The following is a 57,671-nucleotide window of genomic DNA, read 5'->3' as shown; positions in this document are numbered from 1 at the left end:
CCAGTGTGGGCATGTACAGAATCATATATACCAGTACATAGGGATAGAACTGTCCTACACTTTCTGCTTTAAACATCATGTACATTAATCCCGCACCAATCAGATGCAATAACCCTAATATTTTTTCTGCATTGAAGAAGCGGTCGGCAATCAAACCAATGATAAAGGGTGCAATGATGGCTCCCCATGACTGCGTGGAGAAGACGTTGGCAATTTCCAAGCCATTAGCCTTGAGGTTGGTTCCTAAGAAGGTTCCGAGGGTTACAAACCATCCTCCCCAGATGAAAAATTCCAAAAACATCATGAGGGATAACTGGATTCGAGTTCCTGATTTCATATGCGTTCGTTATTATGATTTTTTAGAGAAGATTTGATGATAAATGTACAATTATATCCATAAAAAAGCATGTAGCTAAGAAGATTTTCTTCTATTCTTATTGTTATATATAGAGGCAAAATAAATACGGCCCTTACGTTGTGTAAAGACCGTATTTATGATACTTCAATTATATAAGATGTAAAATAATTGCGATGGGGTGAATTACATCTTAGCCATTTCATTTTGATTTTTGTGTGTTTTGCATGCTGCACTATACTTCATGGCAGCTTTCACAAAGTTCACAAAAATAGGCTGCGGGTTTTCAACTGTACTTTTCAGTTCGGGATGATATTGTACACCGATGAAGAAAGGATGCGTTGGCAGCTCTATAATCTCAACCAAGCCACTATCCGGATTTTTACCACTCGCTACCATACCGGCTTGCTCAAAACGTTCCAGATATTTATTGTTGAACTCCCAGCGGTGACGATGTCTTTCACTGATGGTGTCGGTACCGTAAATGGAGCTGGCCAAGCTATTGGGTTTAAGTACGCAGGTATAAGCCCCCAGTCGCATGGTACCGCCCTTTTCGGTAATCTTCTTTTGTTCTTCCATAAGGTCGATTACGGGTTCGGGCGTGTTTTCGTCCATTTCGGTAGAGTTGGCTTGTTTAATGCCTAATACATTTCTTGCAAATTCGATAGCCGCCATCTGCATCCCCAAGCAGATTCCAAAGAAGGGGAGTTTATGTTCACGTGCATACTTTACGGCAGTGATTTTTCCTTCTACACCTCTGATCCCAAAGCCGGGCGCCACCAATAAGCCATCCAGTTCCGACAATTTTTCGGCTACGTTTTCTTCGGTGATGTATTCGCTATGAATATTGACAATCTGTACTTGACATTCGTTCACGGCTCCTGCATGTACGAATGCTTCCAGAATAGATTTATAGGCATCTTGTAATTCCAAATATTTCCCTATAAGTCCTATGCGAACTACTGATTTGGGATATTTCAGTTTGTCTAGGAAGGTGTACCATTTTTCCAAATCCGGCTCTTTATATCCTGTGATGTTCATTTTTTTCAAACAAATGACATCCAGTTTTTCACGAAGCATTGCCAGTGGTACTTCGTAAATGGTGGATTGGTCGGCCGCTTCAATTACTGCTTCCTGTTTTACATTACAGAAGAGAGCGATTTTTCTTTTCAGTTCTGGTGTTAATGATTTTTCGGTGCGGCATACAATGATATCAGGACTTACACCTTCCTGGCTCAGCATTCTTACACTGTGTTGGGTAGGTTTGGTTTTCAGCTCTTTTGCCGCTTTCAGATAGGGGATATAGGTAAGGTGAATTACCACTGTATCTTCTTCGGGTAGTTCCCATTGTAATTGTCTGATGGACTCTACAAAGGGAAGACTTTCGATGTCACCGATGGTACCCCCAATTTCCGTAATCACAATATCATATTCGCCGGTATTGCCCAGCTCCATCATGCGGCGTTTGATTTCATTGGTGATATGAGGTACTACCTGAACGGTTTTCCCCAAGTAGGCACCTTGCCTTTCTTTGTTGATAACAGTTTGATAAATACGACCTGTAGTAACGTTGTTGGCCTGAGAAGTGTAAATGTTCAGAAAGCGTTCGTAGTGCCCCAAGTCAAGGTCGGTTTCGGCACCATCTTCGGTAACAAAGCATTCTCCATGTTCATAAGGATTGAGTGTGCCGGGATCGATGTTGATGTAAGGGTCGAATTTCTGAATCGTCACCCTGAAGCCTCGTGCTTGCAATAGCTTAGCCAGTGATGCAGCAATAATACCTTTTCCCAATGATGATGTTACACCGCCGGTAACAAAAATATATTTGGACATACCCGAAAAAATTTTTTATACTAAGATTTCAGATTTATACGAATTAAATCAATCCCATCCCAATAACTTAATCTTAATCCAAACGGAAAAATAAAATGACCGGCAGAAATAATCCTGAGAAAGGAAATTTGTGTGGTCATGCAAAGATATGCATTATTGGGATAATGGGGTGAGTGGTTTTGCACTTTTTATCCGCACCTGCCTTGCGCTGTTAAGCGCAAGTGCTAATCTTTTGCGATTTTCTTATAGCTGGTAATGATTCCCCGTATTAGGGATGAGCTGAATCCTCTGTGTTCCATTTCGTTCAGCCCTACAATAGTGCAGCCTTTAGGCGTAGTTACTTTATCGATTTCCTGTTCCGGATGGCTATGATGTGTGAGCAGGAGTTCAGCTGCTCCTTTTACAGTTTGAGAAGCAATGAGGCTTGCGGTTTTGGCATCAAATCCAATTTCAATACCACCTTGAATATTGGCGCGCACATAACGAAGGGCGAACGCAGTACCGCAGGCGCCCAGCACGGTTGCCGCATCCATGAGCTTATCATCGATAACGGCTACTTTACCTACAGTGCCAAACATTTTTGTTACCAATTGCACCTGTTTGTCTGTAGCATTTTCATAACTGATGCAGGTCATGCTTTCTCTGATGGCAATGGCTGTATTAGGCATTGCACGAAATACAGGCAATGCTATTGAGGCCATATTTTTCAGGTCGTCTAAAGTTACTCCCGTAATTACCGATATAAGAATATGTTTTTTGGTCAATACAGGCACAATTTCTTTCATCACATTTTCTATCTGGTAAGGTTTTACCGCCAGAATAATTACTTCACTGGAAGCAACAGCCTGAACGTTATCGCTTGTAATATGAACAGTCTTGGGTAGTTCGCCTTTAAGCGTCGCAACATTTCTTTTGGTAATCGTAATGTCTGCAGCATCGCAGAAAGCGCTTTGAATAAGGCCCTGCGCTATGGCAGTTCCTAAATTACCTCCACCTATTATAGCTATTTTTTTTGCCACGGGAATGCGTTTTAAGCTTTATACTTAAATGAACAACATGAAAAGCCTGCCAGCATCTCATTAGGAATGTAAAATGCCGATTGTTTTATAAGCTACTCAGGGCATCTGAAGCAGTTTCCTTGCTCAAATATTTTTCAATGGCTGTATCGTAAATGTTCTGCCATGTTGTAATCTGTCCCCAGTTTTCGCCATCTACCAGTAAGTCCCCAGCGGTTACTGTACCTAGTTGTGCAAACGGTACATCGGTGGGGAGTGCTGCTTCAAAAGCTTTTATTTTATCAGCTGCCACACTTACCACCACTCTGCTTTGCGCTTCTCCAAACAGGAATGCATCTTTACGAAGATTGCTGTTGCTTTTAATATCGAAGCCGAGAGCACGATGGAAACCACTCTCGCAGAGTGTTACAAACAAGCCGCCTTCGCTCACGTCGTGCGCCGAACGAATTAATCCTTCGCTAATCAATTTCAGCACGGCTTGTTGAAGCACATATTCTTCATCCAAATTGAAGTAAGGTGCCGGAGACTTTTTCACTCCGTGAATATGATATAGATACTCCGATGAATTGATATCGTCTTTTTGCGCACCGAGAATATAAATTACATCGCCTTCTTGTTTGAAGTCGAGGGTCATCTTTTTATTGATATCTTCCAGCAGCCCTACCATTCCGATGGTGGGGGTAGGATTTACCGGTCCTTCGGGATTTTGATTATAGAAGCTTACATTACCTCCGGTTACCGGTGTATCAAATTTGCGGCAGGCATCTCCCATGCCTTTAATAGCGTGTACAAATTGATAATATACTTCAGGGTCGTAAGGATTGCCGAAGTTGAGACAGTTGGTAACACCCAGTGGCTGGCCGCCACTGCATACGATATTTCTGGCAGCTTCGCTCACTGCTATTAAAGCACCTTTATACGGGTCGGCATATACATAGCGGCTGTTGCAGTCGGTTGTTACTGCCAGTCCTTTTTGAGTGCCTTTCACCAGTACTACAGCTGCATCTGAAGGTTCATTTGTGGATGTGTTTACAGTGCCTACCATGCTGTCGTACTGATCATAAATCCATCTTTTGGATGCGATAGAAGGCAGCGCAATGATTTTTTCTGCAACTGCTTTCAAGTCTGCAGGTTGTGGAACAGTGGAGGCATCGAAAGCAGCTATCTCTTTGAGATAAGCGGGTTCTTTGTATTCACGTTCATACTGAGGAGCACCACCGCCCAATACTAGCTCTTGTGCAGGTATGGATGCTTCAAGTACTCCGTTCATGTAAAATTTAAGAATACCGTCGTTAGTGACGTGGCCTATAACGGCGCAAGGTAGATCCCATTTTTCAAAAATGGCTTCAATTTCTTTTTCTCTACCTTTTTCTGCTACCAGCAACATGCGCTCTTGGCTTTCACTAAGGAGCAGTTCCCATGCTTTCATATTTTTTTGACGGGTAGGTACTTTCTCTAAATCTATTTTCATACCTACACCACCTTTGGCACTCATTTCGGCTGTAGAGCAAATAATACCGGCAGCTCCCATGTCCTGCATACCTACTACGGCACCGGTTTTTATTACTTCCAAACAAGCTTCCAGTAGTTTTTTTTCTTGGAAGGGGTCTCCCACTTGTACGGCAGGTAGTTCTTGCACACTTTCGGAAGTAATATCTGCCGAAGCAAAGGAAGCTCCACCGATCCCGTCTTTTCCGGTAGCGCTACCCACAAACATTACAGGGTTGCCTTCGCCTTTGGCAGTGGCCGAAACGGTTTCGCCTGTTTTTACAATACCTACACTCATGGCATTTACCAGAGGGTTGGTATGATAGCATTCGTCAAAATATATTTCCCCTGCAACGGTAGGTACACCAAAGCAGTTGCCGTAATGACCAATACCGTGCACTACTCCGGCAAGCAGGTGCTGTGTTTTAGCTTCTTCGAGTTTTCCGAAACGTAGGGAGTTTAAGGCCGCAATGGGTCTGGCTCCCATGGTAAAAATATCGCGGTGAATACCCCCTACGCCTGTAGCAGCTCCTTGAAAGGGCTCCAGTGCAGAAGGGTGGTTGTGTGATTCAATTTTAAAAACCACTCCAAGACCATCGCCAATATCCATCAGTCCCGCATTTTCCTCGCCTGCTGCTACCAACATTTTACCGCCTTCACGCGGGAGTGTTTTTAACCACTTAATGGAGTTTTTATAACTACAGTGCTCACTCCACATGGCGGAGAAGGCACACAATTCGTTGAAATTAGGGGTGCGACCCAATTTTTGTTTGATTAACTCAAATTCTTCTGCTGTTAGTCTTAACTGTTCGGCGGTTTTTACTGTTACTTCCATCTTAATTTATAGGTATAGATCACATTCCTGATTGCGATATCGCGATAGGTCTGTAGGTTTTGCGTTTAAAAAGCGCAAACTTACATGAAATTTTTCATCCCTAACATTGTACTACAGAAAGCCATGGAATAAATATTATCAAATGCAGATGGAATAGGAGATGGGTAGGGTGTGCATCTGATAGCTCAATTGGTGTGGGTGGAGAGTTTGTAAAATTTCAGATGTATTTATAATAAATTTAATATTTAATTTTTCTAGAAATTTGACTAAAAATCCACAAGTTTTTCAAAATTTTTGATGAAAAAAATAAATTTGTATTGTTGTTTTTAGGTGTAATCTTATATTTGCACACAAATTAAATAAACTTACACACAATGTCTTTAAGAATTTCTGCACTTAACAGCATTCCTACTACAAAAGAACAGCCAGGGAAAATTACGCCCAAGATTACTGCAGTATTTGGTTCGCATGTTTTCAGCCTTAAAACTGCCAGAGAATATTTAAGCGACGAGGCATACAAAAGTTTAGTAGCCTCCATCAAAGCTGGGCAAAAGATTGACCGCAGCATGGCTAATCAGATAGCCAATGGTATGCGCGCCTGGGCTGAAAGTAAAGGAGTTACACACTACACTCACTGGTTTCAACCATTAACAGGAACTACTGCCGAGAAACATGACTCTTTTTTCACGTTGAAAAGCGACGGTACTCCAATCGAGGAGTTTGACGGCGCTGCGCTGATTCAACAGGAGCCTGATGCATCTTCTTTCCCTAATGGTGGTCTGCGTGCCACTTTTGAGGCTAGAGGTTATACAGCATGGGATCCTTCTTCTCCTCCCTTTATCATTGAGATCGGTCACGGACGTACACTTTGTATTCCTACCATCTTCATTTCTTACACCGGAGAATCATTAGACTACAAAGCTCCGTTGTTAAAATCAATCGATGCTTTGAATAAAGCAGCCGTTGATGTTTGTCACTACTTCGATAAAAATGTTACTCGCGTTACACCTACTTTAGGTTGGGAGCAAGAGTATTTTGTTGTAGACGAAGGTTTATACAGAGCAAGACCTGACCTAGTTATGTGCGGTCGTACATTATATGGTCACAACTCTGCTAAAAACCAACAGCTGGAAGACCACTACTTCGGTTCTATTCCTGAAAGAGTATATGCTTTCATGCGCGACTTTGAGCATGAGTGTTATAAACTAGGTATTCCGTTGAGAACCCGCCACAATGAGGTGGCTCCTGCTCAATTTGAGTGCGCTCCTATATTTGAAGAAGTAAACTTGGCGGTGGACCACAACACACTGTTGATGGATGTTATGAGCCGCACCGCTTTGAGACATGGTTTGCGCGTATTGCTTCACGAAAAACCTTTTGCAGGTATTAACGGAAGCGGTAAGCACAATAACTGGAGTATGGCTGCCGATACCGGTGTGAACCTGCTGTCTCCAGGTAAAACACCTAAAACCAACTTGATGTTCCTTACTTTCTTTGTGAACGTCATCAAAGCGGTTCATGATTATGCTGATATTTTAAGAGCTTCTATCGCTTCAGCTTCTAACGATCACAGATTGGGTGCTAACGAAGCGCCTCCAGCTATCATCTCTGTGTTCATTGGTGAATACCTGACTAAGGTATTGAACGATGTAAAACAAAGAGTAACCGATAATATGGATGAGCAAGATGAAACCATGCTGAAGCTCGATATCCATAAAAATATTCCAGATCTATTACTCGATAACACAGACCGTAACCGTACATCGCCTTTCGCGTTTACCGGTAATAAATTTGAGTTAAGAGCCGTTGGTTCTTCTGCTAACTGTGCAAGCCCCGTGACGGTACTGAACACTATCGTGGCGCAAACTTTGAAAAACTTCAAGGCTGATGTAGATGCCTTAATCGAAAAAGGTGAGAAGAAAGAAATCGCTATCATGCAGGTGATCAATGAATACATCATCGGTAGCGAGAAAATTCTTTTCGAAGGCGATGGTTACAGCGAAGAGTGGGAAAAAGAAGCTGAAAAAAGAGGGTTGCCCAATCTGAAAACAACTCCGTTGGCCTTGGATGCTATGGTGAGCGAGAAAAATGTGAAACTGTTTGTAGAAAACGGAGTGTACACTCCTTCTGAAATCCATGCAAGACACGAGATCGAACTTGAAAAATACATTAAAAAAATTCAGATTGAGGGAAGAATTATGGGCGAAATGGCAACCAGTATGATACTGCCTCCGGCCATTCGTTACCAAAACCTTCTAGCTAAAAATATCAAAGGATTAAAAGAAGCAGGTTTGACAGAAGAAGCTTACGCTAATCAAAAACAAATCCTTGATAAAATATCTGAACACATAAATAAAGCAAGCGATCTGGTAGAACAAATGATCGAAGCGCGTAAAAAATGTAACGCAATAGAAGATACACGTGAAAAAGCTATTGCTTACGAGCGCGAAGTAAAAGCCGCTTTCTTTGATAAAATCCGCTACCATGCCGATAAGCTTGAGCTGCTGGTGGATGACAAAGAGTGGTATCTGCCTAAATATCGTGAGCTCTTGTTCTTGCGTTAATAATCTGACAACATTTGAATGTTGAACGTTTTATAAACCGTCTGCTTTGTGCAGGCGGTTTTTATTTTAAGACTCCTCTGCATAGTCCTGCAGATAGGTAAAATAAGGGCCCAACTGTCCATTGACAGCGATAGTGGCTCTTTGAAGGGTAGGACTTGGAGAAGCTTTTAGTAAATCGTCTAAGATGTACTTAATCAGTTGCTCCCCGAAGTAGCGGCTGGCATCATGAGGTAATTCATTAGGCAGATTACCTACGGCCATTATATCGATGCTACCCGGCTGATAAGGCGGCGTCTTCTCTAAGGTAGTGCGACTGATACCATACACCGGATCTTCGATGGTTTGACTGCAGATATTGATGGGAACGGATCCATAAGGGTCGTCAGACACATCTGCGATAGTTTGTATGATAAAATCATCGCGCTGAATATCCGACGGACTGAACAGCGGAGGGATGCCTTCTTCCCAGTATACGCCATTCAATAAGACATCGGTTTGCGAAGCGTAAGGTAAAAATCGGCACAAATAATTTTGCGGATTTTTATGAAAGTCTTCTCGTGAATATTTTCCAGTAATCTCATGTTCATAAAGGGAGCTGCCTTTGAGTTGCGTATACACGGGATAGGAAAATCTTCTTACCAAGTAGTCCTCTGGCTCTACTTCGTGAATGCCCATGAGGTTCATTACTTCCACTAGCCCGTGTGCTACACGGCCGCTACCGGTAACTACTACTTTAATGTTGGGTAGCCTTAGTCCGAAATAAGTATGTATCAGCTCTTTAAAATTGCGCTGTTTGTATACACGCTCCAGATGAAATAAACCGGTTCTTTTCCCGTAGGCCATAATGCCGTTGTGAGCTCCTACAATACCGGCAAAGAAACCAAAACCGATGATTCGCCGCCCATCTTCGTGTTCCAGGCATTCGTAATCAACTAGCGTAATATTTTTTTTCAGGATGGTTTGTAGCAGTTTCCTGTTATGCGGTTGCTTTTTCTTGGTATGAGAAAAAAATAGGTAGGTTTTGTTTTCGATAAGACTGTCCACCGGCACTTCTTTAATCCCCAGTAAAATATCGCATTGCTGCATATCGTCAGTAATAATCGCTCCAGCACGTGCATATTCTTCGTCCTTAAAACATCTGATTTCGGAGGGCTGAACAAAAAAGGCGATATTGTTGCGATTGTTAAGCAGCCATTTACACTGATCTGGAGTAAGTGCTACGCGATTGTCCTGGGGTACTTTTTCTTCTTTTATCAGTCCTATTTTAATCATGTATCTTTGAATAAAATTTATAGTTAAAGAATGAAGCAGGTATTGAATAAAATATGGAAGTGGTTAGTCGCTTTTCTGATACCCAAAAGAAGTTGCTGTAAATAAAGCTATATAAATAATGCGGAAATCCATTGTTTTTTAACGATAAATTTCCGTAATATTGCACCCCGTTTTAGCCCAGATGGCGGAACTGGTAGACGCGCTAGACTCAAAATCTGGTTCTCGCAAGGGAGTGCAGGTTCGATTCCTGTTCTGGGCACTTGGGAAAGCATATTTTAAAAGACCCATCTAGTGGGTCTTTTTTTTTAAATTGTTTTATCCTTATTAGTAAATCATTATAGCATATCGTCTTAATGAAAGCGATTATCCGAAAAGACTTGCATTGTATAATAATATTTAGCTATTTTTCTTGAAAAGCCTTAATTTCATTTTTTTAATCAAAAAAGTATAATCATGGCAGATGTAACTCTTACGGCTTATAACGTAAAAACAAAGGAAAAAAATGTTCCTATTCAGGACGCAGTAATATCCCGCACTGCTAAAGGCGGCTATATAGCTAAAGGACACGATGGCAAGGGCAATAAGCTGACTGCGTTACTGGGCGAGGAAAAAGCATTAGCGGCTATCAAGGCCGGAATTGCCAAACAAGACTGGTAATAGAGACTCTTAATAACTTATTTGATAGAACCTCGCTCAGGCGGGGTTTTTTGTTGTGTAATGTACTTTTTTATCATACGGATGCACTTTATTATTATCCTCTCATTAATGGAAACGTTTGCGTAAATAAAGTAGCGCTTAATCCTTCTAAAACTAAAGATTCTATTATACCTTGTACGCAATAATTGTTTTGCCGATGTATCGAAAAATAGTTTTCTTATTATTGCTTGCTTGCAGCATTAAGTATAGTTTAGGCCAGGATGGCTGGCGCTTGCCTAAGGTGACAGAGCCTATATTTAAAAATGTACAGTATCCCATTACCAAGTATGGTGCCATTCCTGATGGGCATACCCTTAATACTCAAGCTATACAAAAAGCCATAGACGAATGTCATGCTAAGGGTGGCGGAATCGTGAGAGTGCCACAAGGATTGTGGTTGACGGGTCCTATTGTATTAAAAAGCAATGTAAATCTGCACTTGGAAACGGGAGCTACTTTGTTATTTACAAAGGATAAAGATCAATATCCTTTGGTAAAAGGTAATTGGGAGGGGATGCCGCAGATGAGAAATCAGTCTCCTATTTCAGCTGAAAATGCTAGTAACATTGGTATTACGGGAAATGGTATTATAGATGGAAATGGTGATGCCTGGCGCCTTGTTAAAAAAGAAAAGTTGACAGCAAGCCAGTGGAAAAAGCTGGTGGCTTCGGGGGGTGTGGTAAAGAACGGCAATTTATGGATGCCTTCGGAGAGCTTTGCTCGTGGATACGAGATGAAAGACCCGGGTAGACTTAGTCCCGAAAAGGATGTGGCTTTCTATCAGTCTATAAAAGATTTTTTACGTCCCAACCTGGTAGTATTTACTAAGTGCGATAAAATTCTGTTGGAAGGTGTTACTTTCCAGAATTCTGCAGCTTGGTGTTTACACCCCCTTATGAGTACAAATATCGTGGTACGTAACATTTTTGTTAAAAATCCCTGGTATGCACAAAATGGCGATGGCATTGATTTGGAAAGCTGTTCCAATGTGCTGATTGAAAATAGTGTTTTTGATGTAGGAGATGATGCGCTGTGTATGAAGAGTGGGCGTGATGCTGATGGACGTGCACGCGCTATGCCTACTCAGAATGTAATTATCAAAGGGTGTACGGTATATGCCTCACACGGGGGATTTGTGGTAGGTAGCGAAATGAGCGGGGGCGTTAAGAATGTGTACGTCAGCAATTGTACTTTTATTGGAAGTGATATTGGCCTGCGTTTTAAAACAACTCGTGGTAGGGGTGGTGTAGTGGAAAATATCTTTATTAAGGATATATATATGAAAGATATTCCTGGAGAAGCCATTTTGTTCGATATGTATTATATGGCCCGCGATCCCATCCCGTTGGAAGGAGAGAAACGCGAGTTGCCTAAAGTAGAGATGCTTCCGGTTGATGAAACCACTCCGCAATTTCAAAACATACATATTAGTAATGTGTATTGCAATGGAGCGAAAAAAGCCATTTTCATACGCGGTATACCCGAGATGCACGTTAAGAATATTCTGATTGAAAACTCCGTTCTTCAGTCAGAACAAGGCGTGGATATTCAGGAAGCCAGCGGAATTAAGTTGAAGAATGTAAGTGTGTATGCTACAAAAGCGGATGTGGTAGTGGATATTGTAAATAGTGATGATGTACAGATTAGTGGGTTGAAGTATGCAGATGGAGCCTCCGTACTATTGCGAGCTGCAGGAGATCGCACTAAGAACATTCGGATTGAGAAAACAGATTATACCCGTGTTAAGGAAAAAGTAATAACTGAGTTGGGTACACCATCTGCCGCAGTACAATTACATTAAGTTATCATCTATTAAACGAAGCATTGTAAGATATGAAGCGTCTGATTTATTTAGTGTTTTTATTAATCTCCTTGAATGGGAGCGCTCAAGAATTGCCTTATTCGCAACAACTGGCGCTGACAGCCATGCATATCTGGCCCGATTCGTTTAGTGTAGTACCGGGTCGTCCTGCGCGATGGAGCTACGATCAAGGAGTAATATTAAAAGGTATTGAGGGTATCTGGTTGGCGACAGGCGACGCAAAATGGTTTCGTTACATACAGCACAGCATGGATCATTATGTGCGTGAAGATGGTTCTATTAAAGATTACAATCCTGAGCATTATAATATTGATCATATCAATAATGGCAAGCTGTTACTTACCTTGTATAGGGTAACGGGGAAAGAAAAATATAAAAAAGCGGTGCAGTTATTACGTAAACAGTTGTTGACACATCCGCGAACTAATGAAGGCGGTTTTTGGCATAAAAAGATATATCCTTTTCAGATGTGGCTGGACGGGCTTTATATGGGACAGCCGTTTTATGCCGAATATGCCCAGGTATTTGGGGAGGATACTATTTTCAACGATGTGGCTCGTCAGTTTGTGTTGATGGAAAAACATAGTCGCGACGATAAAACCGGCTTGTTGTATCATGGTTATGATGAATCACGTCAGCAACGATGGGCTGATAAAGTAACGGGGCGTTCTCCTCATTTCTGGGGACGGGCGCTCGGATGGTTTGGTATGGCAATGGTGGATGTGCTCGATTATTTCCCGATGGAACATCCCGGACGTAAGCAAATCATCGATATTCTAAACCGCTTTGCAACAGCTGTAGTGAAAGTGCAAGACGCTCATACCGGAATGTGGTACGATATAGTGGATTTGCCTCATCGCGCACCTAATTATTTAGAGTCCTCTGCTACGGCAATGCTAGCTTATACATTGGCTAAAGCCTCTCGTAAAGGATATATTGCAGAAAGTTATAGAGCTCATGCCCAAAAAGCTTTTGAAGGACTTGTAAAGTACAAGCTTTCTAAAAGTGCTGATGGCTTTACAAATCTCGAAGGCACCGTGAGTGTCTCAGGATTAGGAGGTAATCCATATCGCGATGGCAGCTTTGAATATTATATGAGCGAAAAAGTGGTGCAAAACGATCCTAAGGGGATGGGAGCGTTCATACTTGCTGCTAATGAAATTGAAATGATTCCTAATCTTTCCCAAGGAAAGGGAAAAACTATATTGCTGGATAATTTTTTTAATAACGAATGGAAGGCCGGGCCGTCAGGAAAACCTGAGCCTTGGCACTATATCTGGGAAGAGCGTGGTAATAATGGCTACTTTTTTTGGGGCAGCATTTTTGAACAACACGGAGCTGCTATCAGTACTCTCAAAGCAGCTCCTAGTGCTGCCAATCTCAAGAAAGCTGCTGTGTACATTATTGTAGATCCTGACACTGATAGGGAAACAGCGCATCCTAATTATATGACTCGGGCCTATGCAACGATAATTGCGAATTGGGTAAAGGCTGGCGGGGTGTTGGTAGTGATGGGAAATAACTCCGTTAATGCCGAACAAGAAAAAATCAACTTGCTACTTCAGAAATTCGGTATTCGCTTCAAGGGGGATGATCAGTTAATGGTGAAAGGGAACAACTACGACGAAGGTAAAGTGGATATTGATGCAAACCATCCTATATTCAAAACCGCTCGAAATGTATTCCTCAAGGAGGTGACTTCATTACAAATTACGCCTCCTGCAAAGTCTATTTTGCGGACCAAGGATTTTGATATAATGGCCTCTGCGAAATATGGTAAAGGAACTGTGTTTGTGGTGGGCGACCCTTGGATCTATAACGAATATGTAGATGGTAGAAAACTACCCTCAAAATATGAGAATTACGCTGCAGCTAAGGATTTGGTAAAATGGTTGCTAAGTAACACAAGGAGGATGTGATAATACCAGAAGTTGGAAGTTGCTGGCTATCTTAGCACAAAAAAGTTTGATATGAAAAAGATTCTTATTGCATCGCAGTTATTTTGTTTGATAGTGTTAGTGACCGCATGTGGTGGATCATCTTCTACCAATGACACAGCAAATGTTGATAACACTACGGAAGGAGCAGTAACCGTATTGCTGGACAACTTCTTCAATAATGAGTATATGGAAGAAAATGGTCAGCAAGTAAAATGGCATTATCTGTGGGGCGATACCAGTATGGGTGGCTATTCGGAACTGGGAGCCTTGTTTGAAAAAGAAGGTGCTAGACTTGCAACACTTACCGAAGGTCCTACAGCAGATAATTTGAAACAAGCCTCCATCTACATTATCGTGGATCCGGATGATGAAAAGGAAACTGCAGTACCCAATTTTATTGATGAGACATATGCCGCTGCTATTGCAGACTGGGTGTATAATGGGGGCGTATTGGTAATGCTAGCTAATGACTCGTCTAATTGCGAATTGGATAGATTTAATATCCTGGCGCAAAAATTCGGAATTACGTTTAATAAAGATAATCGATTGGTAGTGCAGGATCCTCATTTCGAGCAGGGAGAAATAAAAATAGAAGCGGGTCATCCCATATTTAAAACTGCCAAAAATGTATATATCAAAGGTATTTGTTCTGTAACTGCTAAAGATTCGGCACAGGTTGTATTAAAAACAGATGATTTTGATGTTATGGCTGTAGCCACATATGGAAAAGGAACTGTGTTTGCGCTGGGCGATCCCTGGTTGTATAACGAATATATTGATCATCGCAGATTACCCGAATATTTTGAAAATGATAAAGCGGCAGTGGATTGGGTAAAATGGTTGATCGAGAGAGCGAGGAAATAGTTTTTATCAAAATATGAGACCGTTAAATAAGACAACTGTACAAAAGCCGCAGTATCCTACTAAAGTATTGCAATTTGGAAGTGGGAATTTTCTCCGTGCTTTTGTAGACTGGATGATAGATAAGGCAAATGACGAAGGATTATTGAATCATGGTATAGCAATAGTACAGGCTACTCCCGGTAGTGTTAAGTCCAAAGAGGTTTTTGAAAAACAGGACTGTTTATATCATGTATATCTGGAAGGTATAAAAGATAAGCAGCCCATTAAGGAGGTGTCATTAATTAAGTCCATAACGGATATTGTGAATCCTTACACCGACTATAAAAAATATGAGGAGCTGTTTCTTCGTGATGAGTTGGAAATAATTGTTTCCAATACTACGGAGGCTGGAATTCGTTATGAAGAAGGGGATGATTTAAATGCTGCGCCACCCAAATCTTTTCCGGCGCAGATTACAGCGTTGTTGTATAAAAGATATCAAAAGTTTAATGGAGCAAGACATAAAGGATTAAGTATTCTTTGTTGTGAACTAATTGAGGATAATGGATCTACTTTGCGTGAATATGTTATTCGACATGCTCAGGATAATAATCTAGGCTCCGACTTTATAGAATGGGTAGCGAACGCTAATTATTTTTATGATACACTCGTGGATCGTATTGTCCCCGGATTTCCGAAAGCAAATATTGAGGAAATAAAGGCGGAAATTGGTTTTGATGATAATCTTCTGGTAAAGGGTGAATACTTTCACGTTTGGGCCATTGGAGGTGACAGTAGCATAAGACAAAAGCTGCCCTTGGATCAAATAGGATTGAATGTATTATTTATGGATGATATCCGTCCTTTCCGATCCAAAAAGGTACGAGTGTTAAATGGTGCGCATACTGCAATGGTTCCTGTAGGCCTGCAAATGGGCGTGGAAACAGTAAAGGAGGCATTTGATAATACACTGGTCGAACAGTTTATCAAGCGTATGGTAGAGGAGGAGGTGCTGCCGGCTATTGGTGAGGATTTGGAAGAGTTGAGAGCTTTTGCAGATAAAATTCTCGAACGTTTTTACAATCCTTACTTGAAGCATTATCTAAAGGATATTGCATTAAACTCTTTATCAAAATGGGAAACCCGTAATTGGCCTACGATAGTAGACAACTATACCAAGCGTGGCAAAATAGCCAGCTTTACCGCATTTTCATTTGCGGCGTTATTGGTAATGTATAGTGGTAAATCAGAAATAGCTTTTGAGCCAAGAGATGTACAGGATGCGGTATCGCTAATACAATCAACTTTCGATTGTAACAATATTAGCGGGTGGGTAAGCAAAATCCTTCAGGATGCATCCATCTGGCGAGAAAAGCTAAATACCATACCCGGATTTGAAGAAGAAGTGACTAGGGGGGTTGAAGCTATTTTGAACAATGGAATGAAACAGGCACTGAGTCAATGGCTACAAGATTAAAAAGAAGATATTGTAGTTCGAGGAGTTGAATTTATTAAACAAAAAACAAACAAAGCGATTTCTCATTATTTCAGGAGAATATGGATAAAATCGCAATTATGGCTGAGTTAGTATTAAAAGTGCATCCGAACGATAATGTGATTGTTGCACTTAAAGATTTGCAGAAAGGACAAACCATTACATACAATGGTGAAGCGTATGTATTGCAGGATGATGTAAAGGCGAAGCACAAATTTTTTACGACAGATCTGCAGCCAGGGGATGAAATTATTATGTACGGAGTTCTGGTAGGTAAGGCGCAATATTTTATTCCCAGAGGAGCTGTGATGACTACGGAGAATACCAAGCATGCCGCAGAACCTTATAAATATCGCCCTTACCAATATCAGTGGACACCCCCGGATGTATCCAAATTCAAAAACCGAACATTTAATGGATATCATCGTAAAGATGGTAGGGTGGGCACTGCTAACTATTGGCTATTTATGCCCACCGTATTTTGTGAAAACCGCAATCTCGACGTTATTAAGGAAGCGTTGCATAACGAACTGGGGTATGCGGTATCGGATAAATATAAACGCTATACACATCAGCTGGTAGAAGCTTATAAAAAAGGTGAAAATATTGCGGAGTTGGATTTAAGTCCTGCTCATACTACCTCTCCCAATGAAAGAGTATTTAAAAACATTGATGGTATTAAGTTCTTAAACCATCAGGGAGGTTGTGGCGGTACTCGTCAGGATGCTACTATCTTGGGTAAGCTACTGGCTGCTTATGCTGATCACCCTAATGTAGCCGGTGTAACAATTCTGAGTTTGGGTTGTCAGAATTTGCAAACAAGTCAGTTGTTGGAAGAGATTAAATTGCGTAATCCTTCATTCGATAAACCGTTGTTGGTGTACGAACAGCAGCAATCTCAAAGTGAAGAGCAGCTGATAAGTGATGCGATAAAAGATACATTTGTTCATTTAATAGAGGCAAATAAAATAGAACGCCAACCGGCACCACTATCGGCCTTGACTGTGGGCGTAAAATGTGGCGGCAGCGATGGTTTTAGCGGTATCAGTGCCAATCCGGCCGTAGGTTATACAAGCGACTTGCTTGTAGCGCTAGGTGCTAAGGTATTGCTTGCTGAGTTTCCGGAATTATGTGGAGCCGAGCAACAATTGATTGACAGAACAATTGATGAAGAGAAAGCGAAGAAGTTTATTCACCTGATGAGTGCCTATAACCGTCAGGCCGAAGCTGTTGGTTCGGGTTTCCACATGAATCCCTCTCCCGGAAACATAAAAGATGGGTTGATTACCGATGCTATTAAAAGTGCAGGTGCCGCCAAAAAAGGTGGCACTTCTCCAGTAGTAGATGTATTGGATTATACAGAACCTGCCACTAAGCCCGGATTAAATTTAGTATGCACTCCCGGTAATGATGTGGAAGCAACCACAGGAAAGGCAGCTGCAGGAGCTACCTTGATATTGTTTACCACCGGATTGGGAACCCCTACAGGGAATCCCGTATGTCCTACTATAAAAATTGCCACTAATAATGTGCTTACAAAGCGCATGAGTGACATTATCGATATCAATTGTGGTCCTGTAGTAGAAGGAGAGAAAACAATCGAAGAGATGGGGGAAGATATTTTGGAGTTTTGTATCAAAGTAGCTAGTGGAGAAGTGATCCCTAAGGCGGTGCTTTTAAATCAAGACGATTTTATACCCTGGAAGCGCGGTGTGAGCTTATAATTTTTTTACTTCAAACGTTTGAATACAGAATATTTAAAAATCTAACCGATATTGTAAGGGTTTCTTGCTTACTTTTCCTGGGTAATCGGTTGCTTGTAGGGTATTTCAGCGGAACGAGACAACTCCCAAAAACAGAAATACAATAACATGGCTAAAAAATTTTTAGACGAAAACTTTTTACTTGAAACGCAAACTGCGCAAACATTGTATCATGAGTTTGCAAAGCAAATGCCTATAATTGATTATCACTGTCATCTTCCTCCTGATCAAATAGCCGAGGATAAGCAGTTCGACAATCTCACACAGATATGGTTATACGGCGACCATTATAAATGGCGCGCGATGCGTACTAACGGTGTGGATGAGAGTTATTGTACCGGTAATAAAAGCGATTATGAGAAGTTTGTAAAGTGGGCTGAAACCGTGCCGTATACCATGCGCAACCCGCTGTATCACTGGACGCATCTGGAACTACAGCGTTATTTTGATGTGTACGATTTGCTGGATGGTGATTCAGCGAAAAAGATATATGACGAGTGTTCAGCCAAGCTACGCACTAAAGAGTACAGTGTACGAAATCTGCTGCGTAAAATGAATGTGCGAATGGTGTGTACCACAGACGATCCTGTAGATACGCTGGAGCATCATAAAAAGATAAAAGAAGATGGGTTTGAAATTCCGGTGTTACCGGCATGGAGACCCGATGCGGCCATGAATGTATCTAATGCTGCCAATTTTGTGGCTTATGTAAAAAAATTGGAAGCAGCAGCTGATGTACATATCGTTTTCTTCAACGATTTTCTGAACGCTTTAAGAAAGCGTCATGACTTCTTCGCAGAGATGGGTTGTACGGTATCAGACCACGGGTTAGAACAAATATATGCTGAGGAGTATACAGAGCACGAAATAAGTGCCATCTTTGATAAAGTATATGCAGGACATGATCTGAACTTGGAAGAGCAAAATAAATTCCGCTCAGCAATGCTAGTATACTTTGCCGAGTGGGATCATGAGAAAGGATGGGTACAACAATACCACTTGGGCGCCATTCGCAACAATAATCTCAAGGCGCTGCGTGTGCTAGGGCCTGATACCGGTTGGGACTCTATTGGAGACTTTCCGCAAGCTGTTGCATTATCAAAATTTTTAGGACGACTTATCAATACTGATAAACTTACCAAAACCATCCTGTACAATCTCAATCCCGCGGATAATGCGCTGATGGCTACTATGATTGGTAACTTTAATGATGGTTCGGCTCCAGGTAAAATTCAGTGGGGATCGGGTTGGTGGTTCTTAGATCAGAAGGATGGTATGACGCAACAACTGAATACTTTGTCTAATATGGGGTTGTTGAGTCGTTTTATTGGAATGCTTACGGATTCGCGTAGTTTTCTTTCTTTCCCGCGGCATGAGTATTTCAGACGTATTTTATGTAACTTGTTCGGCCATGATGTGGAGAACGGAGAGCTTCCGGAAAATATAGCATGGATTGGCAAAATTGTGCAGGATATATGTTTCAATAATGCCAACGAGTATTTCAATTTTAACTTGAAGAAATAATACAGGGATTGCGTGTTTGTCAACCTTCCCGATATTATTGTTAGACGATTATGAGTACAAATCTTTTTGATCTTACTGGCAAAACGGCAATTGTTACTGGAGGTAACAAAGGAATTGGGTTTGGAATGGCTTTAGGACTTGCGCAGGCCGGGGCGGACATTATCGTTGCTTCTAGGACTGTGGAGGCAGGCTCTGAAATCGAAAAGGCTGTGACCGCCCTGGGGCGCAATTTCCAATTTTATAAAATGGATGCGGCAGACAGAAATAGTGTTTATGCATTTATTAAGGCAGTATTGCATGATCACAAGCGCATTGATATTCTGGTAAACAATGCTGGAACCATCATGCGCAAACCTGTAGCGGAGCATCCTGATGACTGGTGGGATAATGTGCTGGCCATTAATTTAGATACTCCTTTTATACTGGCCCGAGAAATAGGCAAACATATGTTGGAGCAGGGTGGGGGTAAAATTATCTTCACTTGTTCTCTGCTGTCATTTCAGGGAGGCATTACGGTGCCCGGATATGCCGCCAGTAAGGGTGCTCTTGCCAGTGTGGTAAAAGCCATGTCTAATGAATGGGCCTCCAAAGGCGTGAATGTAAATGGTATTGCTCCTGGCTATATTGCTACAGACAATACCGAGGCTTTGCGGAACGATCCAGATCGTAGTCAGTCTATTCTAAGCCGCATTCCTGCCGGAAGATGGGGAACTCCAGAAGATTTTGCTGGACCCGCTGTGTTTCTGGCATCAAAAGCTAGTGATTATGTGAATGGTGAGATACTGGTAGTGGATGGCGGATGGATGGGCCGATAACCATTCTATTTATGAAATTTGAACTAAAATGAAGCAATAAATGGAGATTCGATTTGCTAATAGCCCTGCAGAAACCAGACAAATGACAACAGCCGAGCTGCGTAAAAATTTTCTGGTACAGGATCTGATGAAGGCTGACAAGCTTACGCTTGTATACACACATTACGACAGAGTCATCATCGGTGGAGTAAAGCCGGTGAGTAAAACTGTTCCATTAAAGAATGAAGAGGAATTAAAGGCCGATTTCTTTTTACAGCGTCGCGAGCTGGGAATCATCAACGTAGGAGGTAAAGGGATAGTTACGGTGGATGGAGTAAAATATGAGTTGGACAAATTGGAGTGCCTTTACGTGGGGCGGGGTAGTAAAAAGGTTAGCTTTGCAAGCTCCGGAAAAAAGAACCCGGCATTATTTTATATATTGTCTACTCCTGCACATAAGGAGTATCCTACAATAAAATATACCAAAGAGCAGGCTGCTCCGGTATCATTAGGAGATATTAGTACTTCCAATAAAAGAACGATTTATAAATATATTCACGAAGGTGGTATCCAAAGCTGTCAGTTGGTAATGGGACTGACTGTATTGGAAGCGGGTAGTGTGTGGAATTCTGTTCCTCCACATACGCATACAAGAAGAATGGAAGTATATTTTTATTTTGATATACCCGATGGTCAACGATTGTTCCATATGATGGGAGAACCGCAGGAAACGCGCCATCTAATAATGGCGAACAATGAAGCTGTGATTTCTCCTCCTTGGAGTGTGCATTTTGGTTGTGGTACCTCTAATTATGGATTTATCTGGGGTATGGCGGGTGAGAATAAACAATTTACCGATATGGACGGTACCCCTGTAGATACATTACTGTAGTTTTTAATAACAATTTAAAATACCAATATTCAATATACACATATGTCAAAGAAGGTAGTAACTCTTGGAGAAATTATGTTGCGTTTGTCAACGCCCGGTTATCAGCGTTTTGTACAGGCTGAGTCTTTTGACGTTACCTATGGTGGTGGCGAAGCTAACGTAGCTGTTGCATTGTGCAATTACGGATTAAACGGTGTTTTTGTTTCAAAAGTTCCCGATAACGCTATAGGTCAGTCAGCAATCAATCATCTTCGTCGTTATGGGGTGGATACGCGTTTCATAGCTCGCGGTGGTAGCAGATTAGGAATTTATTTTCTAGAAACAGGAGCTTCCATGAGAGCTTCTCAGGTAATTTATGACAGAGCTGGAGCTGCAATTGCAGATGCTGATCCGAGCGAATTCGACTGGGATGCTATTCTAGATGGCGCCGATTGGTTTCACACCACAGGTATTACACCTGCTTTAAGTGATAAGGCTGCAGCTTTAACCGAAGCTGCTTTGAAAGCGGCTAAAGCCAAAGGTATTACTACCAGTATTGACCTGAATTACAGAAAAAAGTTGTGGAGCAAGGAGAAAGCTCAGGCAGTAATGACAGAGCTTTGTAAATATGTTGATGTATGTATAGGTAATGAGGAAGATGCTGAAACTACATTGGGTTTTAAAGCTAAGAATACAGACATCACTAAAGGGGAACTGAGTCTCGAAGGATATAAGGATGTAATCCGACAGATGAAGGAGAAATTCGGATTTAAATACATCGCATCTTCTTTGCGTGAAAGCTATAGTGCTAGCGATAATGGCTGGAGTGCACTGGTGAGTGATGGTAATGAGTTTTATCATACTCGAAAATATAACGTGCGTATTGTGGACAGGGTAGGAAGTGGAGACAGCTTTGCAAGTGGACTGATTTATGGTTTGATTACCGGTATGAGCATGGCTGATGCTGCCGAGTTTGGTGTAGCTGCTTCGGCATTAAAGCATACTATTCCCGGCGACCTGAATCATGCTACATTAAGTGAAGTGCAAACTCTTATGAAGGGAGATGCCAGTGGAAGAGTTCAACGCTAGATTTACACTCGCAGCTTGCTATCTGAAGATAATTGAGCAATTTATCATTGTAAAATACAATCGATTTTAAGATAAAAGCATGTCCGGACGCCCTCCGGCATGTTTTTACTTTTGTAGAATACGGTTGCTAATTAGCACAAGACTGTAAAAATAACGACTTAATATGGCTACAATACGACAAGCAATTGATGCTATTATAGAGCAAGGTATATTACCGCTATATTTCAATGCCGATGAAACTGTTAGCTTGGAAATTTTGCGGGCAGTGTACAAAGCAGGAGTAAAAGCAATTGAATACACGAACAGAGGTGAAGCTGCGTTGAAGAACTTTACAAAAATGGTAGAGGTGCGTAATGCAGAAATGCCTGGATTATTGTTGGGTATCGGCACTGTAAAAACATTAGATCAGGTAAAGCAATATCTAGCAGTAGGAGCCGATTTTCTTGTAAGTCCGGGTTATGTAGCGGACATTGCAGAGTATGCTGTTTCCAACGATATTCTGTATGCCCCCGGATGTATGACTCCTACAGAAATTATGACAGCAGAGGCTGCAGGAATCAAACTCATTAAATTATTCCCTGGTGATACACTAGGTCCTAAATATCTGTCTGCTATAAAACCGGTGTTTCCTAATCTTCTATTTATGCCTACAGGAGGCGTAGATACAACAAAAGAAAATATCGAAGGATGGTTTAAGGCTGGAGTATGCGCAGTGGGGATGGGTAGTAAGCTCATCAGTAAGGAACTAATGGCTGCAAAAGACTATGCAACCATTGCATCCAAGACCAGAGAAGTATTGACAATTATTCAATCTGTAAATAAATAACGATATGCAAGCTATAGGAAAATATCGCTGGACTATTTGTGGTCTTTTATTCTTTGCGACGACGGTAAACTATCTGGACCGCCAGGTGTTGAGTCTGCTGGCTCCCGAGCTTACTGATAAGTTCGGTTGGACCAATACTGATTATGGTAATATTACTGCCGTTTTTCAGTTCGTTTATGCACTATCCATGCTCTTTGTAGGCCGTATTATAGATAAAATGGGAACCAAAGCGGGCTATACTTGGGCCATTATAATCTGGTCATTGGGAGCAATATTGCATGCCTTGGCAGTACAAATAGGTGAGGGCCTTCATTTATTGGGTTTTACAGCTGTTTCGGCTTCAGTAATTGGATTTATGATAGCTCGCGCTGTACTAGGTTTTGGTGAAGCCGGCAACTTCCCTGCTGCTATTAAAGCCACTGCTGAATATTTTCCTAAGAAAGAACGCTCTTTTGCCACCGGAATTTTTAATTCTGGGGCGAATGTTGGGGCTATTTTGGCTCCGTTAACTGTACCGTTTATTGCCGCGAAATGGGGTTGGGAAATGGCCTTCATAGTAATAGGTGCCATTGGCTTCCTTTGGATTATTTTCTGGTTTATTTACTATGATAAACCTGAAAAACAAAAACGCCTTTCGGCTGCGGAATTGGCTTATATAAGAAGCGATGATGACGAAAAGGCCGAACAAACTACCGAAGAGGATACCTCCTCCAAGGTAAAATGGTTCAAACTACTGGGCTATAACCAAACCTGGGCTTTTACTATAGGCAAATTCCTGACTGATGGCGTATGGTGGTTCTTCTTATTCTGGTTGCCTAAATATCTCGATGTGCAGTATGGTCTTACCGGAACTCAGATCGCGCTGCCTTTGTTTGTGCTGTACAGTCTGACCATGTTTGGAAGCATTGGTGGAGGCTGGTTCCCTATGTATTTCATCAAAAAAGGATATGCAGCGTATGATGGTCGTATGAAAGCGATGTTGATGATTGCTGTGATTCCGTTGGTCGTATTGCTGGCACAGCCTTTAGGTTCTTATACTTATTGGTTGCCGGTATTGCTCATCGGTATAGGAGCTTCTGCGCACCAAGCTTGGAGTGCCAATATCTTTACTACAGTATCTGATATGTTTCCGAAAAAGGCTGTTGCCTCTGTAGTAGGTATAGGGGGCATGGCCGGAGGTCTTGGCGGAGTGATTGTTTCAAAAGTGGGTGGAGCTCTTTTTGATCACTTTGATAAATTAGGACATATTGAAACAGGCTATACGATTATGTTTGCTTTCTGTGCCTTAGCTTATCTGCTAGCTTGGATTATTATGAAATCGTTAGTGCCGAAATATAAACCTATTACCGATTTATAATACAAGAAGAAAGAGGCGCTCACGAAGCGCCTCTTTTATTTTGCAAATTACCAGTTATTCGCTTGGTCTTTGTTTAATCTTTCTGAGAAATCTGGAGGTTGATTTTCTCGCCAATTGGGGTCATATTTTACAAACCACGAAAGCCATAAGCTTCTAGCCAGTCGCATCAACCACGGCTGCAGTACGATTAATAAAATAGAATTGAAGAGAAGCCAGTACACAAATCGGTTATCATGTAATGAAAAACCAATGAATATCCACCATGCAATTGCAGTGGCAACACTTATAGCAACGGATATTGCATAACTTACATAGCCGGTGCCGTAAAAAAAGCCCACTTCTATTTCTGTCGGTTGACCACATACAGGACAGCTTTTATTCATTTTCATAAAACCACTGAGTTTGTGCAGCTTTAAAGGCTTTTCGAATAAACGTCCTTCGCGGCAACGCGGGCAATAACATCCCATCATTGCACTCAAATAACTTCGTTTTGCTTGTTGAGTATCGTCCATGATGTATTAATTTGTAATTGAATTAAGAATTTTTTCCATTTGGGTACTACGACTTCCTTTTATTAGGATACAGGAATCTTCGAAAGCTTGATTTTTAGCCCATTCAGCTGCTGCCATAGCATTGTCAAAATAGCGGAAGTCCGAAGCGAAAGCCTTGAAAGGAAGTCCTACCAACACTACCTCATGCCAAGGGTGTTGCTTAATGAGTGTAACAATATGCTCATGTTCTTGCGCCGTATCTGCGCCTAGCTCTGCCATGGCACCCAGCATGAGAATTTTTCGAGAACAATTAATGTTGACAAAATTTTCTATTGCCAGCCGCATACTACTTGGATTGGCGTTATATGCATCCAATATAATGCGGTTGCTACCATGTTGTATTAATTGAGAACGGCTGTTAGATGGTCGATAATTTTCAATAGCGTATTTAATTTGTTCAATAGGTACATGGAAAGTTGTTCCAAGGGTTATGGCAGCTAATACATTAGGTAGATTATAGCTGCCTACAAGGTTAGTCGATATTTGTATTGATGTGTCATGTACCCAAGCCAACACTTGCAAAAAAGTACCTGCGTCTGCCACTTTCCCGTTGATATCGGCATCAGCGGTTCCGTAGGTTATAATTGTGGAAATATCATGACTCATTTGTAGCAGGTAGTCATAATCTTTCATAATAAAAGCGGTGCCATCCTGCCTTGTTCTCAGATAATCGAATAATTCGCCTTTCGCTTTTTTTACACCTTCTTCGCTGCCAAAGCCTTCCAGATGCGCCTTCCCACAATTCGTTATTAAACCATGCGTGGGTTCTACTATTTTACAATAACCTTCTATTTCGTGCAGATGGTTAGCCCCCATTTCTACAACGGCTATTTCTGCATCCTGCTTTATTTTAAGTAGCGTAAGAGGGATGCCAATATGATTATTGAGGTTCCCTTCGGTAGTATACACTTTATATTTTTGACTCAGTACCGCATGAATCAGCTCCTTAGTAGTAGTTTTCCCGTTACTTCCTGTGATGGCAATAAAAGGGATAGAAAATTGGCGCCTGTGATGACGGGCTAATTGTTGTAAAGTACTTAGCACATCATCAACTAGGATGGTCCTGCCGGGAATGTGGAATTGCTCTTCATCTATAATGGCAAATGTTGCGCCGGCATCGAGTGCTTGGCGGGCAAATGCATTGCCGTTGAAATTGGGCCCTTTTAAGGCAAAAAACAAATCACCTGGCTGAAGTTTTCTGGAGTCTGTTTGTACTGCGGGATTCTGAAGATAGATTTGATATAGCTCTTCCACATTCATAATGTGTGCAAAGTTACGCAAATGCGGAGCGAGTTGGTTATATTCGCAAAAAAACAGGTAAGAATAACACAATATTCTTGTCTGATTAGGTGTATTTTTCGTTTTTCGCAATTAAATGAGCAATCATGTCATACAGAATTGGTAGTGGTATTGATTTCCATCAATTGGTGGAGGACAGGGATTTATGGATCGGGGGTGTTCGTATCCCTCACCGCAAGGGCGCATTAGGGCATAGTGATGCAGATGTGCTATTACATGCCGTTTGTGATGCATTGTTAGGTGCTTTAGCCCTAGGAGATATCGGCGTGCATTTTCCCAATAATGATGACCGCTTTAAAGATATTGACAGTAAAATTCTATTACGCGAGTGTGTTAGGATAATTACAGACAAGGGTTATAAAGTAGTGAATATTGATGCTTCATTATGTTTACAAGAACCTAAGATTAAACCCTACGTTCCTCAAATGCAGGAAGTCATTGCCTCTATTTGTAATATAGAGATAGAGGATGTATCCATCAAAGCTACCACTACCGAGCATATGGGTTTTGTGGGAAGAGGAGAGGGCTTAACAGCCCAAGCTGTGGTATTACTACAGAAAGTGTGATTTTAACAAATTGTTGCTTTGAGTCGGATTTCGATTCAGGTAATTATATGCTTGTTTAGTTTCAACCGGTTATCTTTGTCGCTATGCCACAATTAGAAGTAAAAATCGTTAACAAATCCAAGCATCCGTTGCCCACTTATGCCACTTCAGGTGCATCCGGCATGGATCTTCGTGCGTCTATTAAAGAGGATATTGTGCTCCAGCCTATGGAGCGAACTTTGGTACCTACAGGAATATTTATAGAGCTGCCTGAGGGTTATGAAGCGCAGATACGCCCTAGGAGTGGGTTAGCCATAAAACAGGGATTGACTTGTTTGAATACACCCGGTACCATTGACGCCGATTATCGAGGAGAGATTAAGGTGATTTTGATAAACTTGTCCAAAGAACCACAAACCATCCAAAATGGTGACCGCATCGCACAAATGGTGATTCAGAAAGTAGAGATAATACAATGGGTGCCGGTGGAAGCTTTAAGCGAAACGGCGCGCAATGCGGGGGGATTTGGCCACACCGGTAAATAACCTACCGGAGATATAAATTATAAAACATGAAAAAACTATTATTAATAGGTGTCGTAGCTTTATTGGCCTCTTGTAAAGCAGGGAAGAAAGCTGCCAGTACTATACCGGCCAAGAATATAGATACTGCTGCCATGAAAGCCGAAAGCCCCGAAGTGATATTGTCAAATCTTAACCATATCGATTTTAAAACATTCTCCGGAAGAGTGGATGTAGATTTTGATGATGGTAAAAATGCCCGGAGCGTGAATGTAAAATTGGTGATGAAGAAAGACGAAGTAATCTGGATGTCGGCAGGATTGATGGGGTTTGAAGGTGTGCGGGGTATTATTACGCAAGATTCCGTAAAAATTATAAACAAACTTCAGAAGGAATATATCGCTACTAGCCTGAACTATATTCAGGAACAGATTGGATTGCCGGTAGATTTTGCTACTATACAGGATTTGCTAATTGGCAATGCCGTATTCGTAAATAAAGATAATGCTAGTGTTTCCACTGAAGGGGAGAAATATGTAATAACTACCCAGGGAGCTCAATTTAAAAACCTTCTTACGGTATTGATGCCAGGATATTTACCCACAGAAACTAAGCTTACTGATGTAGAGGCATCCAAAAAGCGGAGTGCAACGATTATTTATGATAGATATAAAAATGTAGCCGATCGAAATTTCTCTACACTACGCAATATGCAGGTGCGTTATAAAAACAATGTAACTTTAAAACTGGACTTTAAATCTTATACCTTCGATGGAGAAGTAAGTACTCCGTTTTCGGTTCCTTCGGGATATAAAACAAAGCAATAAGTCAATATCGGATAGAAAATATGTATCGGGCTACTTCGTTATTATCGTTGATTTGGTGCTTTTCCCGGCAAACTCTGTACGGAGTTGGGAGCCGTTTGTGGGGGCATTATAGAGTGCTTTATTTTCCTACGATAAGGCGTTGTCTATACATGGTGGTGCTTTTAGTGACTGCTATGTTTACTGCGTCAGCCCAAAAGACCAGTGATAAAACAGCAATGGAAGAAGAACGGAGAAAGCTACAATTGGAGCTGAGACAGATTCAAGCGGCTTATGATGCGGTGAAGGGGCAGAGTACAAATGCATTACATCAGTTGGCTGCACTCAATAAAAAAATAGAGTTGCAAGAACGCTATATCAATAACATCAGTAAGGAGATAAGGCTTATTAATGATGATATATACTACAGTTCCTTGGAGATTAACCGCTTGAAAAAGCAAATGGATACATTGAAATCTCATTATGCGCGCACTGTAGTATATGCCTATAAAAACCGTAGCAATTACGATTATCTGAACTTTATTTTTTCTGCAAATAGTTTCAACGATGCTATTAAACGTGTGGCTTATCTGAAGAATTACCGCAACTATCGGAAGCAGCAGATGGATGATATTCTCAAAACCAGTGAGCTTATCAGCAAAAGATACAATCAGCAGCTCGAGAGTAAAAAGCGGAAACAGTTTGCTTTGGACAAGCGTTCAGAGGAGATTGTAGTACTTGATCAGCAAAGAAAGGAGAAAGATTCTGTGGCGCGAATGTTACAGTCGCAGGCCGGGCAGTTACAAAGGCAGATAGCCAGAAAAAAAGAACAGGACCGCCAGCTTAAAAATAACATTGCGGCAGTTGTAAGAAAAGAGATTGAGGAGGCAAGAAAAGCGGCACAAGAAGAAGCACGGAAACGTGCGGAGGAAGAAGCAAAAGCACGTAAGGAAGAGCTTGCTAAAAAGATGCAAGAAGACGTAGAGAAGGCACTGACTGGGGCTACGGCCACTAGCACACCTCCTAAAAACGAGGTTGTTGAAGAAACTCCAGTAGCTTCAGCACCCGCAACATCTGCCAGACAGCCTAGATTTGACCGCGTAAACCCTAGCACGACCACTACAGTAAAAAATATTCCGGGTTCTTCGGGAAACATTGTAGTAAAGGAATCACCGGTGACGGTCCCGCAGAATCACACTCCTCCTTCCACCGCAGTTGCCACAACGCGTAAAGAACCCGAAGGGGGCTATCTGAATTATAAGGCGGATGATATTGCCCTGAACAGCGATTTTTCGCAAAACCGCGGCAAACTGCCTCCACCGGTTGATGGAGTGATTACGCTAGGATTCGGTCGCTATAAAATTGAAGGACTAGGTCCCGCTATCGTGGGAGATAATCCAGGTGTTACTTACACAGCTCCGGTAGGAGCGCCGGTAAGGGCAGTATTTAACGGAGAGGTAGTGAGTGTGTCGAAAGTGGGCAGTACCTCGTTTGTTGTAATTAGGCATGGAAAATATTTTACGGCATATAGTAATCTGGCATCAGTAAGTGTGAGCAGAGGCGCTTCGATATCACGAGGACAAACTATCGGTACTGTGGGTGCCGACGAAGAAACCGGAACTGGCAAATTGGACTTTATATTAATGATTGAAGAAAGGAATGTGGATCCTCGTCCCTGGTTGCGTCCATAGACCGCTATTTGCACGGTACCTAAACGACAATAATAGTTTATCGTATGTTTATCTGAATGGATAAATCAATTATAAAGGAAGTAGAAATAGTATCAGTCATTCATGAAACAGCTGATGCCCGAACGCTAGTATTGAAACCACTACATGGCTGGCAACCTCGTTATAAGGCAGGCCAGTTCCTTACCCTCATTTTTAATACTCCGGGAGGGGAGAAAAGGCGCTCGTATTCCATATCATCGTGCCCCGATACAGGAGAGCCATTGTCCATCACTGTAAAGAAAATTGATAACGGAGAGTTTTCTCGGTGGTTAGTGTATAAGGCTAAACCCGGCGATATATTGTCTACCTCAGGTGTGGGTGGTTTTTTTGTGCTGCCTGAAAATGTACAGGGTAAGACATTTTGTTTTTTAGCAGCAGGAAGCGGTATCACTCCTTGTTTTTCGCTTATCAAAACATTGCTGTTGACCACTTCGCAAGATGTGTTTCTATTTTACAGTAATAAAAGCGAAAAAGATACCATTTTTTTGAAGCCGCTGCAGGATCTAATGCAGCAATATCCCCATCGCTTTCATATTCATTTTATGTATAGCGATCGATTGGATGTTTATAATAGCCGCATGAGCAATATGGTGCTAAACTGGCTATTCGATAAGCACTTTGCCCATAGAGATAAAAGTAGTTTGCTTTTTTACATTTGCGGCCCTTTTGATTATAAGCTGATGGCAATGATTTCGCTACACAATAACGGCATCAGCGATAAACAAATTTTTAAAGAAGACTTCAGCACATTGCCTCCGGTAAGATTGCCCGAGCCGCCCGATAAGGATATGCATAAGGTAACGCTTCATCTACATGGTAAGGTGCATGTTATCGAAGTACAGTACCCGAAAAGTATAACTGCGTCAGCCAGAGATCAGCACATTAATATGCCTTATAGCTGTGAAGCCGGTCGTTGTGGAAGCTGCGTGGCTACTTGTATCTCGGGAAAGGTGTGGATGGCTTATAATGAAGTGTTGATGGATGAAGAAATTGAGAGAGGCCGGGTCCTTACTTGCCAGGGGTACCCTATTGGTGGAGATGTTGAACTCGTTTTCGAATAGTTGGCTCCCCGTTTTTTTATTTTCATCCTCCGCCGTAAATAATAAAAAATACCCTTTCAAAAAATATTTTTTTCTTTATTACGCACGCCTACATTTGCATCCGATTAGAAATAAAAGTGTCTACAATGGATTTGAAGTATATACAGCAGATTGCAGCAGATTTATCATTGCCTGTAAAAAATATCCTTAATATACAGCAGTTGCATGCCGATGGGGCAACCATCCCCTTTATCAGCCGATACAGGAAAGAGGCAACTGGTAATATGGATGAAGTGCAGGTGGGAAGTGTGATTGATAAGATTAAATATTACGACGACCTACAGAAGCGGAAAGAAACCGTTCTGAAAACTATTGAAGCCGCAGGAAAATTAACTCCAGAATTAAAGAAGAGGATTGACGATTGTATCAGCGATACAGAGCTGGAAGATATTTATCTGCCTTATAAGCCTAAGCGCAAGACTAAAGCTACTGTGGCCATTGAAAAAGGTTTGGAGCCCCTTGCTCAACTAATTTTTACCCAAGCGGAAGAAATTTCAGAAGAAAAGATCAAGCCTTTCCTCAATGAGCAAGTAAAAACTGAGGATGAAGCCTTACAGGGTGCTCGTGATATTATTGCCGAGTGGATTTCAGAAAATGAACAGGCGCGAACGCTCGTGCGCTCAATGTTTCAGGAAAGCGCAATTATTTCTTCGCGCGTGTTGAGTACTAAAAAAGAAGCTGAAGAAGCGCAGAAGTATAGAGATTATTTTGATTTTAAGGAGCCCCTGGCCGAATGTCCCTCGCACCGCTTACTGGCGATTCGCCGTGGTGAAAAGGAGGGCTTTCTCATTATGGATATCTCCATAGAAAAAGAATCTGCTATTGCGGCACTCAAGGAAATCTTTGTTAAGTCAAGTAATCAGTCTGGACAACATGTAGCTACCGCTGTGGAAGATGCCTATAATCGCCTGCTCAAGCCCTCTATCGAAACGGAATTCCGTATGAGTAGTAAGAAGAGTGCCGATGAAGAAGCTATTCGTGTATTTGCGGAAAACCTAAGACAATTATTGCTGGCTTCACCCTTGGGACATAAACGAGTGTTGGCCATTGACCCAGGTTACAGAACAGGATGTAAGGTAGTGTGCCTGGACGAAAACGGAACCTTTCTTAAATACGCTACCATTTATCCACATGCTCCACAAAATGAGTGGCAAGAAGCCATTGCAATTATTAAAGACTTGGTATCATCTTATAATATTGAGGCAATTGGTTATGGAAATGGTACGGCAAGCAAGGAAACAGAGAAGTTGTTACGGAGTATTGATTTTGGCAAGCAAATACCTATTTTCCTAGTCAACGAAAGTGGGGCATCTATCTATTCGGCCAGTGAGGTAGCGCGTGAAGAATTCCCCGATGAGGATGTTACAGTGCGCGGGGCCATCAGTATAGGTCGCCGTCTGCTCGATCCTTTAAGTGAATTGGTGAAAATCGACCCCAAAAGTATTGGTGTGGGACAATATCAGCATGATGTAAATCAAACCCGCCTAAAGGAAAGTCTGGATACCGTGGTGCAAAGCTGTGTAAACTATGTGGGAGTGGATGTAAATACTGCTAGCAAACACTTGCTGATGTATGTATCAGGTCTTACTCCTACCATTGCTAAGAACATTGTTGAATTTCGCACGAAAAACGGGGCTTTTACATCGCGGGAGCAATTATTGAATGTACCCATGCTGGGACCCAAAACATTTGAGCAATGTGCCGGTTTTTTACGTATTCCCAATGCTCCCAATCCTTTGGATAACTCGGCGGTGCACCCGGAGAGCTATGGTGTAGTAGAGGAGATGGCAAACAAGCTCAATTGTACCGTTAATGATATCATTGCAAAACCAGAGTTAAGAAAAAAAATCAATATTAAAGATTTCGTTACAGAAACAGTAGGTACTTATACCATTGAAGATATTTTAAAAGAGCTTGAGAAGCCAGGTCGCGACCCACGTAGTCCTATCGAGGAATTTCGCTTTGCCGAAGGTGTAAGTTCTATTGAAGATCTTCAAGTGGGGATGCAATTGCCCGGTATTGTTACCAATATTACCAACTTCGGGGTATTCGTAGATATAGGAGTGAAGCAAGATGGACTGGTGCATGTTTCTCATTTGTCCAACAGATACGTAAGTGATCCCAACGAAGTAGTAAAACTAAGTCAGAAAGTAATGGTTACTGTACTTGAGGTGGATGTAGCTCGTAAGCGTATTTCTTTAAGCATGAAGGACAACCGAAAAGAGGATGGCGGTTCGCGGACTTCTCATAAATCTGGCGGAAAGGGTATACAGACTTCCAAACCCAAAAGCCAGTTTCATTCGGCCTTAGAGGCACTGAAAAAGAAATTTGATAATTAAAACTACGTTAATATTGTAGCTTGATACGCTGGTGGGTTAACAGAACTATGACAGAATAATGTATGGGTTTTAGTACCTTTGTAGTATGGAAACAACCTCTGTTGCAACTCCGGTTACCTTCACAGCCGGAGCCGTTAAAGAGCTTAAACGGCTCATGAGTGCACCCGATTTCGATAAATCGCAATACTTACGCATTGGTGTAAAAGGAGGAGGATGTAGTGGTATGAGTTATGTTTTAGGTTTTGATACTAAAACCGAGAGTGATAAGGAATTTGAAATAGAAGGCATCCCCTGTGTGATGAACAAAGCCCATGAACTGTACCTTATGGGAATGGAGATTGACTGGAGCGAAGGACTGGATAATCGTGGGTTTACATTCAATAATCCGAATGCTAGCAGTACTTGTGGCTGTGGCAGTAGTTTCGCCGTTTAATACTCCCATATTAAAATCTTCGTTTAAAAAATACTAATCGGACAAAACCGCGCTCAAAAGTTTATTAATGCCAACAATTCATTACTCGGAGTGTCCGCTTTGTAGCTCCACGAATCTAAAATGGGTTTTTGATGTAAAAGACTATACGGTTAGCGGAAAAGAATTTTCAATCATTCATTGCGAAGATTGTACCGGAAGGTTTACACAAGGCATTCCCGATGTGGACGAAATCGGAGTGTATTATAAATCGGAGGATTATATTTCTCATACTAATACTACTAAGGGGTTTATCAATACCCTTTATCAGCGCGTACGTAGAATAACTTTGAAACAAAAGGCTGCTATTGTAAAGCAGCATACTGGTTTACAAACAGGCCGTGTATTGGATATTGGTTGCGGAACAGGTGCTTTTCTGCACACCATGCGGGCACAAGGCTGGCAGGTAACAGGCTTAGAACCTGATGCAGATGCTAGAGCTGTTGCTCAGAAAACGTATAAAATTGTAGCGCAACCGTCGCACGAGTTGTTCATCCTACCCGAGGGTAGCTTTAATGCTATTACATTGTGGCATGTATTGGAGCATGTTCATGCCCTTCATGAGTATTTGGAGCGGATGAAAAAATTGCTTACACCCCAGGGTGTGCTTTTCATAGCAGTGCCCAACTATACCAGTAAAGACGCACAGGTTTATGGTAAGTATTGGGCAGGTTACGATGTTCCTCGCCATTTATATCATTTTTCACCTAAGTCCATGAAACTGCTGGTTGAGCAACACGGTTTGCAAATTGCACAAATGCTGCCGATGTGGTTCGATAGCTTTTATGTGGATATGCTGAGTAGTAAATACAAGGCAGGAAAGGTGAACTATCTCAGCGCTGGACTACATGGCCTTGCTTCCAATATCAATGCGCTGGGTAATGTGGAGGCGTGTTGTTCGATTATCTATGTAGTTCGAGCGGTTGAATAAATTTTAATTCCCCAATTGTACTTCGTATAGCTCAGGCCATTTCTTACCAGTAATGTAAATCTTTTTGGCTTCAGCATCATAAGCGATACCATTGGGAACATCCGCCATGGGGTCAATTCTTTTGATTCTTTCCCAAATCTGGGTTACGTCGATACGGCCTACTATCTGCCCGCTTTCGGGCTCTATTTTATAGATATATGGTTGTTGCCACTGATTTGCATATACGTATCCTTCGATATACTCAAGTTCGTTAAGATTAAACGAGAGATCGCCATTCTGAGTTACGGCCTGCGTGCGCATGAGTCGAAAAGTCGAGGGTTCGTAGAAATATAAATTGCTGGAACCGTCACTGACGATAAGTTGTTTACCATCTGTAGTAATGCCCCAACCTTCAGTATTTAAAGGCAATTCTTTTACTTTTTTCAAATCGGGTAGGGTATATACGAATACCTTATGTTCTCTCCATGTCAGTTGATATACGGTATCATTTAGAATTGTAATGCCCTCACCAAAGTATTGGGGGGCCAGACTCACCGCTTTTTCTGCTTTCCCAGTTTCGATATTCACTCTTAATAGTTGCGAAAATTTACTTCCCACCGGGCTATACTCAGCTCCACCTGTGCCTTCATACAACTGTCCTTTATACACTACAAGCCCTTGAGTAAAGGATGCAGTATCGTGCGGGTAACTTTTAATTACTGAAATACTAATGTTTGCAACATTATTGGCCCTATATGTGTTATTATAACCATCGTTTGTTTTATCCGCATTGTTGCTGTCGCAGCCCAAGAAAGCTGCAATCAGTATAAATAGTATTGAAACTGTAAAAAGTCGCCTCATCTTTTGCAATTAAATTAGGTGCAAACGTACATTAAATTTTTTTGTCTCAGATTACTCAAAGTGGGAATGGGTAATCGATTGAGGTAAAGTTACAAATATATCAAAAGGGGCAAAGTGGTGATGGTATTTTTTGTCCGGGTTACTAAATGATAGGGTAGGGTATTAAACTAATATTGATAAATTAACTGATAATGAGTGAAACTAAGAACGGATCGTTTTTATGGGTAATTCTTGCTTTTGCGGCAGTGTACATCATTTGGGGATCGACCTATTTTTTTATAGAATTGGCCGTAAAATATTTACCTCCACCTGTATTGGGTGCTGTGCGCTTTTTCGCATCGGGGGTTATAATGCTGATATGGGGGATGCTGCGCGGAGAAAAAGTCTGGGATAGAAGTGCCTTATTACCGTCGATTATTAGCGGCATACTAATGCTGTTTTTGGGAAATGGAGCTGTTATCTGGTCAGAGCAGTATCTGCACAGCTCATTTGTAGCCATTTTTATGGCTTCTGCGCCGTTATGGTTTTTATTACTGGATAAGTTCAACTGGAAGGAAAACTTTAGTAACCGATATACTTTATTGGGTGTGTCCATCGGACTCATTGGGGTGATTGCGCTTTTCTATGAGAAGGTATCGTTATCCAGTTTTGGGCAGGGGATACTGCCGCTCGTAATCTTGTGTACTGCCAATATCAGCTGGTCCATCGGCTCATTATATTCAAAATACAGGGCTAAACAAGTATCTCAAACTATGAATGCGGCATGGCAGATGTTAGCCGCTGGTGCAGCATTTGCTATTACAGGCGTAGTGCATAATGATTTTGCAACAGTAGACTGGGCTACCATACCACTGAAGGCCTGGATGTTTATACTTTATCTTGTAGTGTTTGGTTCTATAATCGGATATAGTGCTTATGTTTATTTATTAAGTGTTAGAAGTGTTACTACGGTTAGCACATATGCCTATGTCAATCCTCTTGTAGCAGTGCTTCTGGGCGTACTGATTAATAAAGATCATTTGTCCGTTTTGCAGTTGAGCGGATTGGCAATTATTTTGTGTAGTGTTTTCTTTATTAATCTGGCAAAGAAGCGTAGTGCAAAAGTACTTGCCACATAAAGTAGTAAAGCTTTATGAAACTTTTTGCAGGTGTTGTTGTTTTATTTAAAATAGCAACACATGTATCCTACTGCGACGGCTCAGATTAAATTTTCGGTTTTGGATTTGGCAACGGTTTGTGAGGGCGATAGTGTGCATCAAACTTTTCAGAGAAGCTTGCAAACAGCTCGATTGGTAGAAGAGCTAGGTTATACTCGTTATTGGTTTTCTGAGCATCATAATATGGAAAATGTGGCCAGCGCCGCCACATCAGTCTTGATTGGATTTGTGGCTGGGGGCACACGTACCATACGAGTAGGTTCGGGAGGCATCATGCTGCCCAATCATTCGCCATTGATAATAGCGGAGCAGTTTGGCACCTTAGGCTCTCTGTATCCGGGGCGTATTGATTTAGGCCTAGGGCGGGCACCAGGCACTGATCCTCTCACCGCAATGGTTATTCGGAATAGGCCGGTAGATGCCCCATATGATTTTAAGGCCCATATTCAGCAGTTGCAAACCTATTTCAGCGTAGAAAATAAACATGCTAAAGTGAGAGCACTGCCAGGAGAAGGCGTGGATGTGCCGATATGGATATTGGGTTCCAGTACCGATAGTGCTTTTCTGGCGGCTCAGCTGGGATTGCCCTATGCTTTTGCTACACATTTTGCTCCTGATCAATTTTTGAGGGCTATCTCTATTTACAAGGATTCTTTCCAGCCTTCAGCAGTATTGAAGGAGCCCTATTTAATGGCCTGTGTAAATGTAATCACGGCCGATACCAATCAGGAAGCTGCTTTTTTGGCCACCTCTTTATATAAAATGTTTTTGGGAATTTTCACCAATTCGCGTGCTCCACTACAACCCCCGTTTCCGGTGGAAGAATTGGCGCACATGTGGACGCCAGAGCAAGCTTACGGAGTAAAGCATATGCTCTCTTACTCATTTATAGGCGATAAAATCACCGTAAAAAACAATCTGAGCACTTTCCTAGAAAAAACAGGGGTGCATGAGATTATGGTCTCTTCGGCCATATTTGATCAGAGTAAAAAAGAGCACTCGCTGCGCTTGTTTAAGGAGGTTGTGGAGGAGTTGAATAGTGTTCGGACTGGAAATTGAGGATGTCTTTTTGCATTAGCACGAATTTATTTATCTTCATTTCCTAAACAAGACTGTTATGGATAGTGCTATTCAACAAAAGGTGGATCAATGGTTGCAGGGCAACTTTGATGAAAACACCAAGAACGAAATAAGAAGATTGCAAGAAGAGAATCCTCAGGAGCTTGTCGACTCCTTTTACCAAAACCTTGAGTTCGGAACCGGGGGGCTTCGCGGCATTATGGGAGTGGGTACCAATAGAATGAATAAATATACCGTGGGGATGGCTACGCAGGGGTACGCTAATTATCTGAAACAAATTTATCCAGGTACAGAAATAAAAGTGGCCATTGCGCATGACAGTCGCAACAACAGCCGCTTTTTTGCCGAAACCACTGCAAATGTTTTTGCCGCCAATGGCATTAAGGTGTTTTTGTTCGAAAACTTACGTCCTACGCCGGAGTTATCCTTTGCTATCAGAACCTTAGGATGTCAAGGAGGTGTGGTGTGCACGGCTTCGCATAATCCCAAAGAATATAACGGGTATAAAGCTTATTGGAATGATGGAGGACAACTGGTGCCCCCGCACGATAAAAACGTAATTGCTGAGGTAGAAAAAATCAAATCGGTAGACGATGTACAGTGGAGTGGGGGAGAAGAAAATATTACCATCATAGGGAAGGATATAGATGAGCAATACATTGAAATGGTTAAGGGATTAAGTGTATATCCCGAAATTATCGAAAAGCAAAGCGATCTAAAAATCGTTTATACTCCCATTCACGGTACGGGTATCACGTTGGTGCCTAAAGTGCTGGAGCGTTTTGGTTTTAAAAACGTGCATATTGTAGCGGAGCAACAAACTCCTGATGGAAACTTCCCTACAGTAGCGTATCCTAATCCAGAGGAAAAAGAAACCATGAGTATTGGCCTGCAAAAGGCCAAGGAGCTAGATGCCGATATATTGTTGGGTACAGATCCTGATGCGGACCGAGTGGGCATCGGTATCAAAAATCATCATGGAGAATGGGTGCTAATGAACGGTAATCAAACCGCCGTACTTGCCTTTAACTACTTACTAGAAGCAAGAAAGGAGAAAGGAATAGCCCAGCCCAATGATATGATCATTACTACCATTGTAACAACAGGTATGGTAGATGAGCTGGCAAAAGGCAACAATGTCGCTTGCTACCGAGTGCTTACCGGTTTCAAATGGATTGCTGAAATGATTCGCTTAAAGGAGGGAAAGGAAAATTATATTGTGGGGGGCGAGGAAAGTTTTGGTTTAATGATTGGCGATAAGATCAGAGATAAGGATGCGGTGAGTGCTGTGGCTCTTCTATGCGAGATGGCTGCTTATGAGAAAGAAAAAGGTAGAACCCTGTTTGAAAAACTGGTAGAGTTGTACATCAAATACGGCTTCTACAAGGAGCATCTTATTTCCATTACCAAAAAGGGGATGGATGGTCAACAACAAATTGCAGCCATGATGCAAGGCTATCGTGAGCATCCACCAAAAGAAATCAACGGGGCCAGAGTAGTGAAGATACTGGATTACCAAAGCAGTAAAGCTTTGGATGTGCTGACTGGAGATATTACGGATATTCATCTGCCAAAATCTAATGTACTGCAGTTTGTGACAGAGGATGGATCTTTAATTTCCGCACGTCCCAGTGGCACCGAGCCTAAAATTAAGTTTTACTTCAGTGTGAAGGAGAAACTGGAGAGTGCAGCTCAATATGATGCGGTAGAAAAAATACTCGATACTAAAATCGCGAATATTATAGCTGATATGAAGCTGCAATAATAAAGGCGTTAAATAATTCAAAGCCCGGTTTCTACCGGGCTTTTATGTTTAGAAATAAATTGCGTATTTCAGTCCGTAAGTAAATATTAGGTTTTCTTTTTCTGTTCGACTGATTTTGTTATACATGAATCGTGTGTTCAACTGCAGGCCTTTCCATAACTGATAAATGAGTTCCGTATCGTTGGTAAGAATATGATCACTAATATATTTTAAAGAGGGTTGGAAGAAGCCTCCTGTTTTAAAGGTAAACCGTTCTCCCAATTTCAGCATAAACTGTACTCTCAGGGAATTTCGTATGGTTTGATAATTTACGATGGAGGTATCGTTTTCTATGATGCGGCTGAGCTCACCTATAAATCCGTTGCTAACATTCAGCCATATATCTTTTTTGTTCAGGAAGTTATAGGCTACACCAATACCCACTTGGCCCTGATTTTTGATATTCAGCGAATAACTGGTAGTGTAATGTAATAAACCCCAGTAATAAAATTCCGCAAAATGCCGGTATAGATTCACATTACTACTTAATGAAAAGTCGTTGTTAGTAAGTTTTTCGGGATTAGCCCCGTAGATCCAAGTGGCGGACGAGTTCAATGTAGTACGCTGTTTTTTTACACTAAATTGTACGCCATTATTCAAAAGATAGTTGCTTCCGTCCTTGGTTTTATTGATGGAACCACCTGAGTTTATATTCAGGTATTTCGTAGTACTATCGGTAAATTGAGCATTTAATGGAATAGTAATTATTGCAAAAACTAACAGGGCGAAAAAAAACTTCATTGGATGGATAACTGTCTTAGAGTTTGGGTGAGCAATAACCATATGTTATCTGAGAAATCTTTTCATTTCGCGTTCTACATCTTTTTTCTTGATGGATTCGCGCTTGTCATAGAGTTTTTTACCTTTTCCTAATCCGATTTCTATTTTTACTAGGTTACGTTCGTTAGTAAAGATTCTTAACGGTATCAGCGTATAGCCTTTTTCTTTCAACTTCGATTCAATTTTTCGGATTTCGCGTTTTTGTAACAAGAGCTTTTTGTCTCTGTCGGGGTCATGATTGTTTACTGTACCGTGAGAGTAAGGCGATATGTGCAGATGTTTAATCCATATCTCGCCTTTATGGATAAAACAATAACTGTCGTTAAAGCTGGCACGACCCTGTCGCAGGGATTTCACCTCTGTTCCCAATAACACCATACCTGCCACATAAGTACTGTCTATAAAGTACTCATATGTTGCGGAGCGGTTTTTTATGGATATAGGTGCTGCCAAACGTAATTAGGTTTTAATACGGTTAAAAACAAAACCTACTTCCGTAGCCTCTTTGGAATAAAAGGCTGCGGTAGTGGATAATGCTGCAAAAATATTAGTTCTTAAATAAGCGGATAACGGTTGCGATTTTATTTTTCAGTTCTTTACGGTTTACTATAAAATCCAGAAAACCGTGTTCCAGCAAAAATTCACTACGTTGGAACCCTTCGGGTAGGTCTTTTTTGATGGTTTCTTTAATGACACGCGGTCCCGCAAAACCAATTAGGGCCCCCGGTTCCGCTATATTAAGGTCTCCCAGCATTGCAAACGATGCGGATACCCCTCCGAAAGTGGGGTCGGTGAGTAAGGATATATAAGGCAATTTCGCATCGCTGAGCTGCGATAATTTACCACTTGTTTTAGCCATCTGCATCAGGGAAAAGGCGCTTTCCATCATACGCGCACCGCCACTCTTGTTGATTACCATGTAAGGCAAACGGTGTTGGATACAATAATCAACGGCACGGGCAAATTTTTCTCCCATTACACTTCCCAGCGAACCTCCGATAAACTCAAAGTCCATACAAGCAATGACCATTTCCTCTCCATCTACTTTCCCCACAGCCACACGCAGAGAGTCTTTGAGGTTTGTATTATTCTTCCAAATGTCTTCCAGACGTTTTTTATAAGGTTTTAGGTCGGTGAACCCTAAAAAGTCCTTGCTTCTTATATTGGTGAAGAGTTCTGTATACTCATTATTGTCAAACAGAATCTCGTAGTATTGTGAACTGTTTAAGCGATGGTGGTAACCACATTTGGGACAAACAAATAATTGTTCTTTCAACTCAGCAAATGTGGATATATAGTTACACTCCGGACATTTAGTCCAAAGTCCTTCCTGAGTTTCCTTCTTTTCAGATGTTTTCGTCAGGATACCTTTCTTAATTCTTCTAAACCAACTCGTTTTTTGATCTTTTCCCTGATCTCCTGAAAGATTTTTTTCGAAATCTGCTATCTCATCAGCCATAACTAGACGAATATATTTAGATAAGTTACAAATATAAGCATTGTGTTGTAGATAGGGTCGATTTCGATGGTTTGTGGAAATTTTGATGATTTATTCGTACCGCAAAGCTTCAATAGGGTTGAGTTTTCCTGCTTTTACGGCAGGGTATAAGCCTGCTAGCAACCCTACGAGCGTACAAATAACAATACCATATATCACCCAGCCCCAAGGTACTACAAATCCTGTATTCAATACCAAGGCAAAGCTGTTGCCTACCAATATGCCCAATAAAATACCAAAAACTGCCCCTAACACACTGATTATGATAGCTTCAAGCAAAAACTGCCTTTTTACCACACTGCTTTTGCCCCCAATAGCCTTTATAAGTCCTACTTCTTTTGTTCTCTCGGATACACTGACCAGCATAATATTCATTAGCCCGATGGCTGCACCGATGAGTGTAATAAGGCCGATCACTGTAGCGGATATGGTTAGAAATCCCAGACTATTCATAGCTTGTTCTGCAATGCTGTCACTTTTATCCAGTACGAAATTGCTTTCCTCGGTAATACCTATTTTTCTAACCCCTCTAAATAAGGCCTCCGCTTCACCCATCGCTTGATTGAGGTTGTTAATATTGTCCACCTTTACAGCTATAACATAAGAATTATTGTTCGAGAAGTCTTTGGCCACGTTTTTATAGCCCACAATAATCATATTGTCTCTACTGAACCCGAAAGTAGAACCACGACTTTCTAGTACTCCGATTATTCTGTAGGACCGGCTATTAATAAGAATAATTTTTCCGATGGCTTTATCTACTGCTTCGTTAAAGAATTTTTTAGCAATATCATAACCAATGATGCACACGTTTTGCACACTCTGAATTTCGCTTTGGGTCATATTACGACCGTTGAGCAGTTTGTACCCATTCAGATCAAGGTACTTTTCATCCCCTCCAAACAGCATTACGTTAGGGCTGGTCTTCTTATTGCCGAAAGAAACAATATTGTTACGCGTTCCAAAAATAGACAGTCCAGCAATGGCTGCGGGAAAATGATAATGATTGACAAAATACTCGGCTTCTTCTTTGGTGATTTTGCGGTCGAGATTGGATTTTTTTTCCTTTTTAGTTTGCTTTTTAGATACGGTAAGTTCACGGCTGCCTCCACCGATGCGTATATTCTGTTCTTTGTAGCGAATGGAAAAGGCGTTGGCGCCCATATTGGAAAAGCTTTCCGAGAACTTCTGATTCATCGCCTTGATGGCCGTAATAATACCTATCAATGCCATGATGCCAAAAGCAATTATGGCTACTGTAAGGGCGGTGCGTAGTGCATTACTCCTTACGGTGCGAAAGGCCAGTAGCAATGTATCGTTGAATCTCATATTAAACGTTGCGTAAAGCTAAATGCATATGATAATAATTGCAAATTTATTATTGAGTAGATTACAGAATAATGCTATAGTCCAATTGGGAAAAATAAAAAGGGAGCTGATCCTTTCGGAAAGCTCCCTATTAAGGCCGGATTTAAAGAAATATCTATTTCCAGCCTGGATTTTGTTCTTGTATGGCCGGATTGGCTTGCATTTCTCCCAACGGAATGGGCCATAAAAGTGCATATTCCGGTATGGCTCCCACTTTAGTAAAGCCATCAGGTTTGTTTTGGATGGCTGCAGAAGCAAGAGGAGTCCATTTAAGTTTTCCAGATTGATGCCCATCAGCTTCGGGATATAATCTTGTACGACGAATATCATCCCATATTTTAAATTCTAACGGGAACTCATGTAGGCGTTCTGTTAGAATCGCGGTAATCAGATTAGGGCCACTGGCTGTTTCATCCGGTAATCCTGCACGGCGACGTACTTGATTCAGATAACCACGAGCTTCAGCTTCTTTACCGGTACGAGCCAAACCTTCTGCCGCAATCAGCAATATTTCGGCATAACGAATCATCGGCATATTATAGTCGCCATCGCGTCCGCTCTTCAGTGCTGCCTCATCAAACCATGCCCAGTTACCCACGTTGCTGAGTGTATGGGAAATACCTGTGGCATCGGTATAATTTCTGAAAAAGAATTGTTTTTCTTTAATGCGGATGTCTTGCGGTGCATAGCTGTTAAGCAGCATATCACAAGGCAGATAGGCGTTGTACATTACGTCGCCTGCAGGTTTGAACACGTTGTTATTGTCAGCATCTTTCCACTGAAAGGCATCGGCGCCGATAGAGCGTGCAGGGTAGGAGTTCCCTACATTATAACTTGTCATGTTATACTCCTTGGCATAGATGATTTCGTTGGAGTTTTTTGTGGTTTTAATAATGTTATAGGCCGAGTTTAAATCTGCTGTTGTACCGTTAGGATGAATTAGTGCGTGTTTTCCGCCATTAATTACCTTCAATGCCCAATCGGCTGCTTTGGCGTAATATTCATTACCTCCGTTAAGTGGTGCCCCGGCCCATTGTAAATATACCTGTGCCAGCAACGACTGAGCCATAGGCTTGGTTACATAACAGCCGTTATCGTAGAAGGCTTTATCGGGTAGCGCATTGCCGTCTGCGATACTGATTAAATCCTGCTCGATGAAACGATAAATGTCAGCTGCAGGAGTGCGAGGTTTGTAAATACCATCAGTAGAGGTAAATGGGGCATCAATGAGGGGCACATCTCCGAAATCTTTTACCAGAGAGAAGTATGCCAATGCTCTGAAGAATTTGCCCTGTGCTACGTAATTGTCGATGGTAGCCTGATCCAATACCCCAGACATAGTAGGGATATTGGCAATTACAAAATTGGCACGGGAAATACCGATGTAGTACTCACTCCACAATTTTGCCGCTGTAGAGTTGAAAGACTCGATATTAAACGTGCTGTTTTCCGAAGCGTTGGTAAAGGTTCTGTCTTTACGCTTGTCGACAAACAGTCCTGACATAATACCACCCCACATGGTAGCTTTGGGTGTCCAGCCTCCATCCACATCAATATTGTGGAGATAAGGAACACCGCCGAAGTATAATCCATTTACTGCGGATTGAGCATCAGCAGGAGTTTTCCAGAACTGATCAGAAATTTTCGTATCTAGAGGATTTTCTTCCAAAAACTTATTGCACGAACTCAAAAAAACTGAGAGTGCTAAGGTTGAGAATATCGCTATATATAATTTGTACGGTTTCATGTGGATTGTTTTTAATAACATGAATTAGAATGTTACATTAACGCCAAGTGTATAAGTTCTTGGACGAGGATAGGTGAAGAACTGACGATTGGCTCCCCATTTATTATCTCCCAAGCGTGAAGAGTTGTCGGGATCATATCCTAGGTACTCTGAGGATGTGATCAGGAAGGCATTGTTCACGTTGGCATAAACACGGAATGCAGAAAAGCCCATCTTCTTAGCCGCTTTAGGAGAGAACGTATAACCTAGCTGGAACAGATTCCCACGCAGATAAGAACCATCTGCAACCCAGGTATCATCAGCATTGGCATTACTTCCCATTCCAAAGTTGGCTAAGCGTACAGCTTGAGATTTACCATTAGGATTTTGGGTGGGATGCCATGCATCGTAATACAACTTCTTCAAACCACTGGTAAGGAAGCGTCCTTCGGTAGAATGGAAGAACTCTTGCATTACATCTACACCCCAAGTAAATTGTAAATCGACAGTGAGATCGAAACCTTTGTAGTTAAGGGTGTTGATGAAAGACCCCATCCAGTCAGGCAAACCTTTACCGATTACCTGACGATCCTTATAAGTTACTTTTTCTCCGATGATAGCCGGAATATTCATGGTATTGGGATCCCAGTTAGCGGGATTTCCATCGTAGATTCCCACTCTCTTATAACCATAGAAGGAAGAAAGCTCGTCGCCTTCACGGATAAGAATATCGTAGCCCACAAATCCGTCGGTAGTGATTTGTTTTTTACCGGTAATGGGATCGATAGAAGCTTTCTCATCTAGTTTTTCTACACGGCTCTTGTTATATCCCAAATTAAGTGTAGAAGTCCACTGGAAGTTGTTGTTCTGAATGGGGTAGGCAGTAAGCAAGATATCTACACCACGGTTGGAAACAGAACCGATATTTTCTGTAACAGATGAGAATCCAACAGATGGTGGAAGTGGACGGCTCAGCAGTAGGTCTTTAGTGAGCTTGTAGTAGTAAGACACTTCCATATTCAAGCGATTTTGGAATAGTCCTACATCCAAGCCAACATCCCACTGAGTGGTTTTCTCCCATCTTAAATTAGGATTGGGCATATTGCTCAGGTACGATACTACGCGCAGCGCATCTCCAATAATAGTGTTCGATTGTCCTATACGAGCCAATGAAGCGTAAGTACCAATTTCTGAGTTACCGGTAACACCCAGTGAGGTGTGCAGTTTTAATCTGCTGATGGCATTTAAATTCTTCATGAAGTTTTCGTTGGATATCATCCACCCCAAACCTAGTGATGGAAAGAATCCATACTTGTTATTCGGTCCGAATTTAGAAGAACCATCATAACGACCGGTTAATGTGGCCATATAAGTTCTGTCGTAGGCATATGCCGCACGGAAGAAGTAAGAGTTCATGGCCCATTTATCGTAATCACTTCCAACGGAAGGACGGTTAGTACCACGTCCCATATTGTAGAATCCGAAGTAGTCATCTACATAGCGGCTGTCAGATGCGGAAAAATAATCGTAGATATTTTCCTGCCATGACATACCGGCCATTGCATTGATCGAGTGCTTATTGATCAGTTTTTTATAAGTCAGGTATGTCTCTTCCTGCCAATAGAATGTAGAAGCATGTGAAGCTGAAGCTGATCCTTCCGCATTCTGGTTAATCAGCGGGCGAGGAGTAAACGGTGTATAGTTTTTGGCGCGGTTATTATGATAATCCACACCAAATTGTGTTTTTAATTCCAAGTCTTTTGTCAGATGGAATGTAAGGGCTGCGTTACCGAAAATTTGTGTACGGTATTGCATAGCCTGTATACGCTCCAGCAGCTCAACAGGGTTACCTACACCCTCAGGCTGAAAACCCTGTGTAGGGCCGCTTGGATTGTCTTTGTCTATCGGAATTGCGGTTGTTCTGATATTATTAGTTTGAGCATAGGTGCCATCTGCTAGTTTTACTGGGAGGAAAGGTAGTTGTTCTACCATAGTACGCAAAGCTCCCAAGCCGTACGGGTTATCTGAAGTTCTATTACCCCAGGTATGGTTCACTAATAAGTTTACAGATGTAGAAAGCCAATTGGTAGGCTTATCATCATAAGCCAGTTTAGCATTCAGACGTTTAAAATAAGTATTGCGTAAAATACCTTGTTGGTCGGTATAGTTCAGAAATGCACCTGTGGAAGCATTGTTCATTCGGCGCTGTATGCTAAGCTGGTGGTTGTGTGAAATAGCTGTTCTGGAGGCTTCTTTTTGCCAGTTGGTATTGTATTTAGGAGTACCGTCTGGATTAAACAACTCTGGATCAGTAAAGATTTGTGACAGGTCGGTAGTAAAGTTTCTGCCCTGCCATGCGTTGGCATTTTCCAATCCTTGTTTAAAAGCTGCCATCCATTCGTTAGCATCCAATACATCAATGTATCTGGACATTGTTCCCACAGATATAGAACCATCATATGAAATTTGCGCATTCTTAGCTCCAGTTGCACCGCGCTTAGTGGTAACTAGTATTACACCATTGGCACCGCGAGCACCATAAATGGCTGCTGAGGACGCGTCTTTTAGAACTTCGATGGATTCAATATCGTTAGGGTTTAAAAACTGGAAGTTTTGCATTACTACTCCGTCAACTACATAAAGCGGATTAGCAGAAGCGTTGATAGTAGCAATACCACGAATAATTACACGCATTTCACCACCGGGTTGTCCGGTATTGGAGAAGATGTTTACACCAGCAGCTTTACCTTTTAAACCTTCCAGCGCATTAAATGCCTGAGCTTTGATGATATCACTTCCCTTAGCTGTGGAAATTGACCCGGTGAGATCTGATTTACGCATAGTACCATAACCTACCACTACTACTTCGTCCATTTCGTTGACAGTAGGGTTAAGCGCAACTGTAATTGGTTGATTACTAGTAATAGTTACTTCTTGTTCGGTGTATCCCACGCTGGAAATCACCAAAACATCTCCAATGCTCGCATTAATTGTGAATTTACCGTCTGCATCGGTAGTAGTACCAATAGTCGAACCTTTAATCGTAATAGAAGCTCCGGCTATCGGCTCTCCTTTATTATTGAGTACCGTACCGCTGATAGGATCAGCTTCTTTTAGTTTGGTAATTGCCTCGGGGCTGATAGGAGAAATCACTACGTTGTTTTTCTTGTAGATTTTCCACTGAAGCGGATATCCCTCGAATATTTTATGCATAACTTCGCTGATGCTGGCGTTGACAACATTCACCGAAACAAACATTCGCAACGGCAGCACATCGTTTGAGTAACTGAAACGATACGATGATGTTTTCTCTATTTTTTCCAGCACTTCGGCTACCGTAAGATTATTGGCTTTGAGACTAATTCGCTCCTGCGCCATATTGGTTGCCGAAACCTGAAGAGCAATTACCAAGAACAGCAGAGATAGTTTCATATAAACAAGTATTCTTCTGATAAGCATAGTACTGACTATGCCCCTATAAACATTTTTTTGCATATTTTCGTTTTGCAGAGTTAAACAATCACATTAAGGGCTCTAACTCAATGTGTGATTACTATCTGTGGAAGGGGAATGTTGGCGCATTCTCCTTTCCTTTTTTCTTAAATATTTATATAAAGGGTTATGGCTAACTTGTGTTTATGATCATACGCAACCGTTTTTAGTTTTATTCAATAATTAATGTATCCTTTGAAATGAATCTGTAATTTATATTTTGCGAAAGTTTGATGATCTGTAGAATTTCTTCCAAGTTATAGTTACTGCTGTGAATAGTGTAACGATAGTGTTTTACTACGTCGTTTTTGAAGATGATAGTAGTATTAAATACCCGTTCCAATTCCCGGGCAATTAGATCTAGAGGTTTGTTTACAAAATAAAGCTCATTATTAATCCAGGCCAGTTCTGCTATGGTGCTATCTTCTGCAACAATGCGTGTGAGTTTAAAAATATCTTCTTCACGATTGTTTTGTTTTGAAGTGGTATTTTGAGAAAGGCCTTTCTTGGAGATGATAATTTTCTCCGAAGGGTTGAGAATAACTCTATTGTCCTTTTTATCATCAAAGGTAAGCTCTATCTTACCTCTTATTAAGGAGGTTTCTATAATATCTTCTTGAGGGTAATTCCTTACGTTAAATGCAGTGCCCAAAACTTTTATTTTGGTTTTATCGGTATGAATGATAAAGGGCTTTTCCTTGTTATACTTTACATCAAAATACGCTTCGCCTGTAAGCACTACCTCACGTGATTGTTTATTGAAATGCTCATCATAAGTAAGGCGGCTATCCGAATTAAGAATTACCATCGTACTGTCTGGAAGCATAATCTTGGACTTGGATCCTTTTTCTGTAGCCACCTCATTTTTAAACTTCCCTTGAGTGTTGTGCTTGGTGTTGTTTTTTTCATATAGGTTATAAACGGCCAACCCTACTAGGGGTAGTAATATGAGGACTGCCGCATATTTGAAATAATTGCGAATTTTAAAAAAATGTTTTTTCCCGGAAGTAATAGGGGCGTAATTTGCCTCCGTAGGGGCAAGAAGTCTTTTTTTAACATAGTGACTGGCATAGGACTGCTCCAATATCTCAATCGGATAACTGTCCAGTCGTCCGGCATTTTCAATAGGGGTATACAGAGTCATGAACTCCGGGAATTCGTTCATTAGCTGCTGCAGACGCTCAAGTTGCTCCGGGGTGGCATCGCCCGAGAGTTTTAAACCCATAAGGTCATAAAATTCTATTTCAGCATTATTTGCCATGTACTCTTAATAGATTGAAATCTGCCCACTTGGGGTGAAAGATGTGAGAATTATTTTATTTTTTGTTTGTTACTCCTTTGTCCGGAAACATCCTCCAGAGCCATGCGGATTCGTTTTAAAGCAATGCGGATATGTGTTTTGATGGTATTATTACTGATTCCCATAACAGATTGTACTTCTTTGTAGGACAGTCCTTCATCTTTAATTAGTCTGAATACCAACTGACTTTGTGGTGGTAATCGTCGTACAACGGATTCAATGCGATGGCTGATTTCTTTAGCGTTAATTTCAGCATCGGCATGGCAATACCCCATCTGGTCGAAATGCTCTTCGTCTGTATTTTGTACAATTATAGATTTCTTCTCATTGATATGCGCTAAAGCTGCATTTCTCACGCATTTGAATAAATAAAGGTCAAGGCGATTGATATTACTGAGCTTTTCCTTCATCATCCAAATGCGAATCATGACGTCTGATACGAGCTCCTCCGATATCTCAGGATCTCCAATAAAAGCTACGGCAAAGCGATGCAGGGAGCTATAGAAATGAAAATAAAGCTTTTTGTAGGCGTTTTCATCTCTATAATAGGCTACCTGCTGTTGCCAATACAGAATATCAGACAGTTCTCTTTTCAATCGATTGAATGAGTTTATACAACAATATTAGCCAGCGCTATATATTATTAGTGTTGTTCCAGTTTAAGCAAAATGTACGCTTATATAAAGAGTAAATTTTATGCCAGAAGGGTGAATCCGGCGGTAATATTTTTTTGATTTTTTTATATGACAGGGGGTAGGTATTTTATAATTAAGTAATAAATAAGGGGAAGTTCTATTGCTTCCCCTTATTTGCCGAAATATTATGAGCTAGAAGTATAGCCAACTAAATAGAATGTTAGGGAAAACACCCAGTAATATAATAAGTATAGTAATACCTATCAGGATATATTTTTCCAAAACAGTAGCCTGTATGGTAGGTGCTGATCCCTCTTTAAAATACATGGCTTGTATTACACGGAAGTAATAATAAACACTGATAGCTGCCATTAATACTGCAAAGATTACAAGCCATAAGTTTTTACCTGTAAGAACTACTGCTTTCAGCATATAAAATTTTGCTAGGAATCCAGCAGTAAGAGGAATTCCAGCCAATGATAAAAGACATATGGTGGCGGTAAATGCGAGTACAGGTTGATGTTTAGCTAGACCGTTGAACCCTTCAAAAGAATAATCGGCTATTTTGGCCAAAACTCCGAAGACCCCGATAGTAGCCAGAGAGTAAGCTGCTGCGTATAGTAACAGTCCTTCGCGGGCAGTATCGTTGAGCGCCAGAATAGCCAATAGCATAAATCCAGCTTGTGAAATGCTCGAATAGGCGAGCATACGCTTAACACTCTGCTGGAACACAGCGGTGATATTTCCAATAAACAGAGTAACGGCAATCATTACGGTTACCCACAGTCCCCAGGTGTTCTGCAGTGCTTCAAAAACGCCTCCGAACAAGCGCATAAATCCTGCAAATACGGCCACTTTAACAATGGTGGACATGAAGGAGGTAAATACGGTGGGTGCGCCATCGTATACATCTGGAGTCCAGAAGTGAAAAGGTGCTACGGATACTTTAAAACTCATGGAGAACAGCAGGAGCAGCATGCCTGCAATTTGTAATGCCGATTGAGCGTTTTTAGCAAAGTCCATTTTGTCAATAAAGAAAGTGCCCTGAGCTCCGTATATCAGCGCTATCCCCATAAGCATAATACCGGTAGAGAAGGAACCCATCAAAAAATATTTTAAGGCAGCCTCATTACTTTTCAGGTTCTTTTTATCTGCACCGGTAAGTATATACAACGGAATGGAAATAATTTCTATACCGAGAAATAAAGTTAACAGCGATTTGAAGCTGGTGGTAAGTATGATACCTGCTGTAATAAAGAATATCAATGCCAGATACTCGGCAAGATTCTTTCCCACCTTTTCCATCTCGGAGTAGGTAAGCAACAGGTATACCAATGTGGCAAAAATCGCGACACCGTTAAAAAAAAGTGCATAGCTGTCAAAGGCCATGAAATTGGATACATCGAACCGGAAAAGCAGCTTGCCCTGCATTTCCAAGTAATTGACCAATAATAGCAGCAGCATTGCTATTAAACCTATGACTTTTACGGGCGCATTTTTTTTGATAAATGCACCGCTAAACATCATCACCACTCCAAAAATTGCAGATAATACTAATGCATTCATATTTTATTGATTAATGCCTCTTTATTTATGAAGCACATCCGAATATTTTATAATCGAATTGGTTATTTCTTCAAATGAGCCTAACAATGGTTGTGGATAAACACCAACAACAATGATACATATAGCAATTATTGCTAGTATTGTTTTTTCATGCCATTGTATATCGCTGCCTTTTTCAGTAAGTGCGTTGGTCTCTCCCAGAAATACCTTGCGTCCCATCAACAATGTGTATGCAGCTCCCAGTATGATGGCAGTACCTGCAGCAACGGTAAAAGCTACCCCATACTGCGTGATTTTTGAGCTGAGTATACCGTTAAACATCAGAAACTCTCCCACAAAAGCGTTGGTTAGAGGCAAGCCTATATTGGCAAACGCAATGATGAAAAAGAATATGGTAAGAGCCGGTGCCTTTTTTGCAATACCGCCCAGCTCACTCATTTTTCTGGTGCCAAATTTTCTTTCAATAATTTCGATTACTACCCACATTCCTAAAATGTTGATGCCATGCGAGAACATTTGAAGCATAGCACCCTGTACACCACTTTCTGTTTCTGCGAATATTGCTACGCACATCAACCCAATATGTGCAATCGATGAATAGGCTACCAAGCGCTTCATATCATCTTGTTGGAAAGCTATAAGTGACGCATAAATGATGCCTATTACCGCCATAGTAGATACGGTATCACCCCAAGCATACGAAGCTGCAGGTAATACAGGCAATAACCAACGTAACAATGCTAATACCCCCATTTTTACCATGAGACCACTCAATACCATGGTGGTAGCGGTAGGGGATTGTTCGTAGGTATCTGGCTGCCAAGTATGGAAAGGGAATATAGGCATTTTGATGGCGAAGGCAACAAATAATAGCCAGAACAACCATGCTTGCTCATCACCACTGAAGCCTGTCTGATAGAATGCTGTAATATCGAATGATTTCGTTTGGGCGTAGATGTAAATAAGTCCTACTAGCATTAAGAGCGAACCCAAGAATGTGTATATGAAAAACTTGAAGGTTACTCTTATGCGTTTTTCTCCGCCCCATTGCGAGCAGAGAAAATAAACAGGTATCAATGCCAGCTCCCAAAAGAAATAGAATAGTAGGGCATCCATTGCAAGAAACACCCCCATCAAGCCCGCTTGCGCAAGCAGCATTAATCCTAAAAAGTTGTTGACATTATTATAGGGAGTCGTCCATGTGGATACAAAGATGATAGGGAAGGAGAGCGCAGTAAGCAAGCACAGCATGGAGCCCATCCCGTCGGCGCTAATCGAAAAACTGCTATTTAGGATACCCATCCAAGAAGTGCGAAAACTTAAGGCTTCGGGATTGTTCATGGTGATTCCTGCAATAGCAATCAGCAATGTGACCATAGCCACTAAGAGTGACCAAGCTCTTACGCTCTGTTCTTTTTTTATAAAAAAAGTAATGATGCCTCCGAGCAAGGGGATCAATATCAACAACAATGCGATCATATCTGAATTCTAAAAATTAAATTTCAATTTTTCAACTTCCCTCTATCTAACCTAATCAAGGGTTATATCTATTTTCTTAAAAAGAATTGTAATGTAAATACGATAAGCATGCCTACTACCATCAGCAACACATAAGCACCTGTTTGACCGCTTTGCAACCAGCGTAATTGTCTTCCTCCGTAACTCACTAAGCGTCCCACTCCATTTACAATGCCGTCCACAATATTTTTTTCAAATACATTGTTCAAGAATTTGCCCAAGGCATCCAATGGTCTTACGATTAAAGCATTATAAAGCTCATCTACATACCATTTATCCTGCAACAGTTTGCCGAAACCTTGTGCTTCATCCAAATCGGGTTTCTTGCTATATCGTGTCCACGCTATGACGATCATGATAATGATGAGTGCAGAAGATACTCCGGTTAATAACCACTCTGTGCTATGGTCGGGATGGTGATGTCCCAGTTTTGCCAGCTCTGGAGCGGAGGCTGCAAATACGGGGTCTAGAAACGCCTTTAAAGAATGCGCACCGTGAGCCAGAAACTCAGGAATTCCAACATAACCACCTATGATGGAAAGTATAGCCAGTACTATCAAAGGAATAGTAATAGCAGCGGGGCTTTCGTGCAGATGATGTCTCTGTTCTTCAGTACCGCGGAAATCACCTTTGAAAGTAGTGGCATATAGGCGGAACATATAAAATGCAGTCATTAATGCTCCTATAATACCCAATACATATAATACGGGTGAAGTGGCAAAGGCATTGGCGAGAATTTCGTCTTTGGAGAAGAACCCAGAGAATCCGGGGATACCGGCAATTGCCAAACATCCGATAAGGAAAGTAATATTGGTTACTTTCATGTATTTGCTGAGTCCCCCCATTTTACGCATGTCTTGTTCGCCACCCATGGCATGGATTACCGAACCGGAACCCAAGAATAATAAAGCTTTGAAGAATGCATGCGTCATTACGTGGAATACTGCAGCTACATACGCTCCGGTCCCCAATGCGAGGAACATGTACCCCAGTTGACTTACGGTAGAGTAAGCCAATACTTTTTTAATATCATTTTGTTTCAAAGCAATGCTTGCAGCCAGTAAAGCTGTGGCAATGCCTATAATGGCTATACAATTTAACGTGCCCGGAGCCATAGAATACATCAGATTGCTACGTGCGATCATGTAAATACCGGCTGTTACCATGGTTGCAGCGTGGATCAGTGCAGATACAGGTGTGGGGCCTGCCATCGCATCGGGCAGCCAAGTATATAAAGGAATCTGAGCGCTCTTACCGGTAGCTCCTATAAATAATAATGTTGTAATTACGGTAATATCAAAGCTCGATAATTTGCTTAAAGTCTCTATAGTAAAGATTTCGGAAAAGGTGACTGTACCCAGCTTATTGATAAGCATAAATAATGCAATAAGAAATGCTAGGTCGCCAATACGGTTCATCACAAAAGCTTTTGAGGCAGCTTTTGTATAATCGATATTTTTAAACCAGAATCCGATGAGTAAATAAGAACATAAACCTACACCTTCCCATCCGATGAAGAGAATGACAAAGTTAGCTCCCATTACCAGCAGCAGCATGGAAAACACGAATAGGTTGAGGTAGGCAAAATAACGGGCAAACTGATGCGGTTTTTCCTCATGCATGTAGGAAGTCGAGTATACATGAATCAGAAAACCTACACCCGTGATGATTAAAAGGAAAAGAGCAGTGAGCTGATCGACCTGAAAGGCAAAAGGAATGCGCAATGTTTCTATCTTGATAAAATCAAAATACTCTACAATAGCCGTATTCCCTGCTTTTACCTGCAGAAATGCCATTACACTCAGTATAAAAGAACCGAGTATGGTGCCACTGCCGATAATTCCCACAAGCCCTTTCGATAAGTAATTTCTTAATAGCCCATTGACTATAAAACCTAATAACGGCAATAATGGTATTAAGATCAGTTCAACTTTCATCTAAAATGATTTATGTCCACGCTCTCTTCGCATCCTTTGCAGAAGAGAGGATAAATAATATTGCTTAATGTTTTAGTCTATTCAAAAAATTAATATCTACCGCATGAATGTTGCGATACATCATTACGATGATTGCTAGGCCCACGCTTACCTCGGCTGCTGCTACTACCATAATAAAAAATACAAACAGCTGTCCGTCTGAACCGGAGAATGCCGGTAATGCTTCTTTGGCTACTGCCTGCATTTTTGAGAAGGCTACCAACAGCAGGTTGACAGAGTTCAACATCAGCTCAATGCACATAAATACAATGATGGCATTTCTGCGCGTGAGCACACCCACTATTCCTATTGTGAATAGTGCTAAAGACAATACGATGTAATAATTTATAGGCATAAGATTGCTTTCTGCACCCTTCGTAAGAAGGAGTATATTTTTATAAATTTTTAGTAACCAATATTTCCTATAAGCTTTTCGGGTTGCGTTATTGGCAGCAGTCTATCATCAGTCTTTCTTACCAATAACTACGACACCCACCATCGCGCTTAAAAACAGAATACTGCTGATTTCAAATGGCACAACAAAAGTGGTAAACAATTCTTTACCCAGATTACTGATCAGCCCCACATCTCCACTATTAACTTCTGCTATATTCTTTGAAATTTCAGTATTGCGAAGTGCTGCCACCAATACCAGCAACAAACATCCACCTGATATCACCCCAATAATCTGCAACCACCGGTTTTTGAGAGGTTCGGTGCTCTTGTTTAAATTCATCAGCATGATTACAAACAGAAATAGCACCATGATGGCTCCGGCATACACAATAATGTTTACTATAGCCAGAAACTGCGCATTCAATAAGATATAATGACCCGATATAGCAAAGAAAGTTGCTACCAGCCATAGTACACTGTGCACAGGATTTTTACTAGAAATCACCATAATGGCACTAAACAATGCTGCCACTGTAAGAATCCAGAAAAGTATATGTGTAATGCCCATTGCCCTTAATTATCTTCAGCTTATTATTATTTTTCTCTATTGATAGTTCCCAATGCTTTCTGATAAGCTTCTGGTTCGGTAACAGGATTGGGAATCAACAAATCTTCTTTTTTATAAATAAAACCTTTACGGGTATAATTGGCAGGCGTAACTGTCTGCGAAAGATAAATGGCATCTTTAGGACAGGCTTCTTCACAAAGGCCACAGAAGATGCAGCGCAGCATATTGATTTCGTACTTCGCAGCGTATTTTTCTTCCCTGTACAGATGTTCTTCGCCTTCCTGTCTTTCTGCCGCTTCCATGGTAATGGCTTCTGCAGGGCAGGCTAGGGCACAAAGACCGCAGGCAGTACATCTTTCACGTCCTTCCTCGTCTCTATTCAATATATGAAGCCCACGAAATACCTTGCTGAAAGGCCGCTGTTGTTCAGGGTATTGAATGGTGGCTTTTTTTGAAAAGAAATGTTTTAAAGTAATCGCCATCCCTTTCAGAATGTTCCACAGATACAATCGTTCTACGAAGGTCATGGGACTGCGATCTACCGGTTTGGCTCTATTTGTATATTGAATACTCATTAGTTTTCGAGCAGTGATTTAAAATTTTCGCAAATATAATTTAGTTGATAGTATTATAACCTTTACTTGTTCACTATTTGATGCTTATGTTGAGATATAAGTTACTGCTACTCTTTACTTATTTAACATGAGTACAATCACTGCAGTAACTATCATGTTTATTAGCGCCAATGGCACCAGTCTTTTCCATCCCAAATGCATGAGCTGGTCGAACCTAAAGCGCGGAACGGTCCAGCGTATCCACATAAATACAAACACAAAGAAGAATGCTTTTGCCATCAATACCGCGAAGCTTATAAACGCCAGCAGATTCGGTGAAATATTCCATGATGCTTCATTTACAAATGGAATATCGTAACCACCAAAATAAAGTGTGGACATGATCACAGCACTGATGAACATATTGATGTACTCGGCAAACAGATAGAAGCCTAGCTTCATACTGGAATACTCTTGATGATAACCGAAGTTCAGCTCGCTTTCTGCTTCAGGCAAGTCGAAAGGCGTGCGGTTACATTCTGCAAGTGCACAGATGAAGAAAATCAAAAACCCAAGAGGCTGATAAACAATATTCCAATTACCATCGATCTGGGTTTGTACAATCTGACTCATTTGCAGAGAACCGGCGAGCATCAATACGGCAATGAGCGAAAGGCCCATAGCTAGCTCGTAAGAAATCATCTGCGAAGCTCCGCGAATAGCAGCTAAAAGCGAGAATTTA

Annotated in this window: 47 protein-coding genes and 1 tRNA gene (2 of these 48 running past the window's edge); 25 read left to right on the top strand and 23 right to left on the bottom strand. The window is 41.4% G+C overall.

Annotated features, from left to right (window positions below; translation table 11 throughout):
• From V2H41_RS07220 to purL, 4 genes are all read right to left on the bottom strand, one after another.
• A protein-coding gene (locus V2H41_RS07220; protein ID WP_330974466.1) for a nucleoside permease crosses the window boundary here: on the bottom strand, positions 1-337 show its 5' portion. The gene continues 902 nt to the left of window position 1, outside the view; 337 of the gene's 1,239 nt are visible here — the first part of the coding sequence; it begins with the start codon at positions 335-337; its stop codon lies beyond the left edge, outside the window.
• Positions 338-541: 204 nt separating this feature from the next.
• Positions 542-2,188, bottom strand: a complete 1,647-nt coding sequence (locus tag V2H41_RS07215; RefSeq protein WP_330974465.1) for a CTP synthase — start codon at positions 2,186-2,188, stop codon at positions 542-544.
• A gap of 224 nt (positions 2,189-2,412) precedes the next feature.
• On the bottom strand, positions 2,413-3,207 hold the full coding sequence (gene proC / locus V2H41_RS07210; RefSeq protein WP_330974464.1) for a pyrroline-5-carboxylate reductase: 795 nt from the start codon (positions 3,205-3,207) through the stop codon (positions 2,413-2,415).
• A gap of 85 nt (positions 3,208-3,292) precedes the next feature.
• A complete protein-coding gene (purL, locus tag V2H41_RS07205; protein ID WP_330974463.1) occupies positions 3,293-5,527 on the bottom strand; it encodes a phosphoribosylformylglycinamidine synthase subunit PurL in 2,235 nt (744 codons plus the stop codon).
• A 374-nt stretch (positions 5,528-5,901) separates the two neighbouring features.
• Between purL and V2H41_RS07200 the strand changes: the two genes are divergently transcribed.
• Positions 5,902-8,091, top strand: coding sequence for a glutamine synthetase III family protein (locus tag V2H41_RS07200; RefSeq protein WP_330974462.1), 2,190 nt, complete (start codon positions 5,902-5,904; stop codon positions 8,089-8,091).
• A 66-nt stretch (positions 8,092-8,157) separates the two neighbouring features.
• Here V2H41_RS07200 and V2H41_RS07195 read toward each other — a convergent pair whose 3' ends face one another.
• Positions 8,158-9,363 (bottom strand): NAD(P)-dependent oxidoreductase, encoded by a 1,206-nt coding sequence (locus V2H41_RS07195; RefSeq protein WP_330974461.1) that lies wholly within the window; start codon positions 9,361-9,363, stop codon positions 8,158-8,160.
• A 175-nt stretch (positions 9,364-9,538) separates the two neighbouring features.
• Here V2H41_RS07195 and V2H41_RS07190 point away from each other — a divergent pair.
• The 13 genes from V2H41_RS07190 (at position 9,539) to V2H41_RS07130 (ending at position 24,383) form a co-directional block, all read left to right on the top strand.
• Positions 9,539-9,622, top strand: a tRNA-Leu gene (locus V2H41_RS07190).
• A 194-nt stretch (positions 9,623-9,816) separates the two neighbouring features.
• Complete coding sequence (locus V2H41_RS07185; RefSeq protein WP_330974460.1) at positions 9,817-10,020, top strand: hypothetical protein; 204 nt, start codon at positions 9,817-9,819, stop codon at positions 10,018-10,020.
• 196 nt (positions 10,021-10,216) lie between these two features.
• On the top strand, positions 10,217-11,860 hold the full coding sequence (locus tag V2H41_RS07180) for a glycoside hydrolase family 28 protein (RefSeq protein WP_330974459.1): 1,644 nt from the start codon (positions 10,217-10,219) through the stop codon (positions 11,858-11,860).
• Positions 11,861-11,892: 32 nt separating this feature from the next.
• Positions 11,893-13,800: a DUF4350 domain-containing protein gene (locus V2H41_RS07175; RefSeq protein WP_330974458.1), complete on the top strand. Its 1,908-nt coding sequence runs from the start codon at positions 11,893-11,895 to the stop codon at positions 13,798-13,800.
• Between the two features lie 51 nt (positions 13,801-13,851).
• Positions 13,852-14,685: a DUF4350 domain-containing protein gene (locus V2H41_RS07170; protein WP_330974457.1), complete on the top strand. Its 834-nt coding sequence runs from the start codon at positions 13,852-13,854 to the stop codon at positions 14,683-14,685.
• Positions 14,686-14,698: 13 nt separating this feature from the next.
• The gene (locus V2H41_RS07165) at positions 14,699-16,141 is read left to right on the top strand and encodes a tagaturonate reductase (RefSeq protein WP_330974456.1); all 1,443 of its coding nucleotides are present in this window, start codon (positions 14,699-14,701) and stop codon (positions 16,139-16,141) included.
• 98 nt (positions 16,142-16,239) lie between these two features.
• Positions 16,240-17,883, top strand: a complete 1,644-nt coding sequence (locus V2H41_RS07160; RefSeq protein ID WP_330974455.1) for a UxaA family hydrolase — start codon at positions 16,240-16,242, stop codon at positions 17,881-17,883.
• Positions 17,884-18,030: 147 nt separating this feature from the next.
• On the top strand, positions 18,031-19,446 hold the full coding sequence (uxaC, locus tag V2H41_RS07155) for a glucuronate isomerase (protein WP_330974454.1): 1,416 nt from the start codon (positions 18,031-18,033) through the stop codon (positions 19,444-19,446).
• Between the two features lie 50 nt (positions 19,447-19,496).
• Positions 19,497-20,261, top strand: coding sequence for an SDR family oxidoreductase (locus V2H41_RS07150; RefSeq protein ID WP_330974453.1), 765 nt, complete (start codon positions 19,497-19,499; stop codon positions 20,259-20,261).
• 40 nt (positions 20,262-20,301) lie between these two features.
• Positions 20,302-21,132, top strand: coding sequence for a 5-dehydro-4-deoxy-D-glucuronate isomerase (kduI, locus tag V2H41_RS07145; protein WP_330974452.1), 831 nt, complete (start codon positions 20,302-20,304; stop codon positions 21,130-21,132).
• A gap of 42 nt (positions 21,133-21,174) precedes the next feature.
• Positions 21,175-22,200 carry a sugar kinase gene (locus tag V2H41_RS07140; RefSeq protein WP_330974451.1) on the top strand — a complete coding sequence of 342 codons (1,026 nt, stop codon included), beginning with the start codon at positions 21,175-21,177 and terminating at the stop codon, positions 22,198-22,200.
• A gap of 163 nt (positions 22,201-22,363) precedes the next feature.
• Positions 22,364-23,026 (top strand): bifunctional 4-hydroxy-2-oxoglutarate aldolase/2-dehydro-3-deoxy-phosphogluconate aldolase, encoded by a 663-nt coding sequence (locus V2H41_RS07135; protein ID WP_330974450.1) that lies wholly within the window; start codon positions 22,364-22,366, stop codon positions 23,024-23,026.
• 4 nt (positions 23,027-23,030) lie between these two features.
• Complete coding sequence (locus tag V2H41_RS07130; RefSeq protein WP_330974449.1) at positions 23,031-24,383, top strand: MFS transporter; 1,353 nt, start codon at positions 23,031-23,033, stop codon at positions 24,381-24,383.
• A gap of 47 nt (positions 24,384-24,430) precedes the next feature.
• On the opposite strand, the gene V2H41_RS07125 is transcribed toward V2H41_RS07130, so the two are convergent.
• Complete coding sequence (locus V2H41_RS07125) at positions 24,431-24,895, bottom strand: DUF983 domain-containing protein (RefSeq protein WP_330974448.1); 465 nt, start codon at positions 24,893-24,895, stop codon at positions 24,431-24,433.
• A 6-nt stretch (positions 24,896-24,901) separates the two neighbouring features.
• Entirely contained in the window at positions 24,902-26,215 is a 1,314-nt protein-coding gene (locus V2H41_RS07120; protein WP_330974447.1) for a UDP-N-acetylmuramoyl-tripeptide--D-alanyl-D-alanine ligase, read from the bottom strand.
• Between the two features lie 104 nt (positions 26,216-26,319).
• On the opposite strand from V2H41_RS07120, the gene ispF reads away from it, so the two are divergent.
• The 8 genes from ispF to V2H41_RS07080 all read left to right on the top strand — a co-directional run bounded on the left by ispF (position 26,320) and on the right by V2H41_RS07080 (position 34,671).
• Positions 26,320-26,799, top strand: coding sequence for a 2-C-methyl-D-erythritol 2,4-cyclodiphosphate synthase (gene ispF / locus V2H41_RS07115; RefSeq protein WP_330974446.1), 480 nt, complete (start codon positions 26,320-26,322; stop codon positions 26,797-26,799).
• 83 nt (positions 26,800-26,882) lie between these two features.
• The gene (dut, locus tag V2H41_RS07110) at positions 26,883-27,323 is read left to right on the top strand and encodes a dUTP diphosphatase (RefSeq protein WP_330974445.1); all 441 of its coding nucleotides are present in this window, start codon (positions 26,883-26,885) and stop codon (positions 27,321-27,323) included.
• Between the two features lie 26 nt (positions 27,324-27,349).
• Positions 27,350-28,126: a lipoprotein insertase outer membrane protein LolB1 gene (lolB1, locus tag V2H41_RS07105; protein WP_330974444.1), complete on the top strand. Its 777-nt coding sequence runs from the start codon at positions 27,350-27,352 to the stop codon at positions 28,124-28,126.
• 149 nt (positions 28,127-28,275) lie between these two features.
• On the top strand, positions 28,276-29,793 hold the full coding sequence (locus V2H41_RS07100; RefSeq protein WP_330974443.1) for a murein hydrolase activator EnvC family protein: 1,518 nt from the start codon (positions 28,276-28,278) through the stop codon (positions 29,791-29,793).
• Between the two features lie 56 nt (positions 29,794-29,849).
• Positions 29,850-30,893: a flavin reductase family protein gene (locus V2H41_RS07095; protein ID WP_330974442.1), complete on the top strand. Its 1,044-nt coding sequence runs from the start codon at positions 29,850-29,852 to the stop codon at positions 30,891-30,893.
• Positions 30,894-31,018: 125 nt separating this feature from the next.
• The gene (locus V2H41_RS07090) at positions 31,019-33,271 is read left to right on the top strand and encodes a Tex family protein (protein ID WP_330974441.1); all 2,253 of its coding nucleotides are present in this window, start codon (positions 31,019-31,021) and stop codon (positions 33,269-33,271) included.
• Positions 33,272-33,356: 85 nt separating this feature from the next.
• Complete coding sequence (locus V2H41_RS07085; protein WP_330974440.1) at positions 33,357-33,704, top strand: HesB/IscA family protein; 348 nt, start codon at positions 33,357-33,359, stop codon at positions 33,702-33,704.
• A gap of 67 nt (positions 33,705-33,771) precedes the next feature.
• Positions 33,772-34,671: a class I SAM-dependent methyltransferase gene (locus V2H41_RS07080; protein WP_330974439.1), complete on the top strand. Its 900-nt coding sequence runs from the start codon at positions 33,772-33,774 to the stop codon at positions 34,669-34,671.
• A gap of 3 nt (positions 34,672-34,674) precedes the next feature.
• Here V2H41_RS07080 and V2H41_RS07075 read toward each other — a convergent pair whose 3' ends face one another.
• Complete coding sequence (locus V2H41_RS07075; RefSeq protein ID WP_330974438.1) at positions 34,675-35,511, bottom strand: glutaminyl-peptide cyclotransferase; 837 nt, start codon at positions 35,509-35,511, stop codon at positions 34,675-34,677.
• Positions 35,512-35,702: 191 nt separating this feature from the next.
• Here V2H41_RS07075 and V2H41_RS07070 point away from each other — a divergent pair, with 191 nt between their 5' ends.
• From V2H41_RS07070 to V2H41_RS07060, 3 genes are read left to right on the top strand one after another with little or no spacing between them, the layout of a single operon-like run.
• Positions 35,703-36,629 carry an EamA family transporter gene (locus V2H41_RS07070; RefSeq protein ID WP_330974437.1) on the top strand — a complete coding sequence of 309 codons (927 nt, stop codon included), beginning with the start codon at positions 35,703-35,705 and terminating at the stop codon, positions 36,627-36,629.
• Between the two features lie 60 nt (positions 36,630-36,689).
• A complete protein-coding gene (locus V2H41_RS07065; RefSeq protein WP_330974436.1) occupies positions 36,690-37,727 on the top strand; it encodes an LLM class flavin-dependent oxidoreductase in 1,038 nt (345 codons plus the stop codon).
• 58 nt (positions 37,728-37,785) lie between these two features.
• Complete coding sequence (locus tag V2H41_RS07060; RefSeq protein WP_330974435.1) at positions 37,786-39,513, top strand: phospho-sugar mutase; 1,728 nt, start codon at positions 37,786-37,788, stop codon at positions 39,511-39,513.
• A gap of 48 nt (positions 39,514-39,561) precedes the next feature.
• Here the strand turns inward: V2H41_RS07060 and V2H41_RS07055 are convergent, their stop codons facing one another.
• The 15 genes from V2H41_RS07055 to nuoH all read right to left on the bottom strand — a co-directional run.
• Positions 39,562-40,293 (bottom strand): DUF481 domain-containing protein, encoded by a 732-nt coding sequence (locus V2H41_RS07055; protein ID WP_330974434.1) that lies wholly within the window; start codon positions 40,291-40,293, stop codon positions 39,562-39,564.
• Between the two features lie 45 nt (positions 40,294-40,338).
• Positions 40,339-40,785: an SsrA-binding protein SmpB gene (smpB, locus tag V2H41_RS07050; protein WP_330974433.1), complete on the bottom strand. Its 447-nt coding sequence runs from the start codon at positions 40,783-40,785 to the stop codon at positions 40,339-40,341.
• Positions 40,786-40,879: 94 nt separating this feature from the next.
• Positions 40,880-41,791: an acetyl-CoA carboxylase, carboxyltransferase subunit beta gene (accD, locus tag V2H41_RS07045; protein ID WP_330974432.1), complete on the bottom strand. Its 912-nt coding sequence runs from the start codon at positions 41,789-41,791 to the stop codon at positions 40,880-40,882.
• Positions 41,792-41,881: 90 nt separating this feature from the next.
• Positions 41,882-43,159, bottom strand: a complete 1,278-nt coding sequence (locus V2H41_RS07040; protein WP_330974431.1) for an ABC transporter permease — start codon at positions 43,157-43,159, stop codon at positions 41,882-41,884.
• A gap of 154 nt (positions 43,160-43,313) precedes the next feature.
• Positions 43,314-44,945 (bottom strand): RagB/SusD family nutrient uptake outer membrane protein, encoded by a 1,632-nt coding sequence (locus V2H41_RS07035; protein WP_330974430.1) that lies wholly within the window; start codon positions 44,943-44,945, stop codon positions 43,314-43,316.
• A gap of 24 nt (positions 44,946-44,969) precedes the next feature.
• Positions 44,970-48,356, bottom strand: a complete 3,387-nt coding sequence (locus V2H41_RS07030) for a TonB-dependent receptor (RefSeq protein WP_330974429.1) — start codon at positions 48,354-48,356, stop codon at positions 44,970-44,972.
• Between the two features lie 232 nt (positions 48,357-48,588).
• Complete coding sequence (locus V2H41_RS07025) at positions 48,589-49,677, bottom strand: FecR family protein (protein WP_330974428.1); 1,089 nt, start codon at positions 49,675-49,677, stop codon at positions 48,589-48,591.
• Between the two features lie 50 nt (positions 49,678-49,727).
• On the bottom strand, positions 49,728-50,312 hold the full coding sequence (locus V2H41_RS07020; protein WP_330974427.1) for a sigma-70 family RNA polymerase sigma factor: 585 nt from the start codon (positions 50,310-50,312) through the stop codon (positions 49,728-49,730).
• A 231-nt stretch (positions 50,313-50,543) separates the two neighbouring features.
• Positions 50,544-51,917, bottom strand: coding sequence for an NADH-quinone oxidoreductase subunit N (locus V2H41_RS07015; RefSeq protein WP_330974426.1), 1,374 nt, complete (start codon positions 51,915-51,917; stop codon positions 50,544-50,546).
• 21 nt (positions 51,918-51,938) lie between these two features.
• Positions 51,939-53,396: a complex I subunit 4 family protein gene (locus V2H41_RS07010; RefSeq protein ID WP_330974425.1), complete on the bottom strand. Its 1,458-nt coding sequence runs from the start codon at positions 53,394-53,396 to the stop codon at positions 51,939-51,941.
• Positions 53,397-53,464: 68 nt separating this feature from the next.
• The gene (nuoL, locus tag V2H41_RS07005) at positions 53,465-55,372 is read right to left on the bottom strand and encodes an NADH-quinone oxidoreductase subunit L (protein WP_330974424.1); all 1,908 of its coding nucleotides are present in this window, start codon (positions 55,370-55,372) and stop codon (positions 53,465-53,467) included.
• Positions 55,373-55,436: 64 nt separating this feature from the next.
• Entirely contained in the window at positions 55,437-55,766 is a 330-nt protein-coding gene (nuoK, locus tag V2H41_RS07000) for an NADH-quinone oxidoreductase subunit NuoK (protein WP_330974423.1), read from the bottom strand.
• Between the two features lie 108 nt (positions 55,767-55,874).
• Positions 55,875-56,375 carry an NADH-quinone oxidoreductase subunit J family protein gene (locus V2H41_RS06995; protein ID WP_330974422.1) on the bottom strand — a complete coding sequence of 167 codons (501 nt, stop codon included), beginning with the start codon at positions 56,373-56,375 and terminating at the stop codon, positions 55,875-55,877.
• Positions 56,376-56,401: 26 nt separating this feature from the next.
• Positions 56,402-56,950, bottom strand: coding sequence for an NADH-quinone oxidoreductase subunit NuoI (gene nuoI / locus V2H41_RS06990; protein ID WP_330974421.1), 549 nt, complete (start codon positions 56,948-56,950; stop codon positions 56,402-56,404).
• Between the two features lie 114 nt (positions 56,951-57,064).
• Positions 57,065-57,671 carry the 3' portion of an NADH-quinone oxidoreductase subunit NuoH gene (nuoH, locus tag V2H41_RS06985; RefSeq protein ID WP_330974420.1) on the bottom strand. 443 nt of this gene lie beyond the right edge of the window, so 607 of the gene's 1,050 nt are visible here — the last part of the coding sequence; its start codon lies beyond the right edge, outside the window; the stop codon is at positions 57,065-57,067.

Source organism: Niabella digestorum (assembly GCF_036409055.1).
Classification (GTDB): Bacteria; Bacteroidota; Bacteroidia; order Chitinophagales; family Chitinophagaceae; genus Niabella; species Niabella composti.
This window is presented reverse-complemented; position numbering and strand designations above follow the sequence as displayed.

Coding starts and splice junctions, on each gene's coding strand:
- V2H41_RS07055 (WP_330974434.1), bottom strand. CDS start 40,293: ATGAAGTTTTTTTTCGCCCTGTTAGTTTTTGCAATAATTACTATTCCA.
- V2H41_RS07125 (WP_330974448.1), bottom strand. CDS start 24,895: ATGGACGATACTCAACAAGCAAAACGAAGTTATTTGAGTGCAATGATG.
- ispF (WP_330974446.1), top strand. CDS start 26,320: ATGTCATACAGAATTGGTAGTGGTATTGATTTCCATCAATTGGTGGAG.
- V2H41_RS07080 (WP_330974439.1), top strand. CDS start 33,772: ATGCCAACAATTCATTACTCGGAGTGTCCGCTTTGTAGCTCCACGAAT.
- V2H41_RS07090 (WP_330974441.1), top strand. CDS start 31,019: ATGGATTTGAAGTATATACAGCAGATTGCAGCAGATTTATCATTGCCT.
- kduI (WP_330974452.1), top strand. CDS start 20,302: ATGGAGATTCGATTTGCTAATAGCCCTGCAGAAACCAGACAAATGACA.
- accD (WP_330974432.1), bottom strand. CDS start 41,791: ATGGCTGATGAGATAGCAGATTTCGAAAAAAATCTTTCAGGAGATCAG.
- V2H41_RS07140 (WP_330974451.1), top strand. CDS start 21,175: ATGTCAAAGAAGGTAGTAACTCTTGGAGAAATTATGTTGCGTTTGTCA.
- V2H41_RS07160 (WP_330974455.1), top strand. CDS start 16,240: ATGGCTGAGTTAGTATTAAAAGTGCATCCGAACGATAATGTGATTGTT.
- V2H41_RS07035 (WP_330974430.1), bottom strand. CDS start 44,945: ATGAAACCGTACAAATTATATATAGCGATATTCTCAACCTTAGCACTC.
- V2H41_RS06995 (WP_330974422.1), bottom strand. CDS start 56,375: ATGGGCATTACACATATACTTTTCTGGATTCTTACAGTGGCAGCATTG.
- nuoK (WP_330974423.1), bottom strand. CDS start 55,766: ATGCCTATAAATTATTACATCGTATTGTCTTTAGCACTATTCACAATA.
- V2H41_RS07175 (WP_330974458.1), top strand. CDS start 11,893: ATGAAGCGTCTGATTTATTTAGTGTTTTTATTAATCTCCTTGAATGGG.
- V2H41_RS07010 (WP_330974425.1), bottom strand. CDS start 53,396: ATGATCGCATTGTTGTTGATATTGATCCCCTTGCTCGGAGGCATCATT.
- V2H41_RS07025 (WP_330974428.1), bottom strand. CDS start 49,677: ATGGCAAATAATGCTGAAATAGAATTTTATGACCTTATGGGTTTAAAA.
- V2H41_RS07070 (WP_330974437.1), top strand. CDS start 35,703: ATGAGTGAAACTAAGAACGGATCGTTTTTATGGGTAATTCTTGCTTTT.
- V2H41_RS07065 (WP_330974436.1), top strand. CDS start 36,690: ATGTATCCTACTGCGACGGCTCAGATTAAATTTTCGGTTTTGGATTTG.
- V2H41_RS07075 (WP_330974438.1), bottom strand. CDS start 35,511: ATGAGGCGACTTTTTACAGTTTCAATACTATTTATACTGATTGCAGCT.
- V2H41_RS07180 (WP_330974459.1), top strand. CDS start 10,217: ATGTATCGAAAAATAGTTTTCTTATTATTGCTTGCTTGCAGCATTAAG.
- V2H41_RS07085 (WP_330974440.1), top strand. CDS start 33,357: ATGGAAACAACCTCTGTTGCAACTCCGGTTACCTTCACAGCCGGAGCC.
- V2H41_RS07185 (WP_330974460.1), top strand. CDS start 9,817: ATGGCAGATGTAACTCTTACGGCTTATAACGTAAAAACAAAGGAAAAA.
- nuoL (WP_330974424.1), bottom strand. CDS start 55,372: ATGAAAGTTGAACTGATCTTAATACCATTATTGCCGTTATTAGGTTTT.
- V2H41_RS07040 (WP_330974431.1), bottom strand. CDS start 43,159: ATGAGATTCAACGATACATTGCTACTGGCCTTTCGCACCGTAAGGAGT.
- dut (WP_330974445.1), top strand. CDS start 26,883: ATGCCACAATTAGAAGTAAAAATCGTTAACAAATCCAAGCATCCGTTG.
- V2H41_RS07100 (WP_330974443.1), top strand. CDS start 28,276: ATGGTGGTGCTTTTAGTGACTGCTATGTTTACTGCGTCAGCCCAAAAG.
- V2H41_RS07060 (WP_330974435.1), top strand. CDS start 37,786: ATGGATAGTGCTATTCAACAAAAGGTGGATCAATGGTTGCAGGGCAAC.
- V2H41_RS07170 (WP_330974457.1), top strand. CDS start 13,852: ATGAAAAAGATTCTTATTGCATCGCAGTTATTTTGTTTGATAGTGTTA.
- V2H41_RS07030 (WP_330974429.1), bottom strand. CDS start 48,356: ATGAAACTATCTCTGCTGTTCTTGGTAATTGCTCTTCAGGTTTCGGCA.
- V2H41_RS07130 (WP_330974449.1), top strand. CDS start 23,031: ATGCAAGCTATAGGAAAATATCGCTGGACTATTTGTGGTCTTTTATTC.
- V2H41_RS07135 (WP_330974450.1), top strand. CDS start 22,364: ATGGCTACAATACGACAAGCAATTGATGCTATTATAGAGCAAGGTATA.
- V2H41_RS07200 (WP_330974462.1), top strand. CDS start 5,902: ATGTCTTTAAGAATTTCTGCACTTAACAGCATTCCTACTACAAAAGAA.
- purL (WP_330974463.1), bottom strand. CDS start 5,527: ATGGAAGTAACAGTAAAAACCGCCGAACAGTTAAGACTAACAGCAGAA.
- lolB1 (WP_330974444.1), top strand. CDS start 27,350: ATGAAAAAACTATTATTAATAGGTGTCGTAGCTTTATTGGCCTCTTGT.
- V2H41_RS07195 (WP_330974461.1), bottom strand. CDS start 9,363: ATGATTAAAATAGGACTGATAAAAGAAGAAAAAGTACCCCAGGACAAT.
- V2H41_RS07095 (WP_330974442.1), top strand. CDS start 29,850: ATGGATAAATCAATTATAAAGGAAGTAGAAATAGTATCAGTCATTCAT.
- nuoI (WP_330974421.1), bottom strand. CDS start 56,950: ATGAGTATTCAATATACAAATAGAGCCAAACCGGTAGATCGCAGTCCC.
- V2H41_RS07015 (WP_330974426.1), bottom strand. CDS start 51,917: ATGAATGCATTAGTATTATCTGCAATTTTTGGAGTGGTGATGATGTTT.
- uxaC (WP_330974454.1), top strand. CDS start 18,031: ATGGCTAAAAAATTTTTAGACGAAAACTTTTTACTTGAAACGCAAACT.
- V2H41_RS07150 (WP_330974453.1), top strand. CDS start 19,497: ATGAGTACAAATCTTTTTGATCTTACTGGCAAAACGGCAATTGTTACT.
- V2H41_RS07215 (WP_330974465.1), bottom strand. CDS start 2,188: ATGTCCAAATATATTTTTGTTACCGGCGGTGTAACATCATCATTGGGA.
- V2H41_RS07165 (WP_330974456.1), top strand. CDS start 14,699: ATGAGACCGTTAAATAAGACAACTGTACAAAAGCCGCAGTATCCTACT.